At 56.1% G+C, this 57671-nt stretch carries 51 protein-coding genes and 6 pseudogenes (1 of these 57 only partly in view); 39 read left to right on the plus strand and 18 right to left on the minus strand.

Translation table 11 applies throughout. The features are described from left to right. Window positions 1-2759: 2759 nt before the first annotated feature. Window positions 2760-3871: pseudogene (locus J2X72_RS21590) on the minus strand (IS3 family transposase). A 154-nt stretch (window positions 3872-4025) separates the two neighbouring features. Between J2X72_RS21590 and J2X72_RS21595 the strand changes: the two are divergent. Both J2X72_RS21595 and J2X72_RS21600 read left to right on the plus strand, forming a co-directional pair. Beyond that, window positions 4026-4442 (plus strand): hypothetical protein, encoded by a 417-nt coding sequence (locus tag J2X72_RS21595; RefSeq protein ID WP_310075330.1) that lies wholly within the window; start codon window positions 4026-4028, stop codon window positions 4440-4442. A 146-nt stretch (window positions 4443-4588) separates the two neighbouring features. Then, window positions 4589-4996: a hypothetical protein gene (locus J2X72_RS21600; protein ID WP_310075332.1), complete on the plus strand. Its 408-nt coding sequence runs from the start codon at window positions 4589-4591 to the stop codon at window positions 4994-4996. Window positions 4997-5351: 355 nt separating this feature from the next. Here the strand turns inward: J2X72_RS21600 and J2X72_RS21605 are convergent, their stop codons facing one another. The 3 genes from J2X72_RS21605 to J2X72_RS21615 all read right to left on the minus strand — a co-directional run bounded on the left by J2X72_RS21605 (window position 5352) and on the right by J2X72_RS21615 (window position 8526). Beyond that, a complete protein-coding gene (locus tag J2X72_RS21605) occupies window positions 5352-5609 on the minus strand; it encodes a hypothetical protein (protein WP_310075335.1) in 258 nt (85 codons plus the stop codon). 416 nt (window positions 5610-6025) lie between these two features. Then, window positions 6026-6859, minus strand: coding sequence for a GntR family transcriptional regulator (locus tag J2X72_RS21610; RefSeq protein ID WP_310075338.1), 834 nt, complete (start codon window positions 6857-6859; stop codon window positions 6026-6028). Beyond that, window positions 6814-8526: a glycerol-3-phosphate dehydrogenase/oxidase gene (locus J2X72_RS21615; protein ID WP_310075340.1), complete on the minus strand. Its 1713-nt coding sequence runs from the start codon at window positions 8524-8526 to the stop codon at window positions 6814-6816. The genes J2X72_RS21610 and J2X72_RS21615 overlap by 46 nt, the downstream gene beginning before the upstream one ends. A gap of 294 nt (window positions 8527-8820) precedes the next feature. Here J2X72_RS21615 and J2X72_RS21620 point away from each other — a divergent pair, with 294 nt between their 5' ends. From J2X72_RS21620 to J2X72_RS21670, 11 genes are all read left to right on the plus strand, one after another. Continuing rightward, window positions 8821-10383, plus strand: coding sequence for an FGGY-family carbohydrate kinase (locus J2X72_RS21620; protein ID WP_310075345.1), 1563 nt, complete (start codon window positions 8821-8823; stop codon window positions 10381-10383). A gap of 29 nt (window positions 10384-10412) precedes the next feature. Further along, window positions 10413-12188 carry a thiamine pyrophosphate-binding protein gene (locus tag J2X72_RS21625; RefSeq protein WP_310075347.1) on the plus strand — a complete coding sequence of 592 codons (1776 nt, stop codon included), beginning with the start codon at window positions 10413-10415 and terminating at the stop codon, window positions 12186-12188. Window positions 12189-12306: 118 nt separating this feature from the next. Next, window positions 12307-13389: an ABC transporter ATP-binding protein gene (locus J2X72_RS21630; RefSeq protein ID WP_310075350.1), complete on the plus strand. Its 1083-nt coding sequence runs from the start codon at window positions 12307-12309 to the stop codon at window positions 13387-13389. Window positions 13390-13398: 9 nt separating this feature from the next. Then, window positions 13399-14466, plus strand: coding sequence for an ABC transporter ATP-binding protein (locus J2X72_RS21635; RefSeq protein WP_310075352.1), 1068 nt, complete (start codon window positions 13399-13401; stop codon window positions 14464-14466). Window positions 14467-14468: 2 nt separating this feature from the next. After that, complete coding sequence (locus tag J2X72_RS21640) at window positions 14469-15335, plus strand: sugar ABC transporter permease (protein ID WP_310075355.1); 867 nt, start codon at window positions 14469-14471, stop codon at window positions 15333-15335. A gap of 88 nt (window positions 15336-15423) precedes the next feature. Next, a complete protein-coding gene (locus J2X72_RS21645; protein WP_310075514.1) occupies window positions 15424-16242 on the plus strand; it encodes a carbohydrate ABC transporter permease in 819 nt (272 codons plus the stop codon). Then, complete coding sequence (locus J2X72_RS21650; protein WP_310075357.1) at window positions 16242-16649, plus strand: DUF2160 domain-containing protein; 408 nt, start codon at window positions 16242-16244, stop codon at window positions 16647-16649. Before J2X72_RS21645 ends, J2X72_RS21650 begins: the two co-directional genes overlap by 1 nt. A gap of 66 nt (window positions 16650-16715) precedes the next feature. Next, window positions 16716-18440 carry an ABC transporter substrate-binding protein gene (locus J2X72_RS21655; RefSeq protein WP_209998569.1) on the plus strand — a complete coding sequence of 575 codons (1725 nt, stop codon included), beginning with the start codon at window positions 16716-16718 and terminating at the stop codon, window positions 18438-18440. Between the two features lie 133 nt (window positions 18441-18573). Continuing rightward, window positions 18574-19566 carry a GAF domain-containing protein gene (locus tag J2X72_RS21660; RefSeq protein WP_310075362.1) on the plus strand — a complete coding sequence of 331 codons (993 nt, stop codon included), beginning with the start codon at window positions 18574-18576 and terminating at the stop codon, window positions 19564-19566. Window positions 19567-19728: 162 nt separating this feature from the next. Then, complete coding sequence (gene adh / locus J2X72_RS21665) at window positions 19729-21246, plus strand: aldehyde dehydrogenase (protein ID WP_310075364.1); 1518 nt, start codon at window positions 19729-19731, stop codon at window positions 21244-21246. A 71-nt stretch (window positions 21247-21317) separates the two neighbouring features. Then, the gene (locus tag J2X72_RS21670; RefSeq protein WP_210005458.1) at window positions 21318-21650 is read left to right on the plus strand and encodes a DUF779 domain-containing protein; all 333 of its coding nucleotides are present in this window, start codon (window positions 21318-21320) and stop codon (window positions 21648-21650) included. A gap of 104 nt (window positions 21651-21754) precedes the next feature. Here J2X72_RS21670 and J2X72_RS21675 read toward each other — a convergent pair whose 3' ends face one another. From J2X72_RS21675 to J2X72_RS21690, 4 genes are all read right to left on the minus strand, one after another. Then, the gene (locus J2X72_RS21675; protein ID WP_210005460.1) at window positions 21755-21895 is read right to left on the minus strand and encodes a hypothetical protein; all 141 of its coding nucleotides are present in this window, start codon (window positions 21893-21895) and stop codon (window positions 21755-21757) included. Window positions 21896-21959: 64 nt separating this feature from the next. Further along, window positions 21960-22343, minus strand: coding sequence for a type II toxin-antitoxin system VapC family toxin (locus tag J2X72_RS21680; RefSeq protein ID WP_210005461.1), 384 nt, complete (start codon window positions 22341-22343; stop codon window positions 21960-21962). Continuing rightward, complete coding sequence (locus J2X72_RS21685) at window positions 22340-22540, minus strand: type II toxin-antitoxin system VapB family antitoxin (protein ID WP_106667672.1); 201 nt, start codon at window positions 22538-22540, stop codon at window positions 22340-22342. Before J2X72_RS21685 ends, J2X72_RS21680 begins: the two co-directional genes overlap by 4 nt. Before the next feature lie 922 nt (window positions 22541-23462). Next, window positions 23463-24461 (minus strand): alcohol dehydrogenase catalytic domain-containing protein, encoded by a 999-nt coding sequence (locus J2X72_RS21690; RefSeq protein ID WP_310075371.1) that lies wholly within the window; start codon window positions 24459-24461, stop codon window positions 23463-23465. A 180-nt stretch (window positions 24462-24641) separates the two neighbouring features. On the opposite strand from J2X72_RS21690, the gene J2X72_RS21695 reads away from it, so the two are divergent. Further along, window positions 24642-24845 carry a hypothetical protein gene (locus J2X72_RS21695; RefSeq protein WP_310075373.1) on the plus strand — a complete coding sequence of 68 codons (204 nt, stop codon included), beginning with the start codon at window positions 24642-24644 and terminating at the stop codon, window positions 24843-24845. An 88-nt stretch (window positions 24846-24933) separates the two neighbouring features. Beyond that, a complete protein-coding gene (locus J2X72_RS21700; RefSeq protein ID WP_310075375.1) occupies window positions 24934-25275 on the plus strand; it encodes a hypothetical protein in 342 nt (113 codons plus the stop codon). A gap of 451 nt (window positions 25276-25726) precedes the next feature. On the opposite strand, the gene J2X72_RS21705 is transcribed toward J2X72_RS21700, so the two are convergent. Then, a complete protein-coding gene (locus J2X72_RS21705) occupies window positions 25727-27172 on the minus strand; it encodes an EAL domain-containing protein (RefSeq protein WP_310075377.1) in 1446 nt (481 codons plus the stop codon). 225 nt (window positions 27173-27397) lie between these two features. Here J2X72_RS21705 and J2X72_RS21710 point away from each other — a divergent pair, with 225 nt between their 5' ends. Beyond that, entirely contained in the window at window positions 27398-28654 is a 1257-nt protein-coding gene (locus tag J2X72_RS21710) for an NAD(P)/FAD-dependent oxidoreductase (protein WP_310075380.1), read from the plus strand. Between the two features lie 1031 nt (window positions 28655-29685). Here J2X72_RS21710 and J2X72_RS21715 read toward each other — a convergent pair. Next, window positions 29686-30585 carry an AraC family transcriptional regulator gene (locus J2X72_RS21715; protein WP_310075383.1) on the minus strand — a complete coding sequence of 300 codons (900 nt, stop codon included), beginning with the start codon at window positions 30583-30585 and terminating at the stop codon, window positions 29686-29688. 172 nt (window positions 30586-30757) lie between these two features. Between J2X72_RS21715 and J2X72_RS21720 the strand changes: the two genes are divergently transcribed. From J2X72_RS21720 to J2X72_RS21745, 6 genes and pseudogenes are all read left to right on the plus strand, one after another. Beyond that, window positions 30758-31516 (plus strand): SDR family oxidoreductase, encoded by a 759-nt coding sequence (locus J2X72_RS21720; RefSeq protein WP_310075516.1) that lies wholly within the window; start codon window positions 30758-30760, stop codon window positions 31514-31516. Window positions 31517-31545: 29 nt separating this feature from the next. Beyond that, window positions 31546-31931, plus strand: a pseudogene (locus J2X72_RS21725) (glutathione S-transferase family protein); the annotation flags it as partial. Next, window positions 31922-32098, plus strand: a pseudogene (locus J2X72_RS21730) (amidase); the annotation flags it as partial. The pseudogenes J2X72_RS21725 and J2X72_RS21730, both read left to right, overlap by 10 nt. Window positions 32099-32174: 76 nt before the next feature. Next, window positions 32175-32785: pseudogene (locus J2X72_RS21735) on the plus strand (sugar-binding transcriptional regulator); the annotation flags it as partial. Between the two features lie 58 nt (window positions 32786-32843). After that, window positions 32844-33010, plus strand: a pseudogene (locus J2X72_RS21740) (alpha/beta fold hydrolase); the annotation flags it as partial. A 305-nt stretch (window positions 33011-33315) separates the two neighbouring features. Next, window positions 33316-33675 (plus strand): hypothetical protein, encoded by a 360-nt coding sequence (locus J2X72_RS21745; protein WP_405044756.1) that lies wholly within the window; start codon window positions 33316-33318, stop codon window positions 33673-33675. Window positions 33676-34482: 807 nt separating this feature from the next. On the opposite strand, the gene J2X72_RS21750 is transcribed toward J2X72_RS21745, so the two are convergent. Next, entirely contained in the window at window positions 34483-35559 is a 1077-nt protein-coding gene (locus J2X72_RS21750; protein ID WP_310075387.1) for a LacI family DNA-binding transcriptional regulator, read from the minus strand. 200 nt (window positions 35560-35759) lie between these two features. On the opposite strand from J2X72_RS21750, the gene J2X72_RS21755 reads away from it, so the two are divergent. From J2X72_RS21755 to J2X72_RS21810, 12 genes are all read left to right on the plus strand, one after another. After that, window positions 35760-36605 (plus strand): ABC transporter substrate-binding protein, encoded by an 846-nt coding sequence (locus J2X72_RS21755; RefSeq protein WP_310075391.1) that lies wholly within the window; start codon window positions 35760-35762, stop codon window positions 36603-36605. Window positions 36606-36664: 59 nt separating this feature from the next. Next, window positions 36665-38218, plus strand: coding sequence for an amino acid ABC transporter permease/ATP-binding protein (locus tag J2X72_RS21760; RefSeq protein WP_310075393.1), 1554 nt, complete (start codon window positions 36665-36667; stop codon window positions 38216-38218). A gap of 55 nt (window positions 38219-38273) precedes the next feature. Next, window positions 38274-39398 (plus strand): FAD-binding oxidoreductase, encoded by a 1125-nt coding sequence (locus J2X72_RS21765; RefSeq protein ID WP_310075395.1) that lies wholly within the window; start codon window positions 38274-38276, stop codon window positions 39396-39398. 224 nt (window positions 39399-39622) lie between these two features. Beyond that, the gene (locus J2X72_RS21770) at window positions 39623-40645 is read left to right on the plus strand and encodes a LacI family DNA-binding transcriptional regulator (RefSeq protein ID WP_310075397.1); all 1023 of its coding nucleotides are present in this window, start codon (window positions 39623-39625) and stop codon (window positions 40643-40645) included. A 169-nt stretch (window positions 40646-40814) separates the two neighbouring features. Next, the gene (locus J2X72_RS21775; protein ID WP_310075399.1) at window positions 40815-41828 is read left to right on the plus strand and encodes an SIS domain-containing protein; all 1014 of its coding nucleotides are present in this window, start codon (window positions 40815-40817) and stop codon (window positions 41826-41828) included. 81 nt (window positions 41829-41909) lie between these two features. Then, a complete protein-coding gene (locus tag J2X72_RS21780; protein ID WP_310075401.1) occupies window positions 41910-43235 on the plus strand; it encodes an extracellular solute-binding protein in 1326 nt (441 codons plus the stop codon). A gap of 24 nt (window positions 43236-43259) precedes the next feature. After that, window positions 43260-44216, plus strand: a complete 957-nt coding sequence (locus tag J2X72_RS21785; RefSeq protein WP_310075403.1) for a sugar ABC transporter permease — start codon at window positions 43260-43262, stop codon at window positions 44214-44216. Then, window positions 44213-45073 (plus strand): carbohydrate ABC transporter permease, encoded by an 861-nt coding sequence (locus J2X72_RS21790; protein WP_310075406.1) that lies wholly within the window; start codon window positions 44213-44215, stop codon window positions 45071-45073. The genes J2X72_RS21785 and J2X72_RS21790 overlap by 4 nt, the downstream gene beginning before the upstream one ends. A gap of 14 nt (window positions 45074-45087) precedes the next feature. Next, on the plus strand, window positions 45088-45930 hold the full coding sequence (locus J2X72_RS21795) for a sugar phosphate isomerase/epimerase family protein (protein ID WP_310075408.1): 843 nt from the start codon (window positions 45088-45090) through the stop codon (window positions 45928-45930). Continuing rightward, on the plus strand, window positions 45930-46790 hold the full coding sequence (locus J2X72_RS21800; protein ID WP_310075409.1) for a PfkB family carbohydrate kinase: 861 nt from the start codon (window positions 45930-45932) through the stop codon (window positions 46788-46790). The genes J2X72_RS21795 and J2X72_RS21800 overlap by 1 nt, the downstream gene beginning before the upstream one ends. A gap of 2 nt (window positions 46791-46792) precedes the next feature. Next, entirely contained in the window at window positions 46793-48196 is a 1404-nt protein-coding gene (locus tag J2X72_RS21805; RefSeq protein WP_310075411.1) for an FAD-dependent oxidoreductase, read from the plus strand. A 37-nt stretch (window positions 48197-48233) separates the two neighbouring features. After that, entirely contained in the window at window positions 48234-49364 is a 1131-nt protein-coding gene (locus tag J2X72_RS21810) for a sn-glycerol-3-phosphate ABC transporter ATP-binding protein UgpC (protein WP_310075413.1), read from the plus strand. A 151-nt stretch (window positions 49365-49515) separates the two neighbouring features. Here J2X72_RS21810 and J2X72_RS21815 read toward each other — a convergent pair whose 3' ends face one another. Beyond that, window positions 49516-50433: a LysR substrate-binding domain-containing protein gene (locus tag J2X72_RS21815; protein ID WP_310075415.1), complete on the minus strand. Its 918-nt coding sequence runs from the start codon at window positions 50431-50433 to the stop codon at window positions 49516-49518. Between the two features lie 94 nt (window positions 50434-50527). On the opposite strand from J2X72_RS21815, the gene J2X72_RS21820 reads away from it, so the two are divergent. Together J2X72_RS21820 and J2X72_RS21825 are read left to right on the plus strand one after the other, a co-directional pair. Beyond that, window positions 50528-50857: a nuclear transport factor 2 family protein gene (locus J2X72_RS21820; protein ID WP_310075416.1), complete on the plus strand. Its 330-nt coding sequence runs from the start codon at window positions 50528-50530 to the stop codon at window positions 50855-50857. Further along, window positions 50854-51642, plus strand: a complete 789-nt coding sequence (locus tag J2X72_RS21825) for an SDR family oxidoreductase (RefSeq protein WP_310075417.1) — start codon at window positions 50854-50856, stop codon at window positions 51640-51642. Before J2X72_RS21820 ends, J2X72_RS21825 begins: the two co-directional genes overlap by 4 nt. 19 nt (window positions 51643-51661) lie before the next feature. Here J2X72_RS21825 and J2X72_RS21830 read toward each other — a convergent pair whose 3' ends face one another. Further along, entirely contained in the window at window positions 51662-52129 is a 468-nt protein-coding gene (locus tag J2X72_RS21830; RefSeq protein ID WP_310075418.1) for a MarR family transcriptional regulator, read from the minus strand. Between the two features lie 142 nt (window positions 52130-52271). Between J2X72_RS21830 and J2X72_RS21835 the strand changes: the two genes are divergently transcribed. The 3 genes from J2X72_RS21835 (at window position 52272) to J2X72_RS21850 (ending at window position 55556) form a co-directional block, all read left to right on the plus strand. Continuing rightward, the gene (locus tag J2X72_RS21835) at window positions 52272-53063 is read left to right on the plus strand and encodes an alpha/beta hydrolase (RefSeq protein WP_310075419.1); all 792 of its coding nucleotides are present in this window, start codon (window positions 52272-52274) and stop codon (window positions 53061-53063) included. A gap of 197 nt (window positions 53064-53260) precedes the next feature. Continuing rightward, on the plus strand, window positions 53261-54865 hold the full coding sequence (locus J2X72_RS21840) for a GMC family oxidoreductase N-terminal domain-containing protein (protein ID WP_310075421.1): 1605 nt from the start codon (window positions 53261-53263) through the stop codon (window positions 54863-54865). A 439-nt stretch (window positions 54866-55304) separates the two neighbouring features. Further along, window positions 55305-55556, plus strand: a complete 252-nt coding sequence (locus J2X72_RS21850; protein ID WP_310075521.1) for a hypothetical protein — start codon at window positions 55305-55307, stop codon at window positions 55554-55556. Between the two features lie 38 nt (window positions 55557-55594). Here the strand turns inward: J2X72_RS21850 and J2X72_RS21855 are convergent, their stop codons facing one another. The 5 genes and pseudogenes from J2X72_RS21855 to J2X72_RS21875 form a co-directional block, all read right to left on the minus strand. Beyond that, window positions 55595-56338, minus strand: coding sequence for an SDR family oxidoreductase (locus tag J2X72_RS21855; protein WP_310075423.1), 744 nt, complete (start codon window positions 56336-56338; stop codon window positions 55595-55597). Window positions 56339-56419: 81 nt separating this feature from the next. Then, window positions 56420-56638 (minus strand): helix-turn-helix transcriptional regulator, encoded by a 219-nt coding sequence (locus J2X72_RS21860; protein WP_310075517.1) that lies wholly within the window; start codon window positions 56636-56638, stop codon window positions 56420-56422. Between the two features lies 1 nt (window position 56639). Then, window positions 56640-57104 (minus strand): cupin domain-containing protein, encoded by a 465-nt coding sequence (locus tag J2X72_RS21865; protein WP_310075426.1) that lies wholly within the window; start codon window positions 57102-57104, stop codon window positions 56640-56642. A 62-nt stretch (window positions 57105-57166) separates the two neighbouring features. Continuing rightward, window positions 57167-57391, minus strand: a pseudogene (locus J2X72_RS21870) (cupin domain-containing protein); the annotation flags it as partial. Window positions 57392-57572: 181 nt separating this feature from the next. Then, window positions 57573-57671: the 3' portion of a hypothetical protein gene (locus J2X72_RS21875; RefSeq protein WP_310075428.1), read on the minus strand. It continues 150 nt past the right edge of the window; the window shows 99 of its 249 coding nt (coding positions 151-249); its start codon lies beyond the right edge, outside the window — the gene reads right to left on this strand; the stop codon is at window positions 57573-57575.

Here is a 57671-nt window from a genome sequence, read left to right on the forward strand (position 1 = left end):
ATCTCGGACGGATGGGCGCGGTTTGGAAGCCGAAGTGGGAGATTGAGACTTCACCCCGCGTCACGCCGTAGTTGCCGCGTTGGGGCTAGTCTACGCGACTTGTCAGCGCTGCATGATGAAATGCTATCCAGTTGGAAGACGGTGTAAATGCAAATATGAGGCCCATCGACTCAGAATGGACCGCGAATTCAAATGCTGATCTTAAACTGGTGCGGAAGCTGGCTTAGAGATTGGCCAAGGGTCTAAACGAGTAATGCAATCGACCGAGGTCCGGCATGCGCCGACTGTGCCGCAAGCGGTATCTGCGGTTGGCGGGATGGGATGGCGATCGTAGGGCAGGTGGGGGGCATGCAGGCATCTTGCCCTCGGCCTGCGAGGATGCGCACGACGTACCGGCCACACGAACACCCCAATCATCTGCATCTTTCAACGAGCCCCAAGGATCAATTGGTATTTACAATCAAGATAGGGGCGGGATTTTCCGTTCGGCCGACCTATTGGCAACCCCGAAGGCTGATGGCGCGAATTTTCACCCAACACTTCGGTTAGGGCCCCACCCATCTGGCAAGTTCGCGTTCCTTTGCCCGGTTGAACAGGCTCCGAAGGCGCTGCCCGACGTTGACGATCAACGGGGTATCGCCGTCGTGCGTGGCTTGAAGCTAGCTGGCAATGTCTGGCAGGCTGGGCCGTGATTTGAACTAGCAACGCCGCTGACTGGCACCATCAATCGGTATTCGGCTGACGGGTTGCGGGCAACTTTCCAAAATCGTTTCCTGCATTGAGGGCTTTGGCCCGTTCGGCTCAGCCGCCCACCGAGAACCTGCAGCGAACACATGCCTTGGGAGGCCGAGCTAACAATCGGATCACGCGAGGAAGTAAATGTGCGCTCGCCTATTCCAACTGCTCTATGAGCTTCGGCAAACAGCCCACGGAAGTGCCAGGCGGTCGAACCGCACCCTCAATACGCCGCCGCGGTGCGGAGTTCGCCGCCGGCAATGTCTCCAATACAGCCATGCGGACTTACGAAGATGATCTCTACGAATTCTCGGGAATGGATCGTCGGCAGCATTGCGCAATCGCGCTGCCGTGGAGTTAAGCAATTCGCGAATGGCGCGAATTTTGATAGTCAACCGCTGGGCTGTCTCCCGCACGGGAATATCCAAAAGGTTCTTGTCGGCAAGGTGAGCAATTCTAAGATGCGAACAATTGTGCCTCACCCAAGAATCGCCGCTAACGAGAGCGTTGTGGACATAACTTTCCCAAAGGTTAGCTCGTCGTGCAACAGATTTTTGCTCCGGTGTACTAGTGGCTCCTTTCGCGACGTGATCAGCGCCGTAGTCCGAATATCTAGATCAAACCCCTTGACGTTCGACTAACTGCAATTGTCATCATGGCGGAGACTGGCCGCTGATCCAGCACGGAGCTCTGATAAAGTGCATTTCTTTTGTTGCGGCGTCCGCCTGACCGTCTGGTCGCATATTGGCAAAGCGAAATAGACGGAGACGGTCCGTGTCACGATATTCTCGATTAGGAACTCGCCAGGGGCTCCCTAAGAGAAACGGAGTTCATCAGGATGGACTGGCTTAGAAATGAGCGGACCTGATATGCGAAGTTCTGCCAGCGCCGCACTTGCTCAATGCAAGCCTTCAGTATTGCATTTACGTCCAGTCCCGTTTGCGGGGGTAAAAAGAGGGGCCGCTCAGCGCAAAAAGACATGTCGTCCTTCCGCCTATTCGACTACTATTCGGCAAATGCAAAAAAGCCCAAGGCATTGTACAATATCAGAAGTCACGGATAAACGGTCGTTTGAAAATGCCGATAATTAGTGAAGTGGCGGTTCTACAGTCGACAAAAACCAGTAGAATCAACGAGTACAGGCGTCTAGACGACCAAAGAAGCGTACTACGCGTCCATCGTTCTGCAGGTGGCGATGCATTGCGGGGCCATAACGGCTTCCGACGTATTTCAGTCCGATAAGAAGAAGCTAAGTGATTGTTAAGTGCCGTTAGCAGAAAAATATTAACGTAAACAGTATGTTAAGATCACCTTAGCCTAGGCCGGCAAAATTTAGAACGCCGGCACGCGGGGCAAATTGCGGGTGTGGCTTCTGACTAACGATTTCAATGAAATGCATAACCAGAAATCGGGTGCTGATTCTGGGTAAGGACTTCAATTCTCAGTGTGCAGGCGGTGCGTAAACCTATGTAGAACAATGAATTGCTCGCAAATGACCCAGTAACAATGGTCAATCTCGATTTTTCTGCAGCTCTATCCGATGTGCTATCAATTCGCTGCCCTTCGCCTGAGCTACTTTCTAATGATCTCAATGGCTTGTCGAATTGAAATGCCTAACCAGAAAATTGAAGTCCTTAGCCCGAAATCAGCCTCAGAATACCCGAAAAACCCAACAACCATATGACGTTTTGCGGATTGAAATGCTTAGTCAGAAGCCACATCCCGGTTCCGGAGCGTGCAGTTTGCACTGATCCGGTATCTGGTTCGAGCGCGAAGGTAAGCGATGCGCAAGGTATTGATATCCGGACTTTTACTGGAAGCGAACCGACGGACTTACAGGCCGTTCGATACGTCTGGGCTGGATGATTTTCAGCAATCATGGAGAAATGTTGTACCAGCTCGTCCGGATCTGTTGCATCATGTGAACCATTTCAATGCCGGACAGCGTAGCAGCGGCGCGACTGATTAGTCGATCCATACTCAGTCCGCGATGCGGAGTGACCTGCTCCCCTTTGTGTCCGCATTTATAAGTTAGCTCTGTTCTGGTTTTGGCCTTTTTCGGACCGGGTTGCGAACTCATAGGGTGTCATGCCGTCAAGGCTTGTGTGGGGTCGGTTCAGATTATAGTCAATCCTCCATTCCTCGATGATCTGGCGGGCGTGCCGATAGCTGGTGAAGAGATGCTCGTTGAGGCACTCATCACGCAGTCTGCCGTTGAAGCTTTCGACAAAGCCGTTCTGCATCGGTTTTCCCGGCGCGATATAGTGCCATTCGACCTGGCGTTCCTGCTGCCATTTCAGGATGGCATTCGAGGTCAGTTCGGTGCCATTGTCCGAGACAACCATGCAGGGAATTCCACGGTGTTCGACGATCCTGTCCAGCTCCCGGCTAACGCGCGTTCCCGAGATCGAATTGTCGACGACCGTTGCCAGACATTCGCGGCTCAAGTCATCGATGACGCAGAGCACCCGGAAGCGGCGGCCGTCGGTCAAAGAATCCGAGACAAAGTCGAGGCTCCAGCGCTGGTTTGGACCCTGGGGGATCGCCATCGGCGCACGTGTGCCAAGCGCTCGTTTGCGGCCGCCACGCTTGCGCACCGTCAGCCGCTCCTCTTTGTAGAGGCGGTAAAGCTTCTTCCAATTGACCTCGACACCTTCTCGCTTCAGCAGAATGTGAAGCCGGCGGTAGCCAAAGCGGCGACGTTCGCTGGCCAGCTCCCGCATGCGGTGCCGGAGATCTGCATCATCCGCCCGGCTTGACCGATAGCGATAAACCCGCGGATCAATCCCCACGAGTCCACAGGCACGGCGTTGCGACTAGTTCTTTTCGGTCATGGCCCAGTTCACGGCATCTCTCCTCGAACCGGGCCTCAAAAGTTTTTTCCAAGCATCTCTTTGAGCGTCGATACATCCAGCATCGCATCCGCCAAGAGACGCTTCAGTTTGCCGTTTTCTTCCTCAAGTGCCTTTAGCCTCTTGGCTTCCGGCACTTCCATGCCACCAAACTTCGAGCGCCACTTGTAAAATGTCGCATCGCTGACACCGTATTTCCGGCAAAGGTCAGCAGCCGATAGTCCGGCCTGATGCTCCTTCAAAATACCAATGATCTGCTCGTCGCTGAAACGGGATCGCTTCATTTTCTGTCTCCTGGTGTGGAGAACAGACTAACCTCAAATCGAGGACATTCCAGGGGAGCAGGTCACACAAGTCTAAGATATTATTTGGTAAGCTGTCGATAAATCCAACGGTAACTCTCCGCGGTAGGTTCATGCTGACATCGAGGTGAAACGGGTGACTCAAGACAATACAGCAGGGCAGATCGACCCGCTCGAAGGCAGCCCTGAACTCAAGGCAGATTTGAGCAGGAGTCTGGAATTCATCGCAGCTTTACAAAACGACCACATGATGTGGACGGCCTACAATCTGCTCATACAAAATAAATGGGTCAGGCCTGGTGGTACTGTATCACACCACATCGGCACGAATGGTTCCGTTGGGGAGTTTATCGCCAAGCTGCGTGGCAAAGGCGAAACGTGCCTGTCTATCCAATGCTATGGAGATGACGGTCCACCTTTTGAGCAAAGTGAAAAATGGGAGCATGTCAGTAGGTTTGGAAAACTGTTCTCGCAACTCGGCTGGGTTTCTGATCCAAACCAGGAGCGACAGGTTTTAATCCGGTTTGATGGCCCATCGGGCACAAGAGGGTAGCCTGGCTTGTTTAACCTATTTTCTGGTTGCAATTGTTAAATCCGGTCGCAACGTCGGACCGATAACCTAAGCCCTAATTTCGACATGGCGGGAGATAAAAAATCCAGCGGGGATCAATTGGGGAATCACGCATGTTGAAGAACGTTTTGGTCGCGCTGCCACTCATCGCGTGGCTTTCGTCTACGGCCTGCGCCGACCCAGCCACCCTGCCAAAACCGTACTCGGTGAAAATCTGGATCGGCAAACCGGATCAATCCCATCTTGAGGGAACAGCGCAATGCGATGCAAGTCAGGATTGCAGCGTCGCAATCGGGCCGAACCTGAAGGCCACCATTCGGCGCGAATATCGGCTATATCTCGTAAATCTATACGGCACCCAGGTCGGCACTTATAAGCATGATTGCTGTGATATTGTCGGTGGAGGGGATGATTATTGGTATATCGACAACAAACACTTGGCCAGCGCCAAGCTTTGCAGAACGCGACCGAAAAATCTGGTCGCATATCCGTGCGATGACTACGGCAAGATATACATCAAGTTCGAGGACTTCTGAGCAAGCGGTTAGATATGACACCATCCGGACGAGCAACGAACGATCACCTCTTGCCATTGGTCAAGCCGACGAGCTTATCGCATTAGCCATGAAAGCCTCAAAGTCATTCGTGGCGCCATAGGGACGCGCGCGGCGCTGCTGCGCATTATCGAAAAGGCGAGACAATTACCTTTGGTCTCGCCTCCGCTCGAGCATGCAACGATGAGCGCCAGTTGCTGTCGAAGGCGAACATGCTCACGCCTTGTTTCGGGTTGTGCTGAAAAGATCAGATGATGGCCAAAGTGGAACTAGGAGACGTGATAACTCGTGGATCCACAGTTGATATCCTTTCAACGCGTGCCAGTCTCTCGGTATCTCAAATAGTCGATTTAATTGGGAACATGTCTTCTCCATAGCGATGAAGGCGAGTGTGATGTCGCCGGCACAGCCAACGGACTTGCAGTGGCTCATCGTATCGGTCGTGATGTGCGTCGACAGCTTCAATACCGCAGACTTCACAGGCCTGTCTCTCCAACTTTCCAACTTTCAGCGCTCGTTGCACCGCCAAATGGGCATCATATTTTTTCGGGTTCGCGCGACGCCAATTTGCCTGCCTCGTGTCACTCTCGATCATTATATTGGGTTCCGGTCACTGCTTCGAAGTGGGCAACGAATGCAAAATATAGCATCAAACCTATTCGCAAGATATGTTGGCCTAGAGACGGTTTTCCGAACGGTGTCATCTTGTGGCTGTCCAAAGCTCAACGTTTCCCACCTGCCGAGGGAAGAGTAAGCGAAATTGTCGATATTGGCGCTACAATCCAAATTTGCGGGAAATTGCCTCTTGTCGGCATTTTCAAACGAAGGTTTATCCGCAGGTTGCGGGTCTGAACAAACGCTGAAATCCAGTACTTCTTGTGCTAAATTGTTCGTCCGCGTCCACGGGATTCTCAAACGTCAAATATTCACGGTTTGACAATGCGTATGGGACTCACAGCCTACGCGTTTGATCCGAAATTGAGGATGTTTGAAAGCCTTGCTGGCTCAATACTATTTGACTACGAAATGAAGTCTGGCACGATCGGTACGGTAGATAGCTACGAAATATTCAATAGGGTCGTCGCCATCTCCGTAAGAGCAGGACTCAATTGAAACCAAAGGCGTATTGGCTGGAACCTGCAGCAACTGCGCTTCTTCTGCGGTTGGCGTATAGGCTTCAATCCACCTTTCAGCGCGATTGAGACTGATGCCATATTGTCGGCGGAGGGTTTCATAAAGAGAGCGGTTTTCGAGCGGCAGCGCTTCAATTCCTGGAACAGCACTTTGGCGCAGACTGATGCGCACGAGCGTTCGCGGCTCCCCATCGACAATCATAACGCGATCAATCAAAACAACGCGCTCATCCCCTTCGAGCCGCAGCAGTTTGCGCGCCCGAGATGTTGGAAGTGCTACTTCCTGGCGAATAACACGACGCGTTACCAGTTTGTTCTTGCCCATCAACTCATCGCTGAAACCAACAGTTGAGCCAATAAAATCCTGTTCATCACGCCGTTCAGCGACAAAGGTCCCCTTTCCCTGATGCTTGTACACCAAACGTTCGAAGACGAGTTGCTTCAATGCTTCGCGCACAACCGTTCGGGAGACGTCAAATGTCTCGCAAAGCTCGGTTTCCGAGGGAAGTTTCGAACGGGGCTCCATCCTGCCGTCTGCAATCATCTCGATTAGGGAAGACTTGACCTGTGCCCATAGTGGCGTTCCGCCGTCACTTATCAGGCGCCGTTCGGGAAGACGCCTGCTCGCCGTTTTGGTGGTCGACTTTCTTTGTTTTACAGATGTAGTCATATCGGCAAAGGTATCCGAACATGATGGCGCAAGCGAAGGCAATCGATCGTCTGGTGAATTTCATGTTCCATGTGAGCCGCGTGCCATTTCAATGTTGAAGCAGCTATGCCGGCGACTTCCCGGATAAGCCCGTGACTTGCCTTGTTCTCGAATGCCATCAATGTCCGTCTCAGAATAATATCGGCAAGTCTCGTCACGCGTTCATTTTTCACGATCCAAACGATTTCGCCAACAAAATAGTCTGGTGCGAAGGTTAGACACTCATGATTGCAGGCTTCTACCTCAGCAGCAATAGCTCCGGCAGTGTTGCCGTATCGCTTGAACAGCCTAATTGCGTCATCGACTTCCATGCGGTGAGCTCGTGCGAGCGCCTGGCTCTTTATCGCCACGTCATGTGGCTTCGACGAGAACCCTTTGCCTCCACCAACTTCAACCTCAAGAGTATCGCGGATCCTTAACCTGCCGCAATGTCGCAACACCACTTCCGACATCTGCGCTGCACACGCCCGATATGTGGTCCACTTGCCACCGACCAGACTCACGACTGCGAAATGGCGGTCGTCATCAGGAGCAAAAGTCGTCAGGAAATGATCGCGGCTGATGGCACCCGTGGCTCCGCCGTCATTGTAGGGCAGGGGTCTAATGCCAGCATAGGAAAACACTATGTCTTGCCTTCTTGGCTTCACGCCCGGCAGCACTTGCTCCAAAACCTCGAACAGGTAGTCAATCTCATTGTCGGAGCAAACCGTGTCGTCTGGATCGCTGGTTCGCAGGTCAGTCGTCCCGAGCAAAACGTGCGTTTTATCGAGCGCATAAATCAGGCATGCGCGATGATCGTAGGTCTCGAAATATAACATCAGACCATCCAGTTTTAGTGCGAGATCTGGTCTTTCAAGGACAACATGCGAACCCTTCGTGCCTCCCATAAGGCGGCGATCGATACCAAGGCCGCAGTTAACCTGATCGACCCAGGGGCCAGCGCAATTAACGACGATCGAAGGCTGCAACCAAAATGATTGCCTGCCGATCTCATCGTACAGTTCGACCTTGCCGTCAATGGTACTCCGCAAAGACATGTATGGTATCGCGATCGATTCAGGGCAATCGCGTTCGGCGTCCCCGGCCAGCTCGAGCGCAAGTCTTTCCGGATGTGTTACGCGCGCGTCGTAATATTCGGCAACAGCCCGCACCTTTTTCGAAAGCTGGGATAGACGTTTCCTTACTTCTCTGGATCCCACGAGCCTATGGTGCGGCATTGTCTGATTGGCCTTGCCGAAACGATCGAAAAAAGAAAGTCCGAGCTTGATGACGAAGATGCCTTTGGCACCCGGCGTTTTCTTCAGCCGCAGGAATCGCAATGCTGCCGAGAATGCGCCGCCCACCCAACTGAATGCCGGCACCCATACCCTCAGGGGATGGACGAGGTGCGATGCGTTGAGAAGCAAGTGATTCCGCTCGATAACCGACTCTTTCACCAATGCGAATTCACCGGTCTCGAGATAACGCAAGCCGCCGTGAATAAGCCGGGATGGAGCCGCACTTGTACCTGACGAAAAGTCTCCTTTGTCGACAAGCACTGCTGGACAGCCTTGCAGCGCCAGATCGCGGTACAGCCCCAGTCCATTAACTCCGCCACCGACGATCAAGATATTTCCTGGGTCACGCTGTATCGCATTCAATCTTTCAACAACATCAACTCTGGTTCGCATTGCTACGCCTCCCTCGGGTCCAACTCCGCCGTTCAACAGCAAGTCGGTTGCGCACACTTATAATTACAAGTCATGGTTTTGGAAAGCGGCTCATGCATGTCGCGAATACGAAATGTGCCAAAAAATGCCAATTACGTTGAGGAAATTAGGAATGCTCCAGAATTTGAAATGGGTGATTGACTATTGTGAAAGTTCGGATAGGTTAACTCATAATAACAAGTTGTCGCGATCCAAAGTGCGAATTTTGGCAGTGCTCAGAGGAGTGGGCGAGTAAAGCGGCAAGAGGGAGGAGAAATGCGTGAGCGCCTCATCGGCATAGACGCCGGCGGGACAATGACGAAGGTTGCTCTGTTCGATCCTTTCGGAAACGAACTGGCATGCGAGCGTCGCCCGAACAAAATGTTGTTTCCCAAAGCGGGCTGGACCGAACGCGACGCCGACGCCATGTGGCAGGCGACGTGCCAGGCGATCCGAAGCGTAATGGAGAAGACCGGCACTGCGCCGGAGCAAATCATTGCGATCACACCATCAGGATTTGGAGCGGGTGTTTTCATCGTCGACAAGGAAGGGCGGCCGGTGCGCAACGGCGTTGTTTCCACTGATTCCCGCAGCGCTGCCCTGATTGATGAATGGTCGAAGACAGGTCTGTCGAAGGATCTTTCGACACACATACAACAGCAGATATGGCCCGGACAGACCTTGGCTCTGCTGGCATGGTTCTCGCGATTTGAACCACAGACACTCCACCGCGCCGCACACGTCCTTCTGTGCAAGGACTTTTTGAGGATGCGGCTGTGCAACGATATTTCCACGGATGCAACGGACGGCGGCTGTGCCGGTATTATTGATGTCAATACCGGTACAATCGCGAGCACCGCACTTGAACAGCTCGGCCTCGGCGAGTGGATCGGTAAGCTGCCGCCGGTCTTGCCATCGACAGATATTGCCGCAGGTCTGAGCGAAGCTGCCTCACGTCAGACTGGGTTAATTGCCGGTACGCCCGTGGCGCGGGGCGTTTACGATGTAGTGGGCTGCGCACTTGCGTCAGGTGTCACGGCTCCCAACCAGCTGGCCGTTGTGGCGGGAACATTCAGTATCAACTCCACGCTACATCATCTCCCAACCTTGAACCCGCTTCCGACTATTCAAGCGGCCTACCCGGTTGCCAGGACCTTTCTTGCGACATCAGCCACGCCCACATCGGCAAGCAACCTGGAATGGATGTGTAAGACGATGCTTTCAGCAGAGGGTGATCGCGCCTTGCAGGAAGGTAAATCCATCTATGATGTTTGCAACGCATTGGTAGATATCGCCCTCAAGAAGGACAACGATATCTTGTTTTTCCCCTTCCTTTTTGGCGGTCCTCAAGGTGCTCCGGGAGGCTTTCTCGGTCTGACGGCTGACAACGATCTAGGTGACGTAATGCGAGCCGTCTATGAAGGCATTGTCTTTGCGCACAAGTACGACCTTGAGACCCACCTGGAAGGACCTGATGCGGCCATCCCCGACGTCGTGCGGCTCGCTGGAGGACCGTCGCGGAGCAATGTGTGGGCGCAGATGTTCGCGGACGGCTTAAACCTTTCCGTTGAGATAGCCAACGGTACGGAATTCGGTGCCAAGGGTGCTGCCATATGTGGCGCTGTTGCAAGCGGGCTTTATGCGGACATTGAAACGGCAATCGAGAAAATGGTCGTGGTCGAACGGCGCTTTGATCCCGTTACCGAAAGGGTATCTGCGATTGAAGAAAAGTATTCCACCTACAAGGAAACGGTCACCAGCATCGCTGCCATCTGGAACAAACCGACAAGAAGCAAAACGTCGCTCCCGCCGGGCAGTAAACGCGCCTTGGCACACTAACACACACAAACACGCAGGGAAGAATTGTAATGGCTCATATAGGAGATCTGGTATCGGAAATGCTGGCGCAATATGGCGTGGAGCTCATATTCGGCATGCCCGGCGGCCAGACGACAGCGTTGCATGACGGCATCTCTCGCCGTACCGACCGAATTCGTCATATTTTGATGCGCGACGAGCGCAATGCGGCATATGCGGCTGACGCTTATGCGCGTTTGACCGGGAAGCCCGGTGTTTGCGATGTGACAGTCGGTCCGGGAGCCAATCTGCTCTCCGCTGGATTTGTAGAAGCCCTGAATGCCTCCATTCCAATGATTGGCATTGTCGGTGAATTGCCGCTCGACTGGCTGCCGCTTAAAGACAAAGGAATTGCCTCCCAAGGCTTTGACCAGCTGACTTTCTTCAAATCCATTTCGAAGGAAGCTTGGCTGGTTCCATCCGTGGCAGCGCTGCCCGAACTGATCCGGACAGCGTTTCGCACAGCCACGTCACCGCGCCAAGGTCCGGTTGCGTTGATCATACCACACGACATATTTGATGCAGAATGGGATGAAGAGAAAATCAAGATTGCAATCGACGATCGAGCGATCCGTGCGCCCTACCTACGCTCGGCGCCGCCTGCGGGACCGATCCAAGAGGCTATTAGCCTTATTCGCAGGGCCAAACGGCCGGCACTGGTGTGCGGCGGAGGCGTACATGGATCGGACGCAACCATGGATGTTGGTGTTTTCGCAGAAAAACTCCAAGGGCTCGTAGTCACCAGTTTGACGGGCCGCGGCGCAGTAGCAGAGACACTGCCATACGCCGCTGGCGCATTGAATCCGCTTGGTTCCTGGGCAGCTATCGAGCTGATCAAAGAGGCCGATCTTGTGATCTGGTGCGGCTCGAAAGCCAGCCAGAATACCGCGATGAATTGGACATTGCCTCTTCCAGAACAGGCTACAATCACCATCGATGCGGACCCATTGGAGCATGGACGAACGTTCCGTCCGACAGTCCCACTGTTAGGCGATGTCCGTGAGACGCTCAGTCTGTTAAACGCTGCGCTCGATGATCAGTCGCATCCTCAGTGGATCGAGCGCATTAGCGCGGTAAAGGCGGAAGGCGAAGAACAAAAACGCATCGAAATTGTTAGCGACCAAGTTCCGATCTCGCCGCCACGTGCAATGTTCGAGCTGGCAAAGCGTCTTGGTGAAGACGATATCGTGATCTCTGATGCCAGCTTCTCTGCGGGATGGATCGCCAATTTTCTCCCGGCCAAGAAGGCCGGCCGTAGCTTCCTTTATGCACGCGGACAAGGCGGACTGGGATATTCGACCCCCGCAGCCGTTGGTGCAGCTGCCACACGCCCTGGTGTCCGTGTCGTCACCGTGGCCGGAGATGGAGGGTTTTCCTACACGATCGGCGAATTGGCGAGCCAGCTGCAACATAAGCAACGGGTCGTGAACATTGTCCTGAACAATGGTCGGCTCGGTTGGATTCAGCTGTGGCAGGATATTTTCTTCAAGAACGTTCAATCTGCACTATTGGAGAACCAAAGCTGCAAGCCTGGATTTGCGGCTGCAGCGCAGGGTTTAGGTCTTGAAGGCTTTTACGTTGAAACACCCGACCAGATCGGGCCCGCTCTGGACAAGGCTTTTGCTTGCGATGGTCCATCCGTCGTTGAAATTCGCATCGATGATCTTGCAACCCCCATTCACAGTTTCAAACGGCGGATGAAAGAGGGAGCAAGCGAACCACGGCCTCGGCCCGGAACCGTCTACAAATTGAGAGACTGGAAGATATCGCCAGCACTGGAGGAGTAGGCATGGCTGGCGATCCAAAGTCAGGAGGGGCCTAAGGATTCACCGCATTTCATCTCCGGTGGAGGCGGGAGATATGAAATGAACAAGGCTCAGAATGAAGCATGAGGGAGGAGTTGGAATGTTGGAACTGCGGAATGTATCCAAGGTAGTGGGCGGAAAACCCCATCTCAGCGATATATCGCTGACTTTGGAACATGCAACGCTGAACGTCCTGCTCGGGCCGACCCTGTCCGGCAAGACCAGCCTCATGCGCATCATGGCAGGATTGGACGTGCCGACCTCCGGCTCGGTCTGGTTCGATGGCAAGGACGTGACAGGCGTGCCGGTCCAGAAGCGCTCGGTCGCCATGGTCTATCAACAGTTCATCAATTACCCGGCCTTTACGGTCTACGAGAACATTGCTTCGCCGATGCGTGTGGCCGGCGCCGACAAAGAGACAATCGACCGCGAAGTGCGCAAGGCCGCCGAGATGTTGAAACTTACGCCCTTCCTCGATCGGACGCCGCTCAATCTTTCCGGCGGCCAGCAGCAGCGCACTGCGCTGGCGCGCGCTATCGTAAAGAACGCCAAGCTGGTTCTGCTCGACGAGCCGCTTGCCAATCTCGACTATAAGCTGCGCGAGGAACTGCGTCAGGAATTGCCGAGGATTTTCGCCGAGTCCGGTACGATTTTCGTCTATGCCACAACCGAGCCACACGAAGCCTTGCTGCTTGGTGGCAACACGGCGACCTTGTCCGAAGGTCGAATCACCCAGTTCGGGCCAACCATCGATGTCTTCCGCCGGCCCGACGATCTGATAACTGCACAGACTTTTGCCGATCCGCCACTCAACACGATCGCGCTGGCGAAGTTTGGCAAGGCATTTCAGCTTGAAGGCGGCGTTGCGCTACCGGTACCCGCACATCTCGCGGCGTTCGCCGACGGTACATATACGATCGGTTTCCAGCCGCATCATGTGAATACGAGCCGCAGGAATCCTGACGAGATCGGCCTCAAAGCAACGGTCACGGCTACCGAAATCACGGGTTCTGAAAGCTTTGTCCACCTCTCCTTCGCCGACGCGCGTTGGACGATGCTGACGCATGGCATCCATATCTATGCGCCCGATGAGGAGATCGATATCTTCATCGACCCGCGCAATCTGGTGATTTTCGACGCGAGCGGCAATTCCGTCAGCCGTCGCCAGAAGCTGGCGGCATAGGGGGGAGCCATGGCACGCATCGACCTCAACCATATTCGCCACGCCTACGGTGCCAACCCGAAATCGGATAAGGACTATGCGCTGAAGGAAGTGCACCACAGCTGGGAAGACGGCGGTGCCTATGCCCTGCTCGGACCGTCCGGTTGCGGCAAGACTACGCTCTTGAACATCATATCCGGGTTGATCCATCCCTCGCACGGACAATTGCTGTTCGACGGCGTCGACGTGACGAACCTGTCCACGCAGGAACGCAACATCGCGCAGGTGTTTCAGTTCCCGGTCATTTACGACACGATGACCGTTTACGACAATCTCGCCTTTCCTTTGCGCAATCGCGGCGTTCCGGAAGCGGAAATCGATCGCAAGGTGCGCGAGACGCTGGAGATGATCGACCTTGCCAGCTGGGCCAAAAAGAAGGCCCGCGGCCTTACCGCCGACCAGAAACAGAAGATTTCGCTCGGCCGCGGGCTCGTCCGTTCCGATGTCAACGCGATCCTTTTCGACGAGCCGCTTACCGTTATCGACCCGCACATGAAGTGGGTGCTCCGGTCGCAGTTGAAACAGTTGCACCAGCGCTTCGGCTACACGATGGTCTATGTCACGCACGACCAGACGGAGGCGCTGACCTTCGCCCAGAAAGTCGTGGTCATGTATGACGGCGAAATCGTGCAGATCGGCACGCCGGAAGAACTGTTCGAGCGGCCGAAACACACATTCGTCGGGTACTTCATCGGCTCGCCCGGCATGAACGTCATGCCCGTGAAACTTTCCGGCGGGATCGCTCAGATCGGCAGCCATCAGATCCAGCTGCCTTCGCCGGCGATGCCTGCCAATGCTAAGATCATCGAGCTTGGCATCCGGCCAGAATATGTGCGCCTCGGGCGCACCGGGATGCCGGTAAAAATTGCCAAGGTCGAGGACATCGGCCGGCACAAGATCGTCCGGACCCGGCTCGAAAACCAGGACATCGCCATCATTGTCGAGGAGGGCGGGGATATTCCGGCCGAACCGCACATCGCCTTCGATCCAAAAGGCATCAACATCTATGCCGATAGCTGGCGCGTGGGGGGACAATAGCCATGGAGAAAACCTGGAACAACAAAGCCTGGTTCATGGTCTTGCCCGTACTGCTGCTCGTGGCCTTTTCAGCTGTCATCCCGCTGATGACCGTGGTCAACTATTCGGTGCAGGATACTTTCGGCAACAATCAGTTCTTCTGGGCTGGCACCGACTGGTTTGACGAAATCCTCCACTCCGAGCGCTTTCATGCAGCGCTCGGGCGCAATCTCATCTTCTCCTTCATTATCCTTGCGATCGAGATCCCGCTGGGCATCATCATTGCGCTCAATATGCCGCGCAAGGGCTGGGGGGTTCCCGTCTGTCTGGTCCTGATGGCACTGCCGCTCCTCATTCCGTGGAACGTAGTCGGCACGATCTGGCAGCTCCTGTGCCGATCTGACATTGGATTGTTGGGCTACTCCTTGGCGAAAATGGGCATTGCCTATAATTATGCTGCCGATCCTGTCGCGGCCTGGTTTACGATTGTAATCATGGATATCTGGCATTGGACGAGCCTCGTCGTGCTTCTTTGTTATGCCGGTCTCGTGTCCATTCCCGATGCATTCTATCAGGCGGCAAAGATCGATGGCGCCTCACGCTGGGCGGTATTCCGTTATATCCAGTTGCCGAAGATGAACCGCGTTTTGCTTATCGCCGTACTTCTGCGCTTCATGGACAGTTTCATGATCTACACCGAACCCTTCGTCGTCACCGGCGGTGGACCAGGCAGTTCGACGACGTTCCTGTCGATCGATCTCGTCAAGATGGCGGTCGGCCAGTTCGACCTCGGGCCTGCCGCGGCCATGTCGATCGTCTACTTCCTGATCATCCTGCTGATGTCGTGGGTCTTCTACACCGTCATGACCAATTACGATGCGGAGCGCTGATATGAATGTTAACGACGCGAGCCTTCCACGGACATCCAGGCATGACGACATCCAGCAAGGAAAAATCGCAAAGGCGCTGGCGCGACAGATGCGCAAGCGCGGCGATGAATCGAAGTTCTGGTGGCTGATCCCGACGCTGTACATCATCTTTTTGATGCTGCCGATCTACTGGCTCATCAATATGAGCTTCAAGACAAACAATGAGATCATGAACTCATTTGCACTTTGGCCGCAGAACCCGACCCTGAACAATTATGCGGTCATCTTCACCGATCCATCCTGGTACAAGGGTTATATCAATTCCATCATCTATGTGATGATGAACACGGTGATCTCGGTGCTGGTGGCGTTGCCTGCAGCCTATGCCTTCTCGCGCTACCGGTTCCTCGGCGACAAGCATTTGTTCTTTTGGCTGCTCACCAACCGCATGGCGCCGCCTGCCGTGTTTGCGTTGCCGTTCTTCCAGCTTTATTCGGCCTTTGGCCTGATCGATACGCATGTCGCCGTAGCGCTGGCGCACTGCCTGTTCAATGTACCGCTCGCGGTGTGGATTCTCGAAGGTTTCATGTCCGGGGTCCCCAAGGAGATCGATGAGACGGCTTATATCGATGGCTATTCATTCCCGCGCTTCTTCGTGAAGATATTCGTACCGCTCATCGCCAGTGGCATCGGCGTTGCCGCCTTCTTCTGCTTCATGTTCTCGTGGGTGGAATTGTTGATCGCCCGCACGCTGACGACCACTGCGGCCAAACCGATCGCTGCCATCATGACCCGCACGGTTTCCGCCTCCGGCATGGATTGGGGCGTTCTGGCCGCGGCCGGTGTGCTGACGATCATCCCGGGCGCCATCGTTATTTACTTTGTCCGCAACTACATCGCCAAGGGCTTCGCCCTGGGGAGGGTTTAATGGAATCGACCAGGCGTTGGCCTGTAGTGCTGGCGGCTGTCGTCGCCGCTTTCGCAATCATGGTCGGGCTGCTCGTGGGCGCCGTCCCTCTCAAGGACGGCGCGCGTGACTGGTTCGCTCCATTGGTCAAAGGCGGTTGGATGGCCTGGACCTTCCCGACCGCACTATTTTTCCTGACCATTTTCTTTCTGATGTCGCTGATGGCCGTCTGGGAATATGCCTCGCCGGGCGGCAATCCGCGTGTTGGTATCCTGCGCTTTGAAACCACACGCGGCGATCGCCTGTTCGTGTCGTTGCTCGGCAGCGCCTTCATTCATCTCGCCTGGCTTGGACTTGTCGGTCCGAACCTCTGGTGGGCTTTGGCTTTATCCGTGGTCTACGCCATCGGTGTATTCCGCTATGTCTAGAAATTAAGTGTAGGGCATCCCGCCCCGCACTTGACGATGCAATCGCAACTCTGGGAGGACACTATTATGCGAACGCGAATTCTAACGACAACCACAGCCTTGGCGCTGCTGTTCGGTGCAGGCAGTGCCTGGGCCGGAATGGACGAAGCCAAGGCATTCCTGGACAAGGAGATTGGCGACATGTCGACCCTCGACAGGGCGGCACAGGAAAAGGAAATGCAGTGGTTCGTCGACGCGGCGAAGCCCTTCGCCGGTATGGACATCAAGGTGGTTTCCGAAACCATCACCACGCACGATTACGAGTCCAAGACACTCGCCAAGGCCTTCACAGATATCACCGGCATCAAGATCACCCATGATCTGATCGGTGAAGGTGACGTGGTCGAAAAGCTGCAGACGCAGATGCAGTCGGGCGAAAACATTTATGACGCCTATATCAACGATAGCGATCTGATTGGTACGCATTGGCGCTATCAGCAGGCACGCAACTTGACCGACTGGATGGCAAACGAAGGTAAGGATGTCACCAATCCGGGCATCGACGTCGATGATTTCATCGGCAAATCGTTCACGACTGCACCGGATGGCAAGCTTTATCAATTGCCAGACCAGCAATTCGCGAACCTGTACTGGTTCCGCTATGACTGGTTCAACGACGAAAAGAACAAGGCGGATTTCAAGGCAAAGTATGGCTATGATCTCGGCGTACCGGTCAATTGGTCGGCTTACGAGGATATCGCCGAGTTCTTCACCGGCCGGGAGATCGATGGCAAGAAGGTCTTCGGCCATATGGACTACGGCAAGAAGGACCCATCGCTTGGCTGGCGCTTTACCGATGCGTGGCTTTCCATGGCTGGCAACGGCGACAAGGGTATCCCGAATGGTCTGCCAGTCGATGAATGGGGCATCAAGGTCAACGAAAAGTCACAGCCAGTTGGCTCATGCGTCGCTCGCGGCGGTGATACCAATGGTCCAGCCGCGGTTTACTCGATACAGAAATATCTCGATTGGCTGAAGGCCTATGCACCGCCGGAAGCTCAGGGCATGACCTTCTCCGAATCCGGGCCGATCCCCGCGCAAGGCAATGTCGCCCAGCAAATCTTCTGGTACACGGCCTTCACCGCAGACAGCGTCAAGGACGGACTACCGGTCGTCAATGCCGACGGTACGCCGAAATGGCGCATGGCCCCCAGCCCGCATGGCGTTTACTGGAAAGACGGCATGAAGCTCGGGTATCAGGATGCGGGTTCCTGGACGCTGCTTAAGTCCACTCCGGATGATCGGGCCAAGGCTGCGTGGCTCTATGCCCAGTTTGTGACATCGAAGACCGTCGACGTTAAGAAAAGCCATGTTGGCCTTACCTTCATTCGCCAGTCCACGCTCGATCACAAGAGCTTCACCGACCGTGCGCCAAAACTCGGCGGTCTGGTCGAGTTCTATCGCTCGCCGGCACGCCTGCAGTGGTCGCCGACGGGTACCAACGTTCCGGACTATCCGAAGCTGGCTCAGCTCTGGTGGCAGGCGATCGGCGATGCGTCTTCCGGTGCGAAATCCGCGCAGGAAGCCATGGACTCGCTGTGTTCCGAGCAGGAGAAGGTTCTCGGACGCCTCGAAAAGTCAGGCGTGCAGGGTGATATCGGTCCGAAACTGGCCGAAGAACATGACCTTGCCTACTGGAATGCCGATGCCGTCAAAAACGGCCATCTGGCACCCCAGTTGAAGATCGAGAACGAAAAGGAAAAGCCCCAGACCGTCAACTACGATGAGCTGGTCAAGAGCTGGAGCAAGTAAGTTCGGACGACATTGGCTGGTGGCGGAGGTGTCCGCCGCCAGTTGTGACGACAAAATCGACCGTTGACGGCAAGTCAAAGTAGCATACGCTGGCAATAGCGATGGTAGTTCGCTTGAACCTTGGGAGGAGGCCATGGCAACGCGGCATGATGGCTTGCATGCCGAACATATACAGTCCGCATTGATCGGAAGTGCCGCTGCACAATCTGCGCTGATCGCATCCTGGGGCCGTTCGATGCGTCTTTACGGTTTGAGTCCCGAAGAAGGCGCGCCGAATGTGCTCACCGACCGTGAACTGAAAGATGCGCGCGAACGGCTTGGATCATTAATCGATACCGCAGAGTCGACGCTGGACCGCCTTTATTCCGCTGTCGGTGGTGCAGGCTGCTGTGTCCTGCTCGCTGACAAGGATGGAGTTCCGGTTGATCGCCGCGGCTACGAAGGAGATGACGCGACATTCCGCACGATCGGTCTTTGGACCGGAGTAGTGTGGAGCGAGGAGAGCGAAGGGACCAATGGAATCGGTACCGCACTTGCCGAACAGAGGGCGCTTACCATCCACCGGGATCAACATTTCCGCAGCCGGAACACTGCGCTGTCCTGTACTGTTGCGCCGATTTTCGATCATCGGGGCCGCCTGATTGCGGCAATTGACGTCTCATCGGCGCGCCGCGACTTGACCGAGGATTTCGTCAAACTCATTGCTGTTGCCGTGGTTGATGCTGCGCGCAGGCTCGAGGCCGAGAACTTCCGGTTGGCATTCCCCAAGGCAAGAATTGTTTTGGCGCAAGGCGCGGACGCGGCAAGCGAACGAGCCATGCATGCACTGATTGCTGTGGATGAGGATGATCTCGTTATCGGCGCTTCCCGTGCAGCACGCCATATGCTTGGATTGACCGATGAATCGCTCCGCAACCCCTTGCCGGCTTCTGATGTTCTGGGCGAGCAAGCCAATGCCGAGCTCGATTATGCCACCGCAGAACGAGGCGCCATCCAGCGTGCTTTGGCACGTTCTGGCGGCAACATATCCGCTGCCGCAAACAATCTGGGCATCAGCCGCGCCACCCTGCATCGCAAACTGAAACGGCTCGGCTTTCCCGATAAGGTGTCGTTCAGCGATTTCTAATCGCAACTGTCGCAAAACTGCGACAGATCAACGACGGCCCTGCCTTGGCTGGGCTGACATACGGGTCATAGAGCGCGATCCTTGCCTTTGATACCGCAGGAGGCGGTGTTTTCAACGCAGCCGGTTTGCAGGAGCGAGCTGCGCTGCAAGGGAGGAGAATCCATGAACAAGATAGAGTTCCACCGCACAGCCAAACCCAATTTCAAAAAGCGCTATGGCAATTTCATTGGCGGAAAGTTTGTTGAACCCAATGCCGGCCGCTATTTTGAAAACACGTCGCCGGTAAACGGTCAGGTTCTTTGTGAAATTGCGCGTTCCGACGCAAGTGATGTCGATGCGGCACTCGATGCAGCCCATGCCGCCAAGCAAGCCTGGGGTCGTACGAGCGCTGCCGAGCGCAGCGCCATGCTCAACAAGATCGCACAGGTGATGGAAGACAATCTCGCTGTGCTTGCCCAGGCGGAAACCTGGGACAACGGCAAACCGATCCGCGAAACCACGGCGGCTGACCTGCCGCTTGCCATCGACCATTTCCGCTATTTCGCCGGTGCAATCCGTGCACAGGAAGGTGGTATCTCGGAAATCGATCACGATACGGTGGCCTATCATTTCCATGAACCGCTCGGTGTCGTCGGTCAGATCATTCCGTGGAACTTCCCGATCCTGATGGCGGTGTGGAAGCTTGCCCCTGCCTTGGCGGCGGGAAATTGCGTCGTGCTGAAGCCTGCGGAACAAACTCCTGCATCCATCCTGGTGCTCGCCGAACTGATCGCAGATATCCTGCCGCCCGGCGTGCTCAACATCGTCAGCGGCTTCGGCCTTGAAGCCGGCAAACCGCTAGCCTCGAGCCCCCGTATTGCCAAGATCGCATTCACCGGCGAGACGACGACCGGACGGCTGATCATGCAGTATGCCAGCCACAACTTGATACCGGTGACACTCGAACTCGGCGGCAAGTCCCCCAACATTTTCTTCAAGGATGTAACGGCCGAGGATGACGATTTCCTTGACAAGGCAATAGAAGGCTTCGTTATGTTCGCCCTCAATCAGGGCGAAGTATGCACCTGTCCGAGCCGCGCTCTTATCCATGAAGCCATCTATGACAAGTTTATGGAAAAGGCACTGAAACGCGTGGAAGCGATCGTGCAAGGCGATCCGCTGGATCCAGCGACTATGATCGGCGCTCAGGCTTCAAGCGAGCAGCTGGAGAAAATCCTCTCCTACATGGACGTCGGCAAACAGGAGGGCGCCGAGGTGCTGATTGGCGGCGAACGCAATTTGCTCGCCGGAGAGCTGGCGGGTGGCTACTACGTCAAGCCGACGGTCTTCAAAGGTCATAACCGTATGCGCATCTTCCAGGAGGAGATCTTTGGGCCTGTTGTTTCAGTGACGACCTTCAAGGATAATGACGATGCGCTGTCGATCGCCAACGATACGCTCTATGGTCTTGGCGCAGGGATCTGGAGCCGCGATGCAAATACTTGCTACCGCTTCGGACGTGCAATTCAAGCAGGGCGCGTCTGGACTAACTGCTACCATGCTTATCCGGCGCACGCGGCATTCGGTGGCTACAAGCAGTCTGGCATTGGCCGTGAAAACCATCTGAAGATGTTGGATCACTACCAGCAGACCAAGAACATGCTGGTCAGCTACAGCCCCAAAAAGCTCGGTTTCTTCTAAGTTTGCAGGCTAGCAATAGTCATCGGTGGCACTTTTTGCGCCACCGATGACTATTTGCCGGAGGGAGCACCATGGAAGATAAAGTCAGCGCTACACCTGCTGCGCTTGAACTGATAGCGACGCTTCAGTCGGAGCACGGGCCGATTTTGTTTCATCAGTCTGGCGGTTGTTGCGACGGCTCGTCACCGATGTGTTATCCAAACGGCGATTTTATCATCGGTGACCAAGATGTTCAGCTCGGTGAAATCGGTGGAGCTCCCGTCTACATCAGCGGCCCGCAATATGACGTGTGGAAGCACACCGAGCTTATCATAGACGTCGTCCCAGGCCGCGGCGGCATGTTTTCGCTCGACAATGGGCGGGAGGTGAGATTTCTGACGCGATCAAAAGTTTGCATCATCTAAGACGGTCCCCATCGTTTATTGTGGCCCATTAAGCCGTCAATTAGAAAGGCGCGGCACAAGTGCTGGTCGTCTCGCATTTGCCTTCGCTATCAGGAGGCGTCGGATCAATCGAACAGAATTCGTAACTGCTTGGCAGCCATCGAATGCTGCGTAGCCAGAATCAGGCCGTGGCTTGCGCCTTCCGGATCCCTGTTTCGCGCCCATGCCGAAACCGGACCGTCCGGTGTCGGCCCCAAATCGGTCATTCCAATCACGCCGGGCCAATGTCTGCTACTGGGCGTTTGAAATAAGGGCTTTGGTTTGGCAACTTTAGTTGGGACGATTTACGGGCAGGTGCGGTGAAGCGCCTGCCTTTTCGGCCGCTGCTCTTAGGCGCTTGTCTCTGGTCCATAAGGTCGCTCGCTGATCGAGAAGGACGGATGCCAGCAAGTGAGCATCGGTGTAGCCAATGCCGATGCTGAAAAGACTGTGGCGATCGATCATTGTCATGACTTCGTCGTGCGTGGCGACGACCGCCGCACGCTGCGCCGCCAGAAAAGCGATCACGCTGCCGCGATCCCTAAGGCTGCCAAGCGCCAGCTCACCGATCACGGCTGGGTGGCAAAGTAGGAGGTCGTCTTCGATAATCCTGCGCAGCTCCGCGTCAACACGACGAAAATGATCAATCCAGATCGAGGTGTCCGCGAGTATCACTTGGCCGCTGCGCTCCGGCGGCGCGGAGCTGCCTCAGCATCGGGCATAGTTCCTCCGAGCGCGATGAGGCGCTTTCCGGACTCCACACGGACAAGCGTTTCCAACGCCTGACGCACTAGGGCCGCAGTTTCATTTGTACCGGTCAAGAACCTAGCCTTCTCCATAAGCGTATCGTCGAGGTTAATAGTCGATCGCATGATGTAGCTCCCTAATTGAAGCGCGGAAAATAGCACCATTTGGTGATAAAATCTACGCCGGTTGCGGCATTTCTATGCGTTCACTGATGTGGCATCGAAAATTTCTTACCCGGAGGGTCGAAGGTCAAGTGCTATTGACTATCTACATACTGGCCGATCTGCCATCATAAATGGTGCGCTCACGGTTCGTATCCTTTCAAGGCGATCGCTTATTGGAGAGCCCCCTTAATGCCCACGTCTGCGCTGGAAAAAATGCTGGAGTTCTCGATACTTGCAGACGCTCCTGCACGCGCCTAGCAATTTGCGTTGCAGGCTTTTCGGTTTCTGCGCACCTCACAAATAGCCAAGTGGCATGCTTCGCCGCTCAATTTTAGCGGTTACCCGTCACTGCAACAACGCCATCGGTCTCGGCTATCCGGTGCATCCATACAGCATTGACCCACCTTCCGGTGCCTGAAGAGGAAAGATATCGCTTAAGTTCAAGGCGATGAGTGCGCCACCGGAATGCTAAACTCTCCGGCAATCATAATATCTGGCGGTACTGAGCGCCAGGAACAAAAAAGGACCGCTGCGGGAGGAGGTGCAGCGGTCCTGATTGTAAATGTACCGCGGGAGGAGGTGCAGCACATTTGGGTTGGGTTTCTGGGAGGAGAAGAACCCAACAACGCCAGACTACCTTAGGTCAAATTTGAGGCAATCCTTAATCATGCATAGCAGCTATGCAAATTGTTGCATTTTTCTTTGTCGCGACGGTCAGAAGTAGAAAAATCGGTCTTGTCACATAACCTGAGTTGAAGTGCGGTTTGCCTCTCTACGGTCTATTCAGGCAGTCGCAAACGTTGCGATGTTGCACTATGCCATCGCATCAAGACGATGGTGGCGGATGGCATTTGCTGAACGGTAAGAGCGAGGGGGACAACCTTTAATTCGTGAGGATAATTTTCGCCGCCTCAACCTCTTCCCGATCAATTTCAGCAAAGGCCTCGGCGCCGTCGTACATCGGCCGCGTTTCAATCCAGTTGAGCGGTCCAAGGCGACCGCAGGCGAGTAGCGAGACTGTCTCACGAAAATCTGCAATGGAGTAGCAGTAGGATCCGATGAAGGCGATTTCTCCAAGCGTCATCCGCCGTACGTCCACGCCTTCGGAACCCGGCAGCAGGCCGAGGTGGACGATGACGCCGCCGCGTCTCACCATTTTGAACGCCGCCGCACGGGTTTCGTTCGCGCCGACGGCGTCGAACACAAGATCGACAGACGCAGGCGAGGGTTCAGATGGGCTGTCCGGCTCGTAAGCCGTAATGCTCTTGCTGGCTGCGGAGGCGGTTGCGCGGCGCACGGCACTTTTTTCACCCAACATCACGGAGACCGCCCCTTGGGAGATTGCGACGAGCGCCGTCGCCAGCCCGATCGCGCCACCGCCGAGAACGACAACTCTCACCGCCGAGAGCGGGCGACGCAATCCGCGCATGCCGATCTGAACTGCGTGATAGGCAACCGCCACCGGCTCTGACAGCGCGGCGGTTACGAAGTCCATGCTGCCTGGAATCGCCACAACATTAGCTTCCGGTACGGCAATTCGTTCGGCAAAAGCACCCGTGTGGGGAGGAAGGCCGATATTGCGCTGCTCTTCGCACAGCTGCGGTGCACCGGAAAGGCATGCGGTGCATCGGCCGCAGGTCAGAAGCGGATTAACGGTCACGCGTCGCCCCGCCATGGCCCCGCTTTCCACCACGCCCGCCATTTCGTGGCCCATGATCATCGGCGGCACGCGGCGGGCGTCGTAGCCGTGATAACCGTGCATGTCCGATCCGCAGATGCCACAGGCATGCACCTTGAGCATGACTTCATCCGGTCCGGGTTGCGGCTCCGGCACATCGCGATAGTCCATGCTTCCCTTTCCCAGATACACCAGCGCCTTCATTAATTGTCCTCCAAACCTGTTGCATGGGATGCTTGTCAAATGAGGTACTGTATGTCAATAGTAACCCGAGAAGCGGTGGCATGGGCCTGACGATCAATCTCGAATTCACACCATGGACGACGCTGAACAATGCGGCCATGACCAGCCGCATCGTCTCCGAGGCCGCGCTCGAACGGCGAGATGCTGATCGACGTCATTCACGTGGCACGGTCCAAGACCACGCTCGCCGATATCCGCGCGAGCGATCCTGTCCGCATGAGCTATTTCCAGATTTGTGATGCGCCGCCCGGAATTCCCACGAGCCGGGAGGACCTGCTGTTCACCGCAAGGCAGGAGCGGCTTTTACCGGGCGAGGGCGGCGTCGATGTCGCCGGAGACAGGTAATTTCTCTGGGGTGACCTCCTCCACCAATCGTTAGCATCGTGTGGTTCACCATCGTTGCATTCTTCACGGAGGCAGCGATGGCGATGGAATGGACGATCACGATCGAAGGCAGGAACGAATTTGGGGAGGTTACCGCAGGCAGATCCAGATCGACAAAAGTTGGGAGCGCCTGCGCGACGGTGAGATAGGGCTGTCGATCGACGACGGCAAGACGATCATGAAAGCTCTGCAGAGTGCGGTTGTGAACCAGGAAATGGAAACCTGCGCTCTGTTTCGACGGGTCTGCCCCGACTGCCACACCTTTCGGCCGGTCAAAGACTACACAAAGCGTCGCCTTCGAACGGTCTTCGGCACGGTGGAAGTCAAGAACTCGCGATGGATGTTGTGCCAGGACTGCCACCCGGGATGGTGGGTGGGTTCACCGTGCTGAAGGAGATCTGCCCCGATCGTGCGACACCCGAGTTGTTGGAGCTGACGGCCCGGATCGGCAGCATGCTGCCATACCGGCAGGCCGCCAGGGTGCTTGCCGATTTCCTGCCCATTGAGCCGACCGAAACGCACGCGACCGTGCGCAAACCGACGATGCTCGATATTCGCCTATTATCGGCATTTTCAAAGGAGCGTTTATTCATAACTTTCCACGGGGACATGTCGGCGACCGGCACGACAACGCAATCGGCGTCGGCAGTGGTCCCGGTCCGGCTTTCTCACCTGAAACGTTCGAGCCGAAGCAGAAGTATTTGGCGTACGGAGCCAAGACGCAAGCCGATAGCAGACGGGCAATGGTTGAAAAGTTCATATCAACCAAGGCGACTGTGCCATCCACGGGTCATTTCAAGGACATGGCCATCAGTTTCCTCCATTGCCTTCTTACATCGTACTCATGGGTTCTCACCGCTTTTAACGTGCGAGGTTGGAAAAAGCGGATCAAGTGAACCAGAGACGCGCAGCAGGCGTTCGATACCCACCGGGGACATAGGACGGGACAGAAGAAAGCCTTGGAGATCATCGCAGCCGATCTGGCGTAGATAGTCACTTTGCTCGGTTGTTTCCACACCTTCCGCTGTCGTGCGAAGACCTTTTGCGTGGGCAAGATTAACAATGGCTTTGACAATATCTTCGTCATTGGCCGAGCGGCCGAAGCCCTGAACAAAGCTTCGATCGATCTTTATGCGATCGACTTCAAGCTTCTGCAGTCGTCCAAGTGACGAAAAGCCCGTTCCAAAATCATCAAGCGCGATGGTCACACCCAATGCGCGAAGCGCCCTGATGTTGTGTTCGCAATGTCCGGCGCTGTCGGTAAGAGTACTTTCCGTAATCTCCAGTTCGAGCCGGCGAGGATCCATACCGATTGCCAATAGCAGTTTCGCAACTTTCATCGCATAGGCCGGATTTCTCAATTCGACTGCCGAGACGTTTACCGCAAGGGTCTGGATTGGCCATGATCGCGACTCCGCGCAAGCCTGCCGCAGGACACGTTCGCCCAACGCTTCGATCAGGCCCGCGTCTTCCGCTATGGGTATGAACACTTCCGGTGCAATCCAGCCGCGTTCCGGATGTCGCCAACGCAGGAGAGCCTCAACCCCGGTGATACGCTGATCCTCGGCCGAATAAAGCGGTTGATACTCAACCTTTATCTGGGTTTCCGACTTCACGGCCTTACGCAACTCGCGTTCCCAGGCACGGCGCTGCTGCAACATGGCGTCCATCTCTTTACCAAACACCGCAAACCGGCTTCGACCGGCTGTCTTTGCGTGATAGAGCGCAATGTCGGCCTTTCTGACAAGCTCGTCGCCCGCAGTGCCGTCCAGTGGTGCGGTGGCGACGCCTATGCTTACGCCGATGAAGATATGATTTCCATCGATATCGAACGGATACCGGACAACGGTGATTATTTCCTCGCAAAGCGCTTCGAGCACCGAAAGTGCTCCGAAGTTGGGAACAATGATCGTGAATTCATCGCCGCCGACCCGGGCCATGAAAGTCTTCTGGTCGATGATGTCTTTGAGGCGCTTCGTGAACTGCCGCATGAGCTCATCACCCACCGGATGTCCGAGCGTGTCGTTGACCTGCTTGAATCTATCGAGATCGAGATACAGCACCGCCACCGAGGCATTCCTGATGGTTGACAGTGCCTCATCGAGCTTATCGTTGAAATGTGCCCGGTTGGGCAGACCGGTCAAGGAATCATGCAGTGCGAGAAACGTCATCCGCTCTTGGCTTGCACGCAACTTGGCGGATCTCAGGCGGAGGACCGCGAGGAGGATCGCCATGATGCCCAACATCAACAGCACAATGCCGACAAATGCCGGGCCAATTTGCGTCATGACCGTGGAACCGGGGCGATAGGGCTGCCAGATAAAATATCCAATGGTACTCCCGGCGGTGGACCGAAGTGGATAACTGTATTCGCCCGCTTGCAACGCGTCTTGTAATGAGTAGCCATCAAACGGAAACGGCTGTATGCGCCAGTCGGACGGAGATCCGCGACGCTGGACTCATTGCCATGAACAAGGCTTAATGCCGCGCGGGGATAGCTGGGGATGCCGATCATGAAATCACCGCGGCAAATGAAGGGTGGTGCCCATGTTCTGGATGCTGTCGTCGTCGGGGCCGGTTGGGCGGGTCTCGGTGTCAGCTATTGGCTGGCACGAAGGGGCTTGCGCCATAGCGTTCTAGAGCGGGGTCGCATAGGAGAGACCTGGCGCGCACAGCGGTGGGATGCCTTTCATATGAATTCGCCCAACGTTCAGACCGTGATGCCCGGCGACCGCTACGAGGGTAAGGATCCAGAAGGTGTCCTCACGCGCGACCAGTTCGTCGCTCTGCTTGAGGACTTCGCCGGGAGAAATGGGCTGCCGATCGAAGCGGATACTGCGGTGAGCGAACTCGCGCAGGAGAATGGCGCCTATCGGCTGACAACCTCGCACGGCATACGTCGAGCGCGCAACGTGATCGTCGCAAGCGGCAACCTGAATTGTCCTGTGCGCCCGATCTCGCCAGATGCGTTGCCGCTTGACATTTACCAGGTCGACGCTTCCGGCTATCGCAGCGCCGCCGATCTGCCCGGCGGAGCGGTGTTGGTGGTCGGAACCGGTCAATCAGGCGCCCAGATCGCGGAGGAACTGGCGCAGGCGGGCCGGACGGTCTTCCTTGCGACCAGTCGCGTTGGGCGGCTCCCACGGCGCTATCGTGGGCGCGACGTCATGATCTGGCTCGAGGAAAGCGGATTTCTCGACGTGCGGCGAGAGGAGGTCATTCGGCTTGCGGGACGCATCCCGCCGCGTGGTGTGCTTGGGTCGGAGCACACGATAAGCCTTCAGGCGCTCGGCGCCCAGGGTATTGTGCTTCTCGGGCGATTGACCGGCGTTGCCGATGGCGGCCGCCTCACGTTCGCCGACGATGTCGAAGCAAATGTTCGCTTTGGGGACGAAGCCTCTGACAATGCCAAACGCTATATCGACAATTATATCGGCCGAGCCGGAATCGACGCACCCGTCGCGGGCCCCGACCCGGCGGAAACGGTTGCGTGGAGCCAGCCGAAACCCGCCATCGTCTCGCTTAATCTCTCCCGGTCTGGTGTCACGAGCGTGGTGTGGTGCACGGGCTTCAAGGGCGATTTCAGCTATGTGAGACTTCCTGATGCGCTCGACGCGGCCGGACAGCCTGTTCACACGGATGGTGTTGGCGTCCTACCAGGGCTCTATTTCGCCGGCCTAGATTTCGCCTCCACACGCAAGTCAGGCATTATATTGGCGATCGCCGAAGAAGCACCTCGCCTTGTCGAACATATCGTAGGACATTCGTGACCGAGTTTGGCATGGTCTAGATGCTCCTCGCTGCCAAGGCCGGGATGAGAGTCGGAGGTCAACAGATCAGCAGCCAACGCTTTGCGCTGCCATCACCAACCAAAGACTTTGCGCCTGCAGCGCATCTTGTCGCAGATTTAGAGTCAAAGCGACAAAAGAACATAAGTAGCTATCAGATTACACACTATTACTTATTGTGCGAATTGAGGTTCTGTCATCTTTCTCTTAATCGAGGGGGAGCAAAAGTAGGCGCGGGAGGAAAGGAAGGAAACATAGTCCAGGATTCTCTTTAACGTACTTATTGTGCGAATTGAGGTTCTGTCATCTTTCTCTTAATCGAGGGGGAGCAAAAGTAGGCGCGGGAGGAAAGGAAGGAAACATAGTCCAGGATTCTCTTTAACGGAGTTGAATGCTATGATTTCTCGGTCGCACAAACTTTCTGCAAGCGGGAGACCGACTTCCGTAAAAATAGCTTCTTTAGGCGTTCTTGGTGTCCCCGCCATAGTATTCACGTCATCCGTCTTACCCCCCGTTTTCACGTCGAGCTCGGTAAGGGCTGTCGTCAACGCTCCAGTATCGTCATTGACCTCGCCAATCAGCGGGACAGTGACGGTTATCGATGACAGGAAGGGCGAATTCTGGCTGGACCGGCATGGTTGCGCAGGCATGTGCCGGAGGCCATAGGGTGTCTGTCTTGGCAAACACCGTTTTCAACTGGGTTCTAGCCGTTTCCTAGGTGACTCCCAACTGATCCGCAACTGTTCTCAACTCCTCGCCTGGTGAGACCAGGCGCGCCAGTCTCGCCTCTGCAGGTGTCGATCGATGACTCCGCCCTGTCGGTCGAACTCTTGTCTGAGACCCAGGCATGGACCGGCGAAAGAACCATTCCCGGCCAGGCGCATGACGTTGCGCCTCACGCTTTTCGGAGAGGATGGTGACCTGGGAATTCCAGCGCGACGGCTCGCATTGCGCGATGCCCCCCGGTTCCCTTGAACAGCCTTGAAGCCAACAGTTTCGAAGCTGACAGCCGACTAATTGATCATTTGATTGTCGATTGACTGCCTGAGCCTGCGAACGTCGCGGACGGGCGAAGCCCCGAATTGCCGCAGATATTCGCGGCTGAACTGAGAGGCGCTTTCATAGCCGACCGCATAGGCGACGTCGGAGGCACTATGGTCGCCGGCGAGCAGCAACTGGCGCGCCTCCTGAAGGCGTATCTGCTTCTGATACTGGATCGGGCTCAATCCAGTCAGCGCGAGAAAGTGGCGATGCAGGCTCGCACGGCTCATGCCAGCAGCTTCGCACAGAGCCTCGATCCGCAGCCGCGTATTACCGCGGTCGCGGATCCATTCGACCGCGCGGCGGATGCCGCCGATCGCGCCTTCCGGGCGGGCGATGTGGCGCAACAGTCGCCCCTGCGGGCCCTGCAGGAGACGATAAAGCAATTCGCGTTCGGCCATCGGCGCGAGCGCCGGGATGTCCGCCGGCGTGTCGAGCAACGCCAGCAGTCGCAGCAGCGTGTCGCGCAGCGGCGGATTCATCGGATTGATCGCGATGCCGCTGCCTGGCGCGTCCGCGTCGCGCACTGCCGGCATTGTCGATGCGACGTCGGCGAGAAGTGCCGGATCGAGGACCAGCGAAACCGACACATAAGGACTGCCGTTGTCAGCGTCATGGATCTGGCCGCTCAAAGGCAAATCGAGTGCACTGACGAGATACTGAGACGCGTCGTAGCGCAGCAGGTCGTCGTGGATGACAACCTCTTTCGATCCCTGCAGAATGAAGCAGATCATCGAGCGGTAGAGACATGGCGACGTGCCAGAGGTCGCCTGTCCGACGCCGATTTCCAGGCGGGGGATTGGCGTGGGGGTCATTCCGGTCCGCCCGTGGCGGAGCGCGATATCGCGGAGGGGCTGTAGGTTGTCGGTCATGCCAAGAAGTATGACACCATATCTCCCATCTGCAAAGAGCTTGAGACAATCAGGCAATCAATTGAGAGTATTAGGTGGGGTGTCGGACACAGCGATCGCCTATTTGACTGGCAGCGAATGCGGCGCCCCAGCGGCGTGCCATCCGATAATCAGAATCACAAGGAATGAAGCCATGTCTCAGAAGATCGCACTCATTACCGGCGCCAGCCGCGGCATCGGTCGCAGCATGGCGCTGCACCTCGCCCGTCGCGGCGTCGGCATCGTCGGTACCTATCGCCAGGGCGCTGCGGAAGCCTATGCGCTGGTAAGCGAGATCGAGGCGCTGGGCGGCACAGCGGCGATGCTCGCGCTTGACGTCACCAAGGTAGCAAGCTTCCCGGCCTTCGCCGCATCGTTCGCCGAGATGCTCCGGAGCCGCTTCGGCAGCGACCGATTTGACTATCTGGTCAACAACGCCGGTTCCGTCGTCCACGTGCATGTCGCTGACGCAAGCGAGGAACAGTTCGATATGATGATCGACATGCACCTGCGCGGACCGGTGTTTCTGACGCAGGCTTTGCTACCGGTTCTCGCCGATGGCGGACGCATCCTTAACGTCTCGTCGGGCTTCACGCGCACGGCGATGGCCAGCTTCGGCCTTTATGCGGCGGCCAAGGCGGGGCTCGAGACGCTGACCCGGTTCATGGCGCTGGAACTCGGCGCGCGGCAGATCCGCGTCAACGCCATCGCGCCCGGTGCCATCGCCACCGATTTCGGCGGTGGTAGGGTCCGCGATGACGAACAGGCTCATGCCTTCGTCGCGAGCAAGATCGCGCTCGGCCGCGTCGGCCAGCCCGACGATGTCGGTGGCGCGGTCGCCGCGATCCTGTCCGACGATCTCGGTTGGGCCAACGGCACGACGTTCGACGTGTCGGGCGGCCAGTCGCTCTGATCTCATTTCCAGCGCATCGAGACAACACCATGACCGAACAAAACCTCACTCTCGTCAGCCACCCCCTGTGCCCGCGCCGCGATCGTCCTCCTCGAAAAGGGCGTGGCGTTCGACCGGATCAACATCGATCTGTCGGCCAAGCTCGACTGGTTTCTGGCCCTGTCGCCGACCGGCAAGGCGCCGGTGCTGAAGGTGCGCCAGCTGAGCGGTGAAGAAGCGATCCTCTTCGAAAGCGTGGTCATCTGCGAATATCTGAACGAGGCGCAGGGTGGCGGCGATGTATCCCGACGATGCATTGCTGCGTGCACGGCATCGCGCCTGGATCGAATTCGCCACCCAGACCTTCACGGAGGGCTGGCAGTTCCTTCACGCCAAGGACATGGCGACCGCCAACGCCAGGCGGGCCACGCAGCGCTGAAGTTCGAGCCGACCTTCAAGGTGCAGGGCGAGGCCAAGTACGGCCTGCGTAAGATGACGCGCGACCATGGCGCGTTCCTGGGCGAGCAGGCCGATTTCTTCCCCGGCTTCGAGCCGGTGGCGGGCGAGCATGTCGTTCGCGAGCGCGCCGGCGACAGCGGCATGGCTTTATTATAAAGAAGGCCTCACGCAGGATCAGGTGTCGCAAGATCTGGGAATGACACGTACAAAGGTCCTTCGAATGCTTGCAGCGGCGAGATTGGATGGAACTGTGCAGATACGCGTTCTTTCCAGACATAACCGGTGTGTCGAACTTGAGCGAAAAACTGAAAAAAAGTTTGGCTTGGAGCGTGCCAACGTAGTGCCTATGCCTCAAAGGACTGAGCTCGTGCCAGAGATCGTTGGTTCTGTTCTGGGGGAATATCTGGCGGATACTTTAAAGGAAAACATGACGATTGGGTTGGGTTGGGGTAAAACTTTAAGCTCATGTCTGCCTTCGATTCCTCAACAGCAACAGGCGGGCATCTCTGTCGTCTCTCTTTTGGGAGGATTACGAAGGTTAGTGCGTTCAATCCATCGGAATTCGCGTGGCGGCTGGGCGACCGGTTAAGTGCTGAAAGCTATCTGATTGCTGCGCCAGTATACGCGCCTGACGGTCGAACACGAGAAGCGCTTCTCACGCATCCAGGAATAAAAGAGGTGTTCAGACGCTCAGAAAACCTTGATCTTGCCATTGTAAGCGTTGGTGACTTGTCGCCGACCTCGACATTTGTGACCTATGGTCTTCTTGAAAAAGAGGAAATGCTTTCGTTGCAAAGAGCAGGAGCGATTGGAGATATACTTTGTCGTTTCACTAATGCAGCAGGTGAAGTTACCAACCATGAAGTGAATGAGCGAGTAGTTGCGGTGGATCCACGGGGACGACGACCAGATTGTGCCTATCGGAATATCCGGTCAAATCTCCGTAAAACTTCTGAAGAATGGCAAGCTGAAGATCTACAAAGGCTATCCGCACGAATGCTAACGACGCATGCGGACGTCATTAATCCCGATCTGTTGTCGTTCGTCCGGGAATAAATCGGGCAAGATAAGTCCTCCGCGGATCATCGGGTTGATCTTCAACTCGCAGGCTGGAAAAGTCAAAAATCCAATACAACAGGGAGGCGTGGTGAGGTTCACATCGATCCACCGGGAGATAGCATGAAGGGGCAAGCAGCGTTGTATGACGGAGCAGTCCAATATGGTCCATTCCGGTTCATCCGGGGCCAGCTCGCTCACGCGCGACGAAATATCGATGCTGCCAGGTCGAGCAAGTCATCCCAATATTGCAGGATAAGGTCAGAATTGATGGGAGCGCCGATGTCTTCGATTCACAAACCAGAATGCCTATTTGCATTTTGGTTGGCACCTACATCACGGCCGTGCGTACGTCTGGCTCAGCCGTCCAATCAGTGCGAGAGCTCGCTAGGCGCAATGCCAAGGTCGCGACTGTCGTGGGTGCTGGCGTTCAGGCCAGCCAGCATCTTCACCTGTTGCCACGCGTTCGCGATTTCCAGGCAATTCGATTAGTTCGGACGTCAGATCAGCAGAGCACAATTCACAAGGCCATGGGCGTCGCCATGGAAGATATGGTGGCAGCCGACCTCGCTTACCGCGAGGCCAAACGCCTGTGTGTGGGGCAAAGCTATTTCTCTACCCCACTACAGGCTTACAGCGGGTTCAACTGTTCGCTAAAATCTTAGCGGTCTTACGTCTTCGTGCTATCGTATGCTGGTGATTGTCTCTCTTGCCCACAAGATGGCCCACTTTGTCTGGGCCCTGATGGCAAAAAGGCGAAGTTTATAAAGCTCCGGCCGGGACGGTATAGCCGTTCACGGCCAGAGGTCGCTGAAAGTGTGGGGCAGCTGGAGGATTGATATGGCGCAACAGTCGATGAGACGGGGTCGGTAACCAGCAAATGTCTATGCGTCTCGAACGCGAATTGTAGATTTTGGATCCGATCCACGAACTCCCATATGGGCCGACGGCATCTGAATGGCCGTATCAGAGGCCGAACAGAAGTCACGCTCGACTAAACGCACGTCATTCCAATAATTGTCTAGCATTTTACGGAGCGTCCACAGAAGATATTTAAGCTACAATCCAAAGTGCTCGAAATTTGCCTGTTATCGGCATTTTCAAAGGAAGGTTTGCTGATAGCTTGTGGAATTAAACAGCGTTGACGGGAAGGGCCGGGAACGCCTCGCCGCAGGCGAGGGCCTGGCTGCATGTCTTGGTGTCGTGCCAAAAGAGCCGGTGATTTGGCCAAACCACAGGAGTGGCGCAATTACAGTAAGCGCCCTGTATTTTCCATGCGGCTCATGTGATCCAGTCCGTTGATTCGTCCGAAATCATTTCGGGGCAAGCCCACGATGACTGTCAGGAACTGATCTACCGAGAAGTTCGACGTTGGGTTAAGAAAACCGTCCGATCGAAGGCGAGCCTTTGCCCTCTGGCGGTCAAGTGCCACGCAAATGCGGGCTCCACATCTCACATTACCCAGCGCCAGATCAACCTTGGTTTGCTGGCGGGGCAACGGATCCACGCTCGAGGATCGAAGTCGGAACGATGATCCGCTCGGGCGGTCTGGCTTCACCCTTGAGCCTCCGTATGAGGAGCTCGGCCACTGTCTGGCCAAGAATATAGGCCGGTTGGTCGACGACAGTAATGGGGGGGCTGGTAACGGTTGTCCAGTCGGCATCATGAAATGTTATGAGCGACAGGTCTTCAGGAATGCGCAGGCTGCGCTGCCGCACGACCTTGAAAATCTCAAGAGCAATCACGCTGTCCGACGCAATGATAGCCGTCGGCGGGTTCGAGCGCGACAACAGCTTGTCGGTGATGTCGGCCGTGGCCCGCGGCGTGGTCGCGCCTAGCATAATCAGCCGGTCCGATGGCAGCAGGCCGGCGATGTCGCATGCCGTCATGAAGCCCTCGATGCGTTCGCGCACGGAAGAGGTATATATCTGACCCAAATCTTTGTATTCGTGTCCGGCGAAATCGACAGCGGTAATGTAGGCGATCCTTCGATGGCCGCATGCGGTCAAGATTTCGGTCGCACGTTCGGCGGCATTGCGATCGTCCACGGTTACAGTGTCGACGTCGAAATCAGGAAGCGCCCGGTCAAGGAGCACAAGGGGTCGGCCCGAACGATGTATCTCGCGCAGGTGTGAAATGTCACGCGATTCTGACGGGGTAACGATCAGGCCATCGACGCGCTTGCCGATCAATACGCGCACCGCCGCCTTCTCCATCTCGATCTGCTCGCTGGAATTTGCCAGGATTACGTTGAAGCCGGCAGAACGGGCCGTGTCGCTGATCCCACGCACAGCATAGCCGAAGAAGGAATTCTCGATGTCACCGACCACGACGCCAATGATACCGGACCTTCCTGTCGTCATGCTCCGGGCGAGTTCATTGGGGCGATAGTCGAGCTGTTTGGCGGCCGCCAATACATCGCCTCTTATCTTCTCGCTGACGACCCCATAATTTCCCAATACGCGCGCCGCCGTAGCCTTCGAGACACCTGCCTCTCGCGCGACATCAGCGACTGTGACCGAGTGGATCCTGGGGTTCGAACTATTCATGTGCTGAACGACTACTAGAGTTGTTGACGGGAGGTCAATGTGAATATATCAATTAGCATTGAGACCGGTCTCACGCAATAAGAGACCGGTCTCAATAAGGAAAAATCTGTTTGAGGATGTCGAAATTCTGAGTTTCCTGACTTTAAAGCTGCGGATCTCGGCAGGCTCAGACAAAGTACAACGTCAGAGGAGAACAACAGATGATAAGCATTGACGGAACCAAAATGTTCGCAACTGCGGCCAGACGGGCCGCAGTTGCATTAAGTTTGATACTGGCCGGCTTTTTCTCCGTCGCGCAGACCCAGGCCGCCGGTGACAATCCCTATGGTCTCATCGATCCGAAGGTGATCAGCGTCGGCACAATGGGCGACGCTAAACCATACACATTCACCACCGCGGAGGGCGAGTTTACCGGTTTCGATATCGAGTTCTTTCTCAATGTCGCCAGCCGCCTCGGCTTTCAGAAGGGCCAGGTAATCTTTACCGGCCAGGAATTTTCAGCCCTGATGCCATCGGTCGCCAACCAGCGATTTGACGTCGCTGTGGCGGCAATTGGAACCACGGAAGCACGTAAGAAGACAGTAGATTTTTCCGACGGCTATCTTGCCGGCTACCTTTCTGTCCTGACCTCGGATAAGGCGATCACGTCCGCCGAAGGCTTGAAAGGCAAGCGCCTTGGCGTCGTGCAGGGGACACTCCAGGAAATCTATGCCGGAAAAAACTTCGCGGGCACCGATCTGGTCAAATTCCCGGATAATAATTCTGCGATCTCAGCCCTGAACAACGGAACTGTTGATGCCCACTTCCTCGACTACGAGGCCGCCAAGCAATACAGTGAACGTTATCCCGAGCTGAAGATCGCCGCGAATATTCCCTCATTTGATGCACCGGCAGGATTTGTCGTGCGCAAGGGCAACGATGCCTTCCGCGAGGCGCTCAACACGGCGTTGCATGCCGCCATGGAGGACGGCACCTGGAAGACGCTCTACGAAAAATGGTTCCCGGGTTCGCCCATGCCGGATCAGTACCTTCCGAAGAAGCAATAGCACCTGGCGGGCTGTAACCCCGCGCGCTTACAGCCTAACCTAACGTTAAGGGGAACAGCATGGACTGGATGGAAAACCTGCGTCGCAGTTTCCTCGATTGGGAGGCTATGGCAGCGGTCCTGCCGACAATGATTACCGTCGGGTTAAAGAACACGTTGATCCTCGCCGCAGCATCGACGGTACTCGGCGTAATCATCGGGATGATTCTTGCGGTCATGGGTATCTCGCAATCGCTCTGGCTGAGGCTGCCGGCCCGTATCTACACGGATATCTTCCGCGGTCTGCCGGCCATTGTGACAATCCTGCTCATTGGCCAGGGTTTTGCTCGCATTGGAAGAGAGTTCTTCGGCCCATCTCCCTATCCGCTCGGCATTCTGGCGCTGAGCCTGATCGCCGGTGCCTATATCGGCGAGATATTCCGCGCGGGAATTCAAAGCGTCGAGCGCGGCCAGATGGAAGCATGCCGCGCCTTGAGCATGAGCTATGGGCAAGGCATGCGCCTCATCGTCGTCCCGCAAGGGGTCCGGCGCGTATTGCCAGCACTTGTCAATCAGTTCATCGGCAATGTGAAAGACTCCAGCCTTGTCTACTTCCTTGGACTGCTGGCGGCGGAGCGTGAGATTTTCCGTGTCGGACAGGATCAAGCGGTTGTCACGGGCAATTTGTCGCCGCTGTTGCTTGCCGGGGTGTTCTATCTGATCATCACTGTTCCGCTCACCCACCTCGTCAACTTTATCGACAACAGTCTAAGGACAGGGAAACACACGTCCGGTGCGCTCACCAGCGGACTTGTCGAAGTCGATGAACTGGACGACGCCGTCAACCACCAGGCACCCGTCGGCGCCGAGCCTGACAGGGCAAGGATCGACCCGGCAAAACCGCGGTTCAAAGGCGGCAGCCTCGCTGTCAGCGAACTCGACATGGCATATGGCGACCTTAACGTTCTCAACAAGGTGAGCCTTGCGGTGAAAGCCGGTTCGGTAACCTGCGTTATCGGTCCGTCGGGCTCTGGCAAGTCGACGCTGCTGCGCTGCCTGAACCGGCTCGTCGAACCGAAGGCCGGAAATATTCTCCTCGACGGAACGACAATCCTGACGATGAAACCTGAAACGCTCCGCCGGCGGGTTGGCATGGTCTTCCAGCATTTCAACCTTTTTCCGGACCATACGGCGTTGGAAAATGTCATGCTCGCACTCGTCAAGATCAAGCGCCTGCCCAAGCGTCAGGCAAAGCGGATCGCTGAAGCCAGCCTCGCCGATGTCGGTCTGGCCTCACGCAAGGATCACCGGCCAGGGCGGCTCTCCGGTGGCCAGCAACAACGCGTGGCTATCGCGCGTGCCCTGGCCATGGAGCCGGAGGTCATCCTGTTTGATGAGGTGACGAGCGCGCTCGATCCGGAATTGGTGAAAGGCGTGCTCGACCTCATGGCGGACCTTGGTCGGCGTGGCATGACGATGGTCGTCGTCACCCACGAGATGGGTTTTGCCCGGAAGGTCGCCGACCAGGTCATCTTCATGGATGAAGGCCGCGTGGTCGAAACGGGCTCACCATCCGAAATCTTCGACGATCCAAAAAGTCCCCGCCTGAAGCAGTTCCTGTCTGAAGTGCTGTAACAAACAGCACTGCGGGAATAGGCATAAACCAACTCATCAATATGAAAGTAACGTCATGAATTTATCCACTCCCGTAGTCTCGAAAGTCGTCGTGGTAGGCGGCGGTATCTTCGGTGCATCTGCTGCTTTGCATCTTGCGCGGCAGGGTGTTCGGACCATTCTCGTCAATGATGGGCCGCTGGCGCGGGACGCATCGGGACGCTCGCTCGCCTGGCTCAACTCCGCGCGTCAGCGTTCTGCTGCTTACCACTATCTGCGCCTTGCCGGGATCGATCGTTATCGCACCCTGGCAGCGACGCATCCGGGAGCCGGCTGGCTGCGTTTCGATGGTGGATTGACGTGGGATGCCGACGATTCCAGGAACGAAATTGCCGACGTTTTAGTCTATGAGCGATCGATAGGCTACGACGCCCACCTGCTGTCTGCCGATGAGATAGCGTCGGTTACGCCCGGCGTAGATGCGCGGTCTGTCCCTGCCCAAGGGGCCATTTTCAACCCGGGTGAAGGATGGGTGGATCTTCCCTCGCTGATTGCCTTTCTGATGAGCGAATTTCAAACACTTGGGGGCGAGGTGATAACAGATGGAGGCCGCGCCAAGCTGTTGACCCTTGGTGGACGGGCCGGAGCGGCCATACTGGAAGATGGCAGAGAGATAGGCGCGGACGCAGTGTTGCTTGCAACCGGGGCTGCGGTTCCATCCATGGCCATGGAGATCGGCAAGACAATTCCCGATGCGACGCCGATTGCGCTTCTCGTGCGTACAGAACCGATTGATCATCCTCTACGCGCAGTTTTGAACACGCCGCGCGTCGCCATCCGGCCGATGCCGTCGGGCGGCTTCGCCCTTGATTCCGCCTGGTCCGAGGAAGAGGTCCTGACGCGCCCGGATGGCACCTATCACGTGGACCAATCAACGATACTGGGACTTCTCGCTGAGGCTTCGAACGTTCTGGCAGGCAATCCAAAACTTGCGGTAGCGAACTACGGTATTGGCCCCAAGCCCATTCCAGGGGATGGCGAGCCCGTATTCGGTCCTGTGAAGGAGGTGGCGGGCTGTTACCTCGCCTTCAGCCATAGTGGTGCAACCCTGGGGTTAATTGCCGGAGAACTTATGGCTGGTGAAATTGCGACGGGGCAGGCAAACCCCCTTCTGGAGCCTTTCAGACCAACGCGGTTCTGACCGTACGTCCAGCGCAACGCAGAGTAATGCAAAGAAGCGAAGGTGTTATAAGGCATCGCGATAAGGAGACATTTCAAAAAGTGAGATTTCCGACGTTCTTTTAAGCGGGAACATCGTTTCACCTTCGAAGCCGAATTCCCATGGCGCCCGGCCTATGCTAACCGGCAAGCCAGGGATACAAGGAGCGAGAGTGGTGGAATGTACTTGCTTTTGAGAAGGGTGAAATGGCTCAGAAACCGGCGACATTGAAGGATGTGGCGGCTTACGCAAACGTCTCGCGTGCAACGGCTGCTCGCGCGCTCAACAGCTATGGTTACGTTGGCGATGAAACAGCTCGAAAAGTTCATGAAGCTGCGGAAAAGCTCGGCTACCGGGGCAACCGCCTGGCACAAGCCCTGCGCAATGGTCAGTTGCCGATTATTGGCTGCATTCTCGGTGACATACAGAATCCGTTCTTTGCCCGGATTGCGCACGATATCGAGGTGCTGGCTCGTGGCCATCGATACAATCTCATTATCGGCAGCAGCGAAGAGCAACTGGAACAAGAAGTCTCCCTGCTGGCGAGCCTCCAGTCGCTCAGCATTCGAGGCTTCATCGTCGCGCCGACGTCTGACGAGAACAACTTCCATCTAGAGCGCCTGATAGAGGAAAACGTGCCGTTGGTCCTCATCGACCGTGTCGTGAAGGGTATCGAATGCGACAGTGTTGTGGTCGACAACGAGGGCGGTGCACGCAAGGCCATAGAATATCTGATCGCGATGGGCCATCGCCGCATCGCCCTTTTGCAGGATGACACGCGCATCTTCACGTCACGCGAGCGCTTGAGCGGTTATCAAAGTGCGCTCACGGCTGGTGGCATTACTCCCGATGACGGGATGATTTCCGTGTCTCAATCAACGGTGGAACACGCGATCGATGCAACAATTCGTTTGTTCAGTCAGAAAACTCCACCCACGGCTCTGTTCACCGTCGACAGCCTGATGACGCAAGGAGCTCTGTTGGCCTTTCGCGCGATGGGCATTTCAATCCCGCACGACGTATCGCTCGTCGGCTTCGATGATTTCAATCTAGCGACGTTTACCGACCCCCAGATTACAGTCGTGGCGCAGCCTGTTTCGGAAATCGGCCTTGCGGCAGCCCGACTCCTGTTTGAAAAGCTTTCGGGAGAAAGCCGTCCCCCGGAGCAAATTCGCTTTGAAACCAAGCTCTTGATTCGAGGCTCAGTGAGCCGCAGACCCGAAGGTTAAGTCGGACCGACCCCACACGAAAATATCAAAAAACCTACTTGTCAGCAGCGAAATCTTATGCATTTAATGCATGTGAGATCGATCTCACATTGTCTTAACGAACATTCGCACAAGGCAGGATCGCGCTCTTGAGGGGCGGATCTTGAAATGCGCAAACGGGAAGGTTTTAATGCTCAACTTCGATAAAGATCGCTTTGTGAACATACAACGTGGCGCAGTTGCCATTGCGGAAGACGTGCGCGTTTTGATGCGCAAGTTGCTTGATGATGGCCTGGAACGCGTTTTCTTCATGGGCACTGGCGGTGTACAATTTCTGACCCAGCCTGCAATTGAGCTTGCACGCGCTTCGACGGTTTTCCCGGTATCTGCAGCGTTTCCTGCGCAGGTTATTCTGGAAGCCCCGGCCGGTCTGGACGAACGGGCGCTGGTCATTCTCCCGTCTCTATCCGGAACCACCAAGGAAAGTGTGCAGCTCTTGTCCTTCTTGAAGGAAAGAGGCGTTAAGACACTATCGCTTACCGGGCACAAGAACACCCCGTTGGGACTCGACGCTGATTATAACTTCACCAACTTTGCGGAAGACGACACCTCATCGGAGTCATTTTACCTGCAAACACTGCTGATCGTTCTTTCGCTGCTGGCCGAACGCGGCGAGCATGCCGACTTCGACAAGACCGTGGCGGAACTGAAGCAGCTTCCGGAATTGCTGGTCTCCGTCAAAGAGAACTACGAGGCGCGCGCTGCAACGCTGGCCCAGGAAATCAAGGACGAGAATTACCACATCTTCACGGGTGCAGGTTCAGTCTGGCCGCAAGCACATTATTACGGGATGTGCATTCTTGAGGAGATGCAATGGATCCGTACGCGTCCCGTGCATGCGTCCGATTTCTTCCACGGTACACTCGAACTGGTTGAGCCCGGCGTCAGCCTGTTCATCTTCAAAGGCGAAGACGCCTGCCGTCCGTTGGCCGACCGCGTTGAAAATTTTGCGAAACGCTACACGGACAAGGTACGCGTTCTGGATGCTGCCTCTGCGCAACTTCCAGGCGTTTCCGACAAAACGCGCAAGCTGATATCTCCCCTTATCCTCGCAACCATGCTGGAGCGCCTGAGCGCGCATCTGGAGGTCTTGCGTGACCATCCACTCACTACGCGCCGCTACTACAAGCGCGTCGAATACTGAGCTTGTCCCGATCCGATCATATTGGATCGGGACAAAATTCATTCACAGAAACGAAAGATCAAAAAAGAGAGGAACTGCGAAATGAAGAGCAACACGTTTTTGAGGACCACAAGTCTCGCGTCGTACGTAGCAGTCGGATTGATTGTCGGTGGCGCTAACGCTGCATGGGCAAAGGATCCGGTCGTTGCGGATCCCAATGCGAAAGTTGAATATTCCGGCACCGTAAGCATTCTGACCAAATTCGGCCTGCAGCAGCTCTCTCCGTTTTTTGTCGATGCAGCAAAAGCGTACGAGAAGCTTCATCCGGGCGTGAAAGTCGAGCTCATTCAGGAAAGCGACGACAGCGTGAAGGGCAAGACGAAGGCGCTCGTTGCCTCGAACTCATTGCCTGATATCTATTTTACCTGGACGGGCAGCTGGGGCGAAAACTTCGTCCGTGGCAATCGCGCCGTCGATCTGACCAAGGTGATCGGCCCGGACACCGTATGGGGCAAGGAACTCGCAAATGCCGCAGTTAGCGCGTTCCAGTATAACGGTAAGCTCTATGGTATCCCCCTTTACCTCGATGCCAAGTTCATGGGCTACAGCAGGCCGCTGTTCGAAAAGGCAGGCGTTGCGGAGCCAAAGAGTTTCGAGGAATTGCTCGCTGCCTGCGCCGCCCTGCGCAAGTCTGGGGTAGCGCCGATCTCGTTCGGCAACAAAGAAGGCTGGCCAGCCGTCCATTATGCGGGACAGCTTCTCGCCTATAACGTGCCGCAGGCGACTCTCGAGAAGGATTTCAAGCCAGCCACGGCCGACTATTCGGACCCGGGCTATGTTGTCAGTCTGACGCAGTTCAAGCAGTTGATCGATGAGTGCTCGGATGGAGCGGGGACAAACGGCTCGTCATATGCATCGGCACTACAGCAATTCAGCAATGCGAAGTCTGCAATGTACTATCAGGAAATCATCGAATTCGATCAAAGCACTGCTGATGGCGCATTGAAGAAGGACGATTTCGGCTACTTCAAATTGCCTGCTCCGAAGGATGCCAAGGGCGATGTGAAGTCGATCGAAGGGGCACCGGAAGGCTACATGATCAATGCTGCCTCGAAGAACATTCCGCTCGCCGTCGATTTCATGAAATTTGTCACATCGGCCGAAAACGGCAAAATCCTCTCGGCTCCGCCGTATGGTCAGCCAAGTGCGACGGTCGGTGGCTATTCTGCGGACACGATGAACCCGGCGGTCGTGGGCGGCCTGAAGATCATCGCTGAGTCTTCGTACCTGATGCCATGGCTGGATACAGCCAATCCGCCGCGCGTGGCAGCTGCATGGCTTTCAGGTCTGCAGGCACTCATTGGCGGCTCGCAGACTCCTGAGCAGGTCTTGGAACAAGTGAAGAAAGCTGCGGCCTCTTCGAAGTAAGAAAGCTGTCAGGCGATGACTGTCATGAAGCATGACTATAAGGGTGAAGCCGCCAAGGCGGGCTTCACCCTGCGAAGAAAAGCTGAGGCGGATCACGCCGGCATGCTAGCGACGTTGCTTTCGTTGCGTTGGGTCCTCATAGCCTTCGTTCTCATCCTGTGGTTCGTCTACTATCCCATCATCGACAATTTCGTCGTAAGCACCAAGAACCAGGATATTTTCACCGGCGAGACGGCATTCATCGGCCTGGACAACTACCGGCGCCTGCAAGGTGACCCAATCGTCTGGACGGCAATCCTCAACAACACGCTTTATGCCGTCATCTCCATTATCTTTCAGGTGTTCGGAGCATTCGTACTGGCCGCAATAATCGAGGGCCTCGGCAATGAAAAATGGCGCAGGTTCTGGCGCGCCGTCTACTTCATACCCTCCGCCATTTCGATCACTGTCACTGGCCTGTTGTTCTATTTCATCTATCAGCCGGACATCGGTCTGCTCGACTCGGCTCTTACGCAAATTGGATTGGAAAACTGGTCACGTGCGTGGCTGGGTGAAGAGCAAACGGCAATCTATGCCATCATCGCCATGAGCCAATGGCAGGGTTTCGGCTATTCGACGCTGCTGTTCGGCATTGCCATACAGAAGATACCGCGCGAGCTATACGATGCAGCGATCATGGACGGGGCGGGCACCTGGCGCCGGCTGTGGAGCATCACGATGCCGCTCACCCGAGAGATGACGGCACTGATGGTGATCGTCACGATTACCGGCGCATTCCAGGTCTTTAACGAAGTCATGGTCATGACGGCTGGCGGCCCAAACAATAGCAGCCAGGTACTGGGAACCTGGCTGTATCAACAAGGTTTCATCGAAAATGATTTCGGTTATGGCGCGGCCGTGGCATCCGTCATTTTCGTCATAACCTTGCTGACCGGCTTCGGACAGCTTTGGTACACGAAGAGGCGGAGGGTTCACCTATGAGCGGCGACCTCAGATCCCTCGAGACGGAGCGCACCGATTTTGTTCAGGTGCTGGCGAAAGCATGCCTCGTCACCTTTCTTGTCAGCCTCGGCGTCGTGGTCATTTATCCTCTGATCTGGATGGCGCTGAACGGCTTCAAGAGCAACTCGGAGATATTCGGCAATCCCTTCGCGCTTCCGACGAACTTCACGCTTGGCAACTACATATCCGCGTGGAACCAGGGCATACGCAATTACGTTGCAACGAGCATAATCGTCACGCTTGGGTCGGCGGTCTGCACGGTGCTGATCAGCGCCTGGACTGCCTATGGCCTGACGCGATCCAAACTTCCGGGAAAGCCTTATTTCGTCGGCATTGTGCTTGGTGGTCTCATGCTCAGCCCCACGGTCGCTGTCATTCCGCTTGTGCGCATGATGCAGGAATTGGGCCTCTATAATACCTATTGGGCACTGATCATCCTTTATACAGCCTTCCGCATACCGTTCACAACCTTCCTCATCCGCGCCTATATGCTTGGACTCCCGCGTGATCTCGACGAGGCTGCCGTCATGGATGGCGCGAGCGAAGGCCAGATCTTCTGGCGAGTGATCTTGCCGCTGTGCAAGCCGATACTGGTGTCCTGTGTCATCCTGCACGTTCTGTTTGCATGGAACGAATATCTTTTCGCGATGATATTTACGAGCGGTGCGGACCTTCAGACACTTCCTGTCGGCCTGACATCGATCATGTCGAAACACGGAACCAATTACGCCGTGGTTTTTGCGGCCATGACATTGTCAGCACTTCCCATCGTCATCGTATTTTTTGCCGCGCAACGCTTCTTCATTCGAGGCCTCGCCGAAGGCATCGGGAAATAATGGAGCAGCCCGGAATGTTGAGACATGAACAGCTTGTCGGTGCGAATTTCTCTTTTCAACACCATCCGTTTCGCTGGACCGCCGAACAGCTTCACCAGATGGGCTTCAAGCGGATGGAACTTTGGGGAATTGCACCTCATCTCGATCTCTTCCACGACAGCCGATCGCGCCTCGGGGAGGTAAAGTCCATCCTCGAAGACAATCAGTTGACGGTTCACTGCTTCACGCCGGAGCAGGTGCTCTATCCCATCAACATTGCCTCCGGCGACAAGGCTTATCGCGAGAAAAGCGTGGAGCGCATCCTCCTCGCAGCCGACATCTGTGCGGAACTGCAGGCAAGGTATCTGTTTCTCACGCCTGGTCGGGGCTTTGAATGCGAGAGCCGTGAGGATGCATGGGCCAATTCGATCGAGTCGGTCAGGAAGATCGCATCTCACGCCAAGCGCCTTGGAATAGCTTGTCTTCTCGAGCCTTTGCAGCGCACCGAAAGTAATATCGTCAACAACGCCGATGAGCTGTCAGCCTTCTGGCATGAGATCGACGCCGACAATGTTGACGTGGTCCTTGATCTCGTTGCGATGGCAACGGTGAAGGACGATGTCGCCGGTTATGTCGACAGGTTCGGCAAGCGCCTTTCTCATGTGCACATTGTCGACGGAACGCCGGCAGGTCACCTTGTCTGGGGTGACGGCAACCTGCCCCTGCACGACTATCTGGCCGAACTTGATGCGAGTTCCTTTGCGGGGACACTGACATTCGAGCCCTTCGGGAATGGCTCATATGCGCTTGATCCCGTTTCAGCCTGGCAACGCTCATTGAAAGCAATTGTCCCTCTTCTCGATCATGCGGACCAATAATGAACGCCCATCCCACTCTGATCGCCGTCGGCGACAATTGTCTTGATGCTTATCTGACCAAAGGCTTTGTCACGGTTGGAGGAAATGCCCTCAATGTCGCGGTGCAGTGGAAGCGGCGGGGGTACAATGCCCGCTATTTTGGTGCCTTGGGGCGTGATGAGGAAGCGGAGATCATGCTTGCGGCAATCGAGCAGGCAGGCCTCGAGCGAACCGACGTGGAGATAGCTGCCGGCAGTTCAGCGGTGACATTGCTGAGGGATGACGCGGGCGAGCGGCGTTTCCTGCTCGAGTCGCTCGGTGTCGGCGCCAATTTCTTTCCAAAGTGCGAATACTACGATGAACTGCTCAAAGCCGATTGGGTTCATCTCGGTACGAATGCGAACGAAAGTCTGGTGCGCAAGCTCGTGACGGACGGCGTTAAATTCAGCGTCGACCTCTCGACACGCCACCTGGACTTGCCACTGGACAACGTCCCACTCGTTTTTGCGTCGGGTCCTGACGATCCTGGCGAACCGGTCAAACCGCTGATCGAAAGGTTCAAGCAAGCAGGTGCTCAGCAGGTGGTGATTACCTGTGGCAAGCGCGGCTCGTTCTATGACAATGGCAGCGAGCTTTTCTCTGCCAGCTCGGTGCCGGTATCGGTCGTCGACACATGCGGTGCGGGTGACAGCTTTATCGCGACATTTCTCGCCTCGCGTTTTGTTGAAGGACAAGCCGAGGCTGCCTCGCTGCGTCTTTCAGCCATCCGGGCCTCGGAGACCTGCACGCATCTTGGCGGGTTCCCGCAAGAAATCATGCCGATTCCGCAATGGCTTCTCGAGAAATACGACGGCGTAGTCCGCACGGCGCAAAGGGATTGAGCATGAGTAGCATCAAAATGAGACTGCCGGTTGTCGCGGCAAAAGAAGATCGCTCTTTCTGGCTGCAGAGTATAGATGCCGATGCCATTACCGTGCCTCTCCAGGACACCCAGGACTGCGACGTGGCAATCGTCGGTGGAGGTTACACAGGGCTCTGGACGGCACTGCGCATAAAGGAGCAAGCGCCGGAAACGCGCATTACGATTCTTGAAGCCGACTTTTGCGGTTCGGGTGCGTCCGGCCGAAACGGAGGGCAAGTCCATAGCTGGTTTGCAGAGATCGACCTGCTGCGGGATCTGGTAGGTGATGACGATGCACTCATGTTATGTCGCGCCACGGCCGACGCGATCGAGGAACTAAAGTCGCTGCAGGATACCGGCATTGTTGATATGGATCTGCGGCTCGATGGCTGGTTGTGGACCGCAAGCTCGACAGCTCAGGAGGGAGCGTGGTCGAAATCCTACGATCTTTGCCGGACATTGGGGGAGGGGCACTTTCGGAAGCTTGATAGAGCGGACATTCTGCAGCGCACAGGCTCATCAGTTTCCTATACCGGTATCATCGAGGATCGAGCGGGTACGGTCCAGCCCGCCAAGCTTGCGGTAGGTCTGCGTCAACTCGCTCTTTCAAAAGGCGTCGTGATCCACGAACACACCCCTGTTCTTGAAATCACCCCGGGCCAGACGGCCAGTTTGCGGACAGCCGAAGGCACATTGTCTGCCACCAAGGTCGTTCTCGCCGCCAATGCGTGGCTGTCGGCCATACCCGAATTGCACCCCTATATCTATGTGGTCAGCAGCCAGGTCATCGCTACGGCACCCGCCGCCGACATACTGGACGAGATCGGCTGGGTCGACGGCGCTTCAATTTGCGATGCACAGCAGCATGTGCTGTACCATCAGCGCACGCCGTCAGGTCAGGTCATATTCGGTCGGGGAACAGGCGGCATCTCCTTTCGGGATCGCATAGATACAAGCTTCAACCGCAGTAGAGACAATGGTCTCGACAATATTCGCGAGCTGCATCGGGTATATCCTCAGCTCAAGAATATCCCGATCCAGTACGATTGGAGTGGGCCGATCGACTGCACGGCTGAGCATCTTCCGGTTTTCGGTCATCTGAGAAACGAGCCGAATATTTTCTACGCTGTAGGGTTCAACGGTACGGGAATCGCCCAGGCGCCTGTCGCCGGACGCATCATGGCGAGCCTTGTGCTGGGAAAGGATGACAAGTGGAGCAGCTGCGGACTTGTCGGAATCGAGCGCCGCACGAAGCTGCCCCCGGAGCCCTTGCGCTATGTGGGCGCAAAAATTGTCCGACGGGCAATTCGGCGCAAGAACGATGCTGAAATCATAAACCGAAAGCCGGACTTTATAACGCGGTTCCTGGCCAGCCTGGCTCCTTGAACGTCGCACGGTTGAAAGCAATTATTGGAACGGAACCATGGCCGACTTATCACTGAGAAGCATACGTAAGTCCTACGCAAACCTCGAGGTTCTCCACGGGATAGACCTGGACATACGATCGGGTGAGTTCGTCGTCTTGGTCGGCCCGTCGGGCTGCGGGAAATCCACCCTGCTCCGCTCTATTGCGGGTTTGGAAACCATCACGTCGGGCGATCTGATCATTGACGGCGAGCGTATCAACAATGTGGCGCCGTCCAAACGTGGCATCTCCATGGTGTTCCAGTCATATGCTCTCTATCCCCACATGACAGTTTTTGAGAACATGGCTTTTGGACTGCGTATAGCCGGCCTGTCGAAAACTGAAATCGACAAGCGGGTACGCAATGCGGCGGCAATTCTACAATTGGATAACTATTTGCAGAGGCTGCCAAAGGCGCTCTCCGGTGGGCAGAGGCAGCGGGTTGCCATCGGCCGCGCGATAGTGCGTGACCCTCGGGTCTTTCTGTTCGATGAACCATTGTCGAACCTTGATGCTGCGTTACGCGTAGCCACGCGAATCGAGATCGCGAAGCTGAAGCAAAGCATGCCGAAAGTGACTATGATCTATGTAACCCATGATCAGGTCGAAGCCATGACATTGGCAGATCGTATCGTTGTGTTCAAAGACGGCCATATCGAGCAGGTCGGAACGCCTCTCGACCTATACAAGAATCCAGCCAACCTGTTTGTCGCCCAATTCATAGGCTCCCCCGCAATGAATATATTGGACGGAATGGCCGAAAAGGATTCAACTGGCTCGGTAAGGTTCCTATCAAATTGTGGCGTTACTCTTGACGTTGGTTTGCGGCCCGATGGCATTTCAACTGGGGATAGAATCAGCATTGGCATTCGCCCTGAGAATACGCAGATTGCAGAGGCAAAGGCGAATGGCGGAGCGCTTACAGGCATCATCGATTTTGTGGAACACCTCGGCGAAGTACAAATTCTCTATGTCGATATGCAGGGCTCGGACCGAAAGTATTTGATCAAGGTTGATGGTACGGGCTCCTACGCAAGGATGAACACGATCCACTTTACCGCCCGCGCGCAAGACATCCACGTCTTTGACGCCAATGGCTCTGGCATCGCAACACCCGTAGTGCCGGCAAGTGACGCGACCTTGGGCTAGCGCTGCGATGTCTGCTTAAGTGCAAGTGGACTATTAGTCAAAATCGATGTTCGCGTTCTGTACTTTTAAAGTTGCATAATCGGGAACCGCGCTTCAGAAAACTGCATTGAGTGGGTCTGCGGTTCGGTTCCGCTCGAGGCGAACGGATCGTTCAGGATTTCGGGCGCGGATCACCCGCACGCGAAAGCTCACGAGCTAGCTCTAGAAAAGCTCTCACGCCGGCCGATAGATTTCGCCGTCCGGGATAGTACAGGCAAAGCCCAGGATAAGACGGCGTCCAGTCCGCCAACACGCGAATGACCTGTCCCACATCGATCTCTGGAAGAATGTCTTGCTCAAAGAGGTAGCCCAAGCCGGCGCCATCAAGCACCGCAGTTCGCGTGAGGCTTGCCTCATCTAGCGTGATCTGCCCCCGAACATCTATCTGAACTTGCTCGCCGCCCTTCTCAAACCGCCAGCGAAACAGGGAGCCATCAGGCAGACGAACGCGAATGCAACTGTGAGTAAGGAGATCCGGGGGGGCCATCGGTATCCCGTGCTTTTCGATGTATTCGGGGGATCCTACCACGGCATGTCGTTGAGGGCTGCCGAGCGAAACGGCAATCATGTCGCTAGGAACAAGGCCTTCCACTCTAACGCCCAGATCGAATCCGTCCCTGACGATATCCACCATCTTCCCTTCGGTGACGATATCAACATTCATGTCGGGATAGCGGCGCAGGAACTCAAGCACGAGCGGTTTGATGATCGAGCGCGCCGCAAACGGCGCGGCGTTGATCCGTATCGTGCCGGAAGGCGTCTCACGTTGCTCGCGCACCGACCCCAGTGCTGCATGTAGATCCTGAAGCGATGGAGCGACCTGCTGCATAAAAAGCCGTCCAGCGTCCGTCAGGGAGACGCTTCGCGTGGTGCGATTGAACAGTCGCACGCCCAGCGCAGCCTCGAGCCTGCCGATCGTGTGGCTCAGTGCCGTGGTCGACAACCCTAGATCAATGGATGCTGCGCGGAATGTCCCGCGCCGTGCGATCGCAATGGCAGCTTCAAGTTCTTTCAGGGTAGCCCGATCCATTGTCCCGTTCCATTCATCACTTCATACCGCTTCGTCCCCCTTATTCCTGCAATTGTCCAGTGCTAAATGTCATTCCGAGCAAAGGAGATCGATCATGACACTAGCACTACCCAAGCCCATAGCGGACTATGTCGAAGCTAATGCACAACTCAATGTGGACGGCATGCTGAAGCCTTTCGCGGACGATACTGTCGTCCTGGATAACGGTGGCCGTCACGAAGGCCATGCCGAGCTGCGGACCTTGTTCGAAGAAGCAGTGATTCCCGTCAAGGCGATCTTTACGCCGGATGTCGTTCGTTACGAGGATGATCAGGTCGTGGTCGAGGGCCTTGCCCACGGCGACTTCAAAGGCAGCCCGATCCGCTTCACCTACCGGTTCACGCTCGAGAACGACACCATCAAAGCATTGGAGATCACAGCATGAACATCAAAGCTGATCCGACCGAGTTTGCAGGAAAGCGCGTGCTTGTCAGCGGCGGCACCAAGGGTGCTGGTCGCGCCACTACCGACCGTTTCCTGGCCGGCGGCGCCCGAGTCATCACCGCCGCTCGGGGAGCACCGGAACCAATTGACGGAGTCGAATTCATACAAGCAGACTTGACGACGGCCGAGGGCGGGGAAACCCTTGCCAGAGCCGCGCTCGAGCGCTTGGGCGGAATCGATATTCTGGCTCACGTTATTGGCGGATCGTCGACACCGGGCGGCGGTTTCGTTGCCCTGACAGACGACCACTGGCTGGCAGAGCTGAACCTGAACCTCTTGGCCACAGTCCGCCTTGATCGTCTGGTGATCCCGCAGATGATCGAACGCGGTAACGGCGCGGTGGTGCACGTCACTTCCATTCAGTCCGTCCTCCCCCTGCCAGAGGCGACCACCGCCTACGCTTCCGCCAAAGCCGCGCTCAAGACCTACAGCAAGTCCATCTCCAAGGAGCTTGGGCCGAAAGGCGTGCGGGTCAATGTCGTTTCCCCCGGCTGGATCATGACAGAGTCATCCCACGACTTTCTAAAACGTCTGCAGGCCGCCAATGGCGGTACGATCGAGGACGCGCGGCAAGTGGTTCTTGACAGCCTCGGCGGTATCCCGATTGGGCGTCCAGCGGACCCCCATGAGGTCGCCGACCTCATCGCCTACCTGGCCTCGGATCGCGCTGCCGCGATTCACGGCGCCGAGTTCGTCATCGACGGAGGCACTGTTCCGACAGTGTGATATCACGCCACCATTTTGATCAGGCGGGTGCGTTCCACCCGCCGATCTGGGAATAAATCGCATTGCGAAGATGGCGGACGTCGCGGTTCAGGGTGGCTAATTCCTGCGGCGTCTGGGTCGAGGCTGCAAGCAAGGCATCGCTGAGACAGCCTGCCTTGTGCTGCAAGGCACGTCCTTTGTCAGTCAACCCGATAACCACCTGCCGCTCGTTGCTCAGGTTTCTGGTCCTGCGCAGCAAGCCAGATGTCTCGAGCCGCTTCAGCAACGGCGTCAGCGTGCTGGATTCCAAGGCAAGAGCATTGGCAACGGCGCCCACCGTTTGCCCGTCGCTACTCCACAACACGTTGAGCACGAGATACTGCGGGTAGGTCAGTCCCAACTCGTCGAGAAGAGGCTTATAAGCGCGCTGGATCGCAATGCCGGCCGTATAGATTGCGTAGCACAATTGGTCGTGCAAAGGCGGTGGATCGTTAGGAGGTTGGGTCATTCTGAGCTCCTGTTGACTCCATATAACGAAACCAGAAAGAAAAATAAATATCGCGATAAGAATTATCTTGACGTCCAACATGGACTTCTGGCAGCTTACAGGTATCGCGATAACAATTATCGTCGCCAACAAGGAGAAAGTTATGACACGCAAGACCACGACCACCGTTGCCGCCATTGCAGTTGCTGCAGCACTGTCTGCCGCATTACCGACGAGCGCCGCTGATATCATTCCCCAGAACCAGTCGGTCAGAAACGTCGTACTCGTTCATGGCGCTTTCGCAGACGGCTCAGGCTGGAAGGGTGTTTACGACATTCTCACGAAGCGCGGCTATCGCGTCACCATTGTCCAAAATCCTCTCACCTCTCTTGCCGACGACGTTGGTGCCACCAAGCGTGCGCTGGAGCGGCAGGACGGCCCGGTCATTCTGGTCGGGCATTCCTGGGGCGGCACAATCATCACGGAAGCCGGCGTCGACGCGAAGGTCGCAGGGCTTGTTTATGTCTCCGCTCTCTCCCCCGATGCAGGCGAGACGACGGCTCAGCAATACCAGGGATTTGCACCCGCATCCGAATTCGTCATCGAGACCACGAAGGATGGTTTTGGTTATCTCAACCCGGAAAAGTTCAAGGCTGGTTTCGCTCACGATGTAAGTGATGCCGATGTTGCGTTCATGAGGGACGCGCAGGTGCCGATCAACATGTCGGCCTTCGGCACGAAACTTGAAAACGCTGCCTGGCGCACCAAGCCGAGCTGGGCAGTCATCGCTACGGAAGACAAGGCATTCGATCAGGCAATGCTGATCCACATGGCAGAGCGCATCAAGGCGAAGGTCACCAAAGTATCGGCAAGCCATGCCCTGTTCATGACGCAGCCGAAGGTCGTCGCAGACACGATCGATGAGGCCGCGAAGGCCGTATCGGCGAAGAAGTAGTGGCAGACCCAGCGCGGTCATCGGGACAATCCCCACTGTCCCGATGACGGAACCGCTCCGTCGATCCAGGTGGAGTAGGAGAGAAGCGACCCATAAAGCACCGACTAATCGCTGCATCAGATCAGCCGCGCGCCTTCGTTTCAAGACCCTGCGGCACTCCCTTAGTTTTCGTTAAATCCATTCATGGAGGTAATTACTTGATCCCGGATACTCGTGACCAAACCGCACCAGAAAGTTCACTCAACCCGCGAGGTGAAATTGGTGATGTTTTTGACTTCATCGTCTGCGGCTCTGGCTCCAGCGGCTCAGTTGTTGCTGCGCGACTGGCGGAAGATGGCAATGCAAGCGTCCTCCTGCTTGAGGCCGGGGGCGACGATGCGGCCGAAACTGTTTCAAACCCTGCGCAGTGGCCACTTAATCTTGGCACTAGCCGGGATTGGGGATTTGTCGGCGAACCGGCGTCCGGCCTGAATGGGCGATGTCTTCCTCTCAGCATGGGCAAGGGGCTTGGCGGTGGTTCGAGCATCAACGTCTTGGTATGGGCCAGAGGGCACAAGGGCGATTGGGATCACTTTGCCGCTGAGGCCGGTGACGATGCGTGGGGGTACCAGTCTATCCTCGGCTACTATCGCCGTATCGAAAATTGGCAGGGAGCACCGGACCCTGTACGCCGAGGAGTCGGAGGGCCGGCCTACGTTGCGCAGCCACAGGCTCCCCAGCCAGTTGCAGAGGCTATGTTGCGTGCGGCAACCACGATCGGCATTCCTGTCTATGACAGCCCAAACGGTGCAATGATGGAGGGTCCGGGCGGCGCCTCGCTTGCTGAGCTGCGGATTCAAGATGGAAAGCGTGAATCCGTGTTCGGATCCTACGTCCGTCCGCTCCTGTCGCAGCCAAACCTGACAGTGCTAACAGATGCATTGGTCACACGCCTCGTCTTCAATGGCAAGCGCGCGACGGGGGTCGAGGTCCTTGTCGATGGCCAGATGCGCCAGTTCACGGCGCGTTGCGAAACGGTATTATCGCTTGGCGCAATCAACACGCCAAAAGTGTTGATGCAGTCGGGTGTCGGCCCGGAAGATGAGCTGAAAGCCCATGGCATTCCTGTGGTTCAACACCTCCCTGGCGTTGGTGGTAATCACCAGGATCATATCGCCTTCGGCTGCACATGGGCATATCGAAAACCGGAAGCCGTAGGCGGGACCGGCTGCGAAGCAAAACTCTACTGGAAGAGCGACGCACGGCTTCCCCAACCGGATATTCTTCAGTGCCAATTGGAGTTTGCGGTACCTTCGCCAATAGAAACAGGTCTTCAAACGCCGGAGCACGGCTGGACCATGTTCAACGGTCTCGCCCAGCCAAAAAGCCGCGGCCGGTTGCGGCTCTCTGGACCTGACGTAAACGATGCCATGCTGATCGAACCGAATCCTCTCAGTGAACCGGAAGACATGGCTGCGGCCTTGGCCGCGGTGGAATTATGTCGCGAGCTCGGAAATAGCAATGCCTTCACGCCCTTGGTAACAGGCGAGACAGCTCCGAGCGCACGCGATAGGTCAGGGATGATCGATTTTATCAGGCGGTCTGCGGTCACCTATTGGCATCAGACGAGCACAGCCAAGATGGGACGCGACAGCATGTCGGTGGTCGATAATGAACTCAAGGTCTACGGTATAGATGGCCTTCGCATAGCCGACTCGTCGATTATGCCGCGGATCACCACAGGCAATACGATGGCGCCTTGCGTTGTTATCGGAGAGCGGGCGGCCGATCTGATTCGGACGTCTCACAGCCATATGGTTTGAGCAGGCCTTTTCTGTCTAAGAGGAATTTTCAAAAAGTCCGGCGGCGCTTGCATAGGCGCCGCCGTTGTTTAGCGGCCAGCGTCCCATAGGATGCCCAAACCTATATGCATGACAAAGGACATTGTCATGGATATTCAGCGCACTGAGCTATTTCCGAAATCCGCAGGGTGCGGGTTCGTATCCGGTTAAGGCCCGAGATCGCGACCGTGCAAGAATGATCTTGGCAGTTGCGCTGCTTTCATGTCGTGCATTGTCTTTGCTAGATCTCTCGACGGAGGCAATCCGAATAGTCGCGCATATTCCCGCCTGAACTGGTTCGGGCTTTCGTATCCCACGCCGTACGCGATCGAAGTCGCGGAACCCTGACCGTGCAGAAGGCGGACGCGTTTCTGATACTGCAGAGGGCTGAGTGCCGTGACCGCGATGCGTTTTCTCCCGCATGCTGGACGATGACTGTGGAGAACATGCAACCTCCCGGCTTGTCCGGTTGAACGTCACCGTCAGCTATATCGTAGAGGAAGAGGCTCAGGGCTTCGTGAGCCGGGAGGTTGGATCGCAGGCTTTCCAAGCGGCGGCTGTTCTCACGGGCAGTGCTGAAGTCAAGCGCCTGACGGAAGAAAGCATGGGAAAGCTGCATTCTGGCACTACCCTCAAGGACCTGACTTTCCTCCCCATTCACCGGGACCCGTAATTACCCTTAGGAATGGGTAGTTGCGGGTGAGATCAACTTTAGCCAGCCTTGGCCAGCGCAACCGCGTCAGGTCCGGCAGGGAAGCGGAGCTGGCCACTCGTATCATGCACCGCCGCCCAGATTGCCTCTGCAACATCCGTTTCTTTCGTTGTCAGCGTAGGCTTTGCAAAAGCCTCGAAAATTGGCCTTGCGAAATCGGCATAGGCAGCAGGGATCAGGTCTTCGATCCGAACCGAGGTGTTTTGCGCGAAGCGTGTCGTCGGCGCGTAGCCAGGTTCAACGAGCTTTGCACGGACATTAAAGAAAGCAAGTTCATGCGCCAGCGAGCCGGTGAAGCCCTCTATGGCCTGCTTGCTTGCCATGTAGGCCGCCGCCAGGGGCATTGATGCCAACGTGACGCTGGACGTCACATTGATAATGGTGCCAGAACGACGCTCACGCATTTGCGGAATGACCGCCTGAACCATGGCCATTACGCCCAATGTGTTCGTCTCGAACACTTTGCGGACATGTGACATCGGGGTTGCTTCAAATGCCCCGACGACGCCCACGCCCGCATTGTTGACGAGAACGTCGATGGGGCCGGCGGCCTGGATAGCGGCGGCGATGCTCTCATCGCTGGTGACGTCCAGCGGCAGTATCCGCAGCCTCTCCGAGCGCGGCAGAACGTCCGGGTCTGGTGTGCGCATGGTGGCGATGACGTTCCAGCCATTGGCGAGGAAGTAGCGTGCTGTCTCAAGGCCATAACCAGAGGACGTGCCGGTAATCAGGATCGTGTTCATAAGGATCTCCATCCGTTTGCAATGGCCCTTGATAAGCAACATGCATAAGACAGCATATAATCATACGTCCTGCATTATTGCTCAACCGTCCAAAGTCGCTGGCTGGACACTCGCATTTCGGGCAAACTTCCCAGGAGAGCATCCAAGACGCTTTCGAAACGCGGTACTGAACGCGCTGGCGGATTCGTAGCCGATTTCGTCAGCGATCCCGTCGAGTGTCTTCGTGCCGCGCATCAAGGCGTCTTTTGCCAGCGCCATTCGCCATCGCGCGAGATATTCTATCGGACCGCAGCCAAGCACTTCACCAAAGCGAGCGGCAAAAGCCGAGCGGGAAAGGCCAGCGACTTTTCGCCAGGTCAGCGACCGTCCAATGAGATCGAACGTCCGAGTGCATCGCCCGAAGAACGCGAGCCAAGACCGGATCGAGCATGCCATTGAGGAGCCCGGCCCGCGCTTCGTCGTCGGCGAAGCCGCGCCAGCGAATCGCTTCGATGAGAAGCACTTCGAGCAAACGCTGCAAAACCATTTCTTTACCTGGTTCATCGCTGTCGCATTCCTCCACGATTTGTTGGATAACGCGGCTGAGTTTTCCTGCGCGGCCTTCCGACGCCGGAATGTGGATGATACCCGGCAGAAGAGACAGAAGCAGCGGTGCATTGACCTGTTCGATGCGGAAGGTGCCGCCCAGCGACACAAAGTCTGCATCGCCATCCAGATCGCCGTGACGAATAGCTGCCTCCATCGGATCACGTAATTCGCCGGACATCCCCGGATGACTCTCAACGTAAAGGCAGGGGTCGACGGCAAGAGGACAAAGTCAGCTTTTTGAAGCTTGAGGGGGTCGCGGCCATCGAATGTAAGCCAGCACTCGCCTTTCAAAACGATCGTGAATCCAGGAGCATCGTGCGCCGCATAACGCACAGCCCATCGTCCCCGACCGGCGATGGGTTTGGAGATAGCGGTGCTCGGTCGAAGCAGTGCGATGATATCGCTGAAGGGATCCACTCTGGACGCTCCATAACAAATTGACTGGCAGCGGTATAAATTGTCCACGTTTTGTTGTCCATGAAGGGACTTAGGACCGACTACGCAAACTAAGGTGGCTAACCATTAACACGACAAAAGACATCGGCGTTCATTGGCGATCGTCTGCCGTTTCACCGCAGTCTCGCACCCGACGCGCGACGGCTAAAAAACTGTTTGAGAGCTGATGACAGCGGTCTCGCTCAGATTCTTATTCGACCTGCGAGAGGAACTCGATGAGCGCCACGAGGACTGGCGCCACATGACGGTTTCTGAGAAAGTTTAGTGCCATCCCCAAAGCTTGGGCACA

It is taken from the genome of Phyllobacterium sp. 1468 (assembly GCF_031455525.1).
GTDB lineage: Bacteria > Pseudomonadota > Alphaproteobacteria > Rhizobiales > Rhizobiaceae > Phyllobacterium.

Excerpts from the sequence above, each read along its gene's own strand:
- J2X72_RS21605 (WP_310075335.1), bottom strand. The coding sequence starts at position 5,609 with ATGATCGAGAGTGACACGAGGCAGGCAAATTGGCGTCGCGCGAACCCG.
- J2X72_RS21615 (WP_310075340.1), bottom strand. The coding sequence starts at position 8,526 with ATGCGAACCAGAGTTGATGTTGTTGAAAGATTGAATGCGATACAGCGT.
- J2X72_RS21620 (WP_310075345.1), top strand. The coding sequence starts at position 8,821 with ATGCGTGAGCGCCTCATCGGCATAGACGCCGGCGGGACAATGACGAAG.
- J2X72_RS21625 (WP_310075347.1), top strand. The coding sequence starts at position 10,413 with ATGGCTCATATAGGAGATCTGGTATCGGAAATGCTGGCGCAATATGGC.
- J2X72_RS21630 (WP_310075350.1), top strand. The coding sequence starts at position 12,307 with ATGTTGGAACTGCGGAATGTATCCAAGGTAGTGGGCGGAAAACCCCAT.
- J2X72_RS21635 (WP_310075352.1), top strand. The coding sequence starts at position 13,399 with ATGGCACGCATCGACCTCAACCATATTCGCCACGCCTACGGTGCCAAC.
- J2X72_RS21640 (WP_310075355.1), top strand. The coding sequence starts at position 14,469 with ATGGAGAAAACCTGGAACAACAAAGCCTGGTTCATGGTCTTGCCCGTA.
- J2X72_RS21645 (WP_310075514.1), top strand. The coding sequence starts at position 15,424 with ATGCGCAAGCGCGGCGATGAATCGAAGTTCTGGTGGCTGATCCCGACG.
- J2X72_RS21650 (WP_310075357.1), top strand. The coding sequence starts at position 16,242 with ATGGAATCGACCAGGCGTTGGCCTGTAGTGCTGGCGGCTGTCGTCGCC.
- J2X72_RS21655 (WP_209998569.1), top strand. The coding sequence starts at position 16,716 with ATGCGAACGCGAATTCTAACGACAACCACAGCCTTGGCGCTGCTGTTC.
- J2X72_RS21660 (WP_310075362.1), top strand. The coding sequence starts at position 18,574 with ATGGCAACGCGGCATGATGGCTTGCATGCCGAACATATACAGTCCGCA.
- adh (WP_310075364.1), top strand. The coding sequence starts at position 19,729 with ATGAACAAGATAGAGTTCCACCGCACAGCCAAACCCAATTTCAAAAAG.
- J2X72_RS21670 (WP_210005458.1), top strand. The coding sequence starts at position 21,318 with ATGGAAGATAAAGTCAGCGCTACACCTGCTGCGCTTGAACTGATAGCG.
- J2X72_RS21675 (WP_210005460.1), bottom strand. The coding sequence starts at position 21,895 with ATGACCGATTTGGGGCCGACACCGGACGGTCCGGTTTCGGCATGGGCG.
- J2X72_RS21685 (WP_106667672.1), bottom strand. The coding sequence starts at position 22,540 with ATGCGATCGACTATTAACCTCGACGATACGCTTATGGAGAAGGCTAGG.
- J2X72_RS21690 (WP_310075371.1), bottom strand. The coding sequence starts at position 24,461 with ATGAAGGCGCTGGTGTATCTGGGAAAGGGAAGCATGGACTATCGCGAT.
- J2X72_RS21695 (WP_310075373.1), top strand. The coding sequence starts at position 24,642 with ATGCTGATCGACGTCATTCACGTGGCACGGTCCAAGACCACGCTCGCC.
- J2X72_RS21700 (WP_310075375.1), top strand. The coding sequence starts at position 24,934 with ATGGACGATCACGATCGAAGGCAGGAACGAATTTGGGGAGGTTACCGC.
- J2X72_RS21705 (WP_310075377.1), bottom strand. The coding sequence starts at position 27,172 with ATGACGCAAATTGGCCCGGCATTTGTCGGCATTGTGCTGTTGATGTTG.
- J2X72_RS21710 (WP_310075380.1), top strand. The coding sequence starts at position 27,398 with ATGAAATCACCGCGGCAAATGAAGGGTGGTGCCCATGTTCTGGATGCT.
- J2X72_RS21715 (WP_310075383.1), bottom strand. The coding sequence starts at position 30,585 with ATGACCGACAACCTACAGCCCCTCCGCGATATCGCGCTCCGCCACGGG.
- J2X72_RS21720 (WP_310075516.1), top strand. The coding sequence starts at position 30,758 with ATGTCTCAGAAGATCGCACTCATTACCGGCGCCAGCCGCGGCATCGGT.
- J2X72_RS21745 (WP_405044756.1), top strand. The coding sequence starts at position 33,316 with ATGCCTATTTGCATTTTGGTTGGCACCTACATCACGGCCGTGCGTACG.
- J2X72_RS21750 (WP_310075387.1), bottom strand. The coding sequence starts at position 35,559 with ATGAATAGTTCGAACCCCAGGATCCACTCGGTCACAGTCGCTGATGTC.
- J2X72_RS21755 (WP_310075391.1), top strand. The coding sequence starts at position 35,760 with ATGATAAGCATTGACGGAACCAAAATGTTCGCAACTGCGGCCAGACGG.
- J2X72_RS21760 (WP_310075393.1), top strand. The coding sequence starts at position 36,665 with ATGGACTGGATGGAAAACCTGCGTCGCAGTTTCCTCGATTGGGAGGCT.
- J2X72_RS21765 (WP_310075395.1), top strand. The coding sequence starts at position 38,274 with ATGAATTTATCCACTCCCGTAGTCTCGAAAGTCGTCGTGGTAGGCGGC.
- J2X72_RS21770 (WP_310075397.1), top strand. The coding sequence starts at position 39,623 with ATGGCTCAGAAACCGGCGACATTGAAGGATGTGGCGGCTTACGCAAAC.
- J2X72_RS21775 (WP_310075399.1), top strand. The coding sequence starts at position 40,815 with ATGCTCAACTTCGATAAAGATCGCTTTGTGAACATACAACGTGGCGCA.
- J2X72_RS21780 (WP_310075401.1), top strand. The coding sequence starts at position 41,910 with ATGAAGAGCAACACGTTTTTGAGGACCACAAGTCTCGCGTCGTACGTA.
- J2X72_RS21785 (WP_310075403.1), top strand. The coding sequence starts at position 43,260 with ATGAAGCATGACTATAAGGGTGAAGCCGCCAAGGCGGGCTTCACCCTG.
- J2X72_RS21790 (WP_310075406.1), top strand. The coding sequence starts at position 44,213 with ATGAGCGGCGACCTCAGATCCCTCGAGACGGAGCGCACCGATTTTGTT.
- J2X72_RS21795 (WP_310075408.1), top strand. The coding sequence starts at position 45,088 with ATGTTGAGACATGAACAGCTTGTCGGTGCGAATTTCTCTTTTCAACAC.
- J2X72_RS21800 (WP_310075409.1), top strand. The coding sequence starts at position 45,930 with ATGAACGCCCATCCCACTCTGATCGCCGTCGGCGACAATTGTCTTGAT.
- J2X72_RS21805 (WP_310075411.1), top strand. The coding sequence starts at position 46,793 with ATGAGTAGCATCAAAATGAGACTGCCGGTTGTCGCGGCAAAAGAAGAT.
- J2X72_RS21810 (WP_310075413.1), top strand. The coding sequence starts at position 48,234 with ATGGCCGACTTATCACTGAGAAGCATACGTAAGTCCTACGCAAACCTC.
- J2X72_RS21815 (WP_310075415.1), bottom strand. The coding sequence starts at position 50,433 with ATGGATCGGGCTACCCTGAAAGAACTTGAAGCTGCCATTGCGATCGCA.
- J2X72_RS21820 (WP_310075416.1), top strand. The coding sequence starts at position 50,528 with ATGACACTAGCACTACCCAAGCCCATAGCGGACTATGTCGAAGCTAAT.
- J2X72_RS21825 (WP_310075417.1), top strand. The coding sequence starts at position 50,854 with ATGAACATCAAAGCTGATCCGACCGAGTTTGCAGGAAAGCGCGTGCTT.
- J2X72_RS21830 (WP_310075418.1), bottom strand. The coding sequence starts at position 52,129 with ATGACCCAACCTCCTAACGATCCACCGCCTTTGCACGACCAATTGTGC.
- J2X72_RS21835 (WP_310075419.1), top strand. The coding sequence starts at position 52,272 with ATGACACGCAAGACCACGACCACCGTTGCCGCCATTGCAGTTGCTGCA.
- J2X72_RS21850 (WP_310075521.1), top strand. The coding sequence starts at position 55,305 with ATGCTGGACGATGACTGTGGAGAACATGCAACCTCCCGGCTTGTCCGG.
- J2X72_RS21855 (WP_310075423.1), bottom strand. The coding sequence starts at position 56,338 with ATGAACACGATCCTGATTACCGGCACGTCCTCTGGTTATGGCCTTGAG.
- J2X72_RS21865 (WP_310075426.1), bottom strand. The coding sequence starts at position 57,104 with ATGTCCGGCGAATTACGTGATCCGATGGAGGCAGCTATTCGTCACGGC.